Origin of the sequence: Micromonospora sp. Llam0, from assembly GCF_003751085.1 — a bacterium.
Classification (GTDB): domain Bacteria; phylum Actinomycetota; class Actinomycetes; order Mycobacteriales; family Micromonosporaceae; genus Micromonospora_E.
Window position 1 is genome coordinate 1 of sequence record NZ_RJJY01000001.1, and the last position, 56,462, is coordinate 56,462.

Genomic DNA, 56,462 nt, shown 5'->3' on the forward strand with positions numbered 1-56,462 from the left:
ACGCGGGCTGTGGTCGCCCCGGCTTGTCGAGGTCGGCGAGCTTGCGGACCTGGGTGGGTTTCCACCGGGCCGCGTCGCTCGCACCACTCGCACTGTCCCGCCGTGAGCCGGATGACCAGCTCTTTACGACGGGTGGTGATCGGGGCTGGTAGGCGGTCGTTGATGGCCGCCTTCTTCTGCCGTTTCAGGGGGATACCACCGAACCTGGCGACCAGTGGTTTCCTGCCCGGCCGTGCCACGATGGCCTGGAAGCAGGTGCGCGGCCCGTGCGGTGTGACGATTTTGGCCTTGTACTTGCGGGCCATCTTCATCACCGTCGAGCGATGCTTCGCAGCCAGGGTCTTGAGCATCGACGTTTCGGCGACCCACCGAAGCCGTTTCAGCTTCGACACGTCGCCGGCGAGCAGGTAGTACTGAACCACGCCCCGGTACTCGGCGTCGTAGGTGCTGATGATGGCGTGGTCGTCCCAGCTCATCAACTCCTTGCGGCGCTCGGGTTGACCGCGTTCGAGGTAGGGGGCGATCTTGGCGGTGATCACCGTCCGGGGAACCCGCAGCCAGATGCTGCCGTTGACGCTGGGGCGGCACTGACTGTGTTGGACGGTGACCTCGTAGCCGAGGTATTGCGCAGCCTGGGTGCGGGCATGCGTGATCAAGGTCTTGTCCTGGCTCAGGTCCAGTTTGAGGTCGTCATGCAGGAACTGGGCCAGGCGTTGTTTGATCTGCTCGGCTTCGGCCTTGGGTCCGATGAACCCGAGGAGGTGGTCGTCTGCGTAACGGGAATATCGTAGCCGCCGGTATTCGGGATCATGAGTGTCCCATCCGGACATGCCACGTCGTTCCACACGCAGCCGGCGTGCCGCTATCCGATCGCCGCGCCGGTAAGCGCGTTTGATAGCGGCCGATATCCTGTGGTAGGCAGGGTTGGGTGTTCTGCCAGCCCTTCGGGTGTACTGCGGGATGAGCACTGTCTCGACGAATCTGTCCAACCGATCCAAATAGATGTTGGAAAGGATCGGTGATGCCACACCACCCTGCGGGGCGCCGCTGAGTGTTGCGTGATACTCCCAGTCCTCCAAGTACCCGGCTTGTAGCATCTGTTTGATGAGCCGGAGGAGCCGGTTATCGTGGATGTTTTCCGCCAGGATCGACAGCATGACCTCATGGTCAAGACTTCCGAAACAGTCGGCGATATCTCCCTCGATGAACCAGGTCGTCCCAGTCCAGGTGGTTGCCACTTCGTTTAGTGCGGTGTGGCAGCCACGGTTGGGACGGAAACCGTGTGAGCGATCGGAGAATCGCGGCTCGTAATACGCCTCCAACAGAAGGCGGACGACTTCGCCGACGAGTTTATCCGACCATGACGGTAGACCCAGGGGTCTCCGTTTTCCATTCTTTTTGGGAATGTAGACGCGTCGTGCTGGCTGGAATCGGTAGCGTTCGTGGCGCATCGCATCAATGATGCGGTCGATCTTGGCCAAAGACATCGCGTCGGCGGTTTCTCCGCAGGCCCCAGGCGTCATCGCTCCGTCGTTGGAGTAGATTCGGCCGTAGGCCAGTAGGTACAGGCTCGGGTTGAACAGTTGTCGGTACAGTTCGTTGCACGGCAGGCCACGCCTTCCGCGTTCACGTAGGACATTCAGCACCATTTCGGCGTTCTGCATTACGCATACCTCACGGTCGTTGAGTATCCAGCCACCTGGCCCCCTTCGCCCTGTGGACGGCCTTCCCGTCCTCCCTGGTCGGGCGTGACTCCGACGACTAATACGGGGCCTCTGTCACCATAGGGTTCGCACCCGACAGGTGATCCCACGTTCGTCCCTGTCATACGTAATAGCGCGTTTTAGGTTCCCCACTCATTCCCTTGATCTCCCTCGCTGGGAGCCGTTCCACGCTCCGAAGGTTGCGCCGACCACCACATCATGTCGACGCAGAGCGTGACGCCGGTTGCAGACGCCTTTCCGGCGGGAGTCAGCCGCTTCACCTACCGGGAATTGGGGTTCAGGCAATCCAGCTTTAACCATGACGCGCGGGTCCCTCGTCGCCTCGTTTCATGCGTCTGAACACGAGCGGTGATTTCCTGGCATGCTACGGTTCCCTTCACTTTTCAGATCCAGGTGAGCCATTGGACCCAAGAATTTCCCTTCGAATTCTTCCCAACTGTGCTGGGGATATGACAGAGCGCCTCGTGGCGCAGTGTGGTCGCTGACCGTGTTCGATCCGGCGTTGCCGGGGCGCAGCAGCATGGCCAGACTTTCCGCGGTGTTGGCGCACCACGCCCCGAGGGGGTGGTGTCCGTAGCCCTTCTTGAAGGTGGCGGCCGCGCCCTGCTTGTCACTGTGCGCGGTGATCAACGTGGCGTCCATGTCGATGACCACCCACCCGGTCAACGGTTTCCCGGCCACGGTCAGCCACGGAAATCCCTGCGGCCGGCGGGCGAGGAGGTCCCATACCCGGGCGCGGACCTTCGCCCGCGCGGTGGCGATCCGGCGTAACGCTGTCTCGTCCAGCCCGGCCAGAGCGCGGCGGACGGTCGATTCCGACGGCGGATCCGCGAACACCAGGGCCTGATGCGCCAACAGCCCGATATCGGACATGCTCGTCGCGCCGAGCACGATCGCGGTCGCCAGACAGACCAGCACCGTGCCCCGGTCCCACCACCCCGGCCCGCTCCCGCGCGGCAGGACCTTGTTCAACGCCGAGGTCAGACCGGTCCGGTCCGCGCACTGCCGCAGCAACACCGCGCCCGCGTGCCCGACCAGACCCTTGCCGCCCACGGCCACCCGCAACCGTGTGGCCCATCCCGTACTCTTACTCACCGGAAAGGTGCACCCGTTTCTGCTATGGATATGACTTCGACACTCACATCCTTGCAGGCCAGGTGCATCTTTCCCTTACCGGCCTCGATGACCTAATTCTCCCACTGACTGGGGGAGGCTGGGCACGGGGCGCTGGAGCACCGCAGTAGGTCTGTCTCGGCCACCGCCACCAGCCCTTGCCGCAACCGGCGCGTACCGCCACCAAGCCGCAATGCCACGTAGGGGTGTGTACAACTAACGGCGGATCTGCTGATCAAGGGAGATGCGCCAGATGACGACCGAGACCACCATCGAGCAGGAGGTCGAGGTTCGCGCGGCCGACCGGCACCACCGGCTTGACTCAGCCGCTGTCCTTCGCTTTCGGGCGGGCGCGCAGGTGGGCGCGTTCGCCCTGCTGGCCGAAGAGGCTGAGGAACTCGACCGGCTCGTCATCGACCGCGCCGAACCAGTGCGGCACCCGGGTGTCGAACTCCGCCGCCTCGCCGGGGGAGAGGATCAGATCGTGCTCACCGAGCAGGACGCGCAGCCGCCCGTCGAGGACGTACAGCCATTCGTAGCCTTCGTGGGTCTTCAGCTCCGGCTCCCGGCGCGGGCTGCGTGCCGGGATGATCAGCTTGTACGCCTGGATACCACCGGCCCGTCGGCTCAGCGGCAGCAGGGTCATCCCGAAGCGGGTGACCGGCCGCAGGTGGATGCGCGGGTCGCCGGTCGGTGGCGCGTCAACCAGCTCGTCCAGGCTGACCCCATGGGCGCGGGCGAGGGGCAGCAACAGCTCCAGGGTGGGTCGGCGGGTGCCGGATTCCAGCCGGGACAGGGTGCTCACCGAGATGCCGGTGGCAGCCGACAGCTCCGCGAGGGTCGTCTCGCGCTGTTTGCGCAGCGCCCGCAGTCGGGGGCCGACCGAGTCGAGGGCATGGTCGAGGCCGTCGTCCATACCACCAGCTTGTCAGACCGGCAAAGGCGTTTGCCGGTACGGTGGCCCGGCCGACGGTGCCGTGCCGGACATGCCCGGCACCGACCTTGTCGACCCGGTGCCCGGCGCAGGCATACTCGGTTGGTGACCACTACCAAACAGCCACGGTTGGAGATCGAGTACTGCACGCAGTGCCGTTGGATGCTGCGCGCCGCGTGGACAGCTCAGGAGCTGCTCACCACATTCGCGCTGCGGCTCGGTGAGGTGGCGCTGGTGCCGGGCACCGGCGGGGTGTTCGAGGTCCGGCTGGACGGCGAGACGATCTGGTCGCGCGGGGAGAGCGGCTTCCCGGGAATCCCCGAGCTGAAAAGACTGGTACGGGACCGTATCGCGCCCGATCTCAGCCTCGGCCACACCGACCGGGCCCTGCCGCACGGGCTCTGATCCGCCGCTCGGCTGTGCACCGTACGGCCACCGGTAGTCAACTCCTTGGATATCGACGTCGACCACAATACGCTGGTCGCCTCGGTCACCCAGGGAGTCTGTCTTGCGCCATTCCACCAGCCCGAACCGGACGGCGATCCGCAGCCGGAACTGGATCGCCGCCGCAGCGCTGTCCACTGTGCTGGTCGTCGCTCCCGCCACGGCCGCGCGGGCCGCGAACCTGCCCAACCTGCCCCAGTCCGCCGGCGGCTACGAGCTGACGTTCGCGCCGGCCTACGACTACGACGGCGACGGGTGCTACCCGGTCGCGGCGATCGCCCCCGACGGCACCCTCAACGGCGGACTGAACACCACCGGGGCGGTCAACGGCAACTGCCGCGACCAGTCCGATCTCGACCGGACCCAGACGTACGCCAGGTCGAAGTGCAACAACGGCTGGTGCGCCATCGTGTATGCGAGTTACTTCGAGAAGGACCAGATTCTGCCGGGCTGCTGTGGTCACCGGCACGACTGGGAGCACGTCGTCTCCTGGGTGAACCAGGCGTCGGACCGGGTCGACTACGTGTCCCGCACGGTGCACGGTGAGGTGCAGACCTATCCGCGGTCCTCGGTGCGGTTCGACGGCACGCATCCAAAGGTCGTCTACCACAAGGAAGGCGCCTTCGGCTCGCACAACTTCCGGCTGGCGAACAGCAACGACGACCCACCGGAGAACCACTACGGCACCTGGCGGTTTCCGCCGGTCGTCGACTGGAACGGCTGGCCCAGCGCCGCGCTGCGGGACCGGTTGATGACCGCCGACTTCGGCTCTGCCAGCATCAAGATCACCGATCAGGACGACCGGTTTCGTAATCTGCTGAACCGGTCAAAACCGGCAGGTATCCCCTTCGACCCCTGGGCTTGACCCATGATGTGTGCACTGGCTTGATGCCACAGGTGCATCTTGATGCACCTGTGGCATCAGTCTCGCCCAGATCAACCACTCCTCAGCCGGCTGCCCGACGGCTCTGGTGCGGCCCGGTCTCCCGCTCCGTCGCCAGTGGGCTCATCGAGGTGACGCTGACGCACGTTAAAACGCGGAAATAGCGTGCGTCAGCGTCACCTCGATGAGCGTCAGGCTGCCCTTGGGCGCCAAGGGTGACGCTGTGCGCCGAACGTGCGCGGTTCCTGAGGCTCAGCCCGGCTGAGGCTCAGGCCGGCGCGGAATGATCCGGTGGGCGGGGTCGTTGTGCATGGTCGCGCCACGCAATCCGGCCCGCGGCCGCCGGGCGGCAGTCAGGCTCCGGCCCGGGCAGGCAGCCTGGTCGGTGGACTTGGTCGGCCCGGTCAGTGGGTGGGCCCGGTCGGGAATCGTCGGCGGGCCGGCGTGGTTGTACATGGTCACGGCGCGCAGCAGCGCCCCCGCGCCCCAGCCTGTGGGGCGTGCCGGAGCCGCGTCGAGCCGACATCGCACGTCTGACCCCCGTACCACCCGGATGACCGTTTACCGCACACCCGCCCGTGACGGGTGTGCCCCCTCGGCAAACGGAAGGTGGACCCCCCATGACCACGATCATCACCCGTACCCTGCGTACCAGCCTGCGTAACACCGCCCTGGGCATCGCCGGGCTGACCCTGGCCGGCGGCGCGATCGCCGCGCCCGCCCTGGCCGCCGAGCACGCCCCCACCGCCCTGGCCGCACCCGTGTCCGCCGCCGCCAGCAGTGGCGTGGACGCCGGCACGCTGACCCCGCACGGTGTGCAGGGTGAGCAGTCCCGGATCGACCTGTCCGGCGAGCAGACCGACAACGTCAAGGGCATCATCGCCGCGACGAAGAAGGCCGGCATGGACGAGCGGGCCGCCGTGGTCGCCATCGCGACCGCCCTGCAGGAGTCGAAGCTGGAGAACCTGGGTCACCTGGGTGACCGTAACGACCACGACTCGCAGGGCCTGTTCCAGCAGCGTCCGTCGTCGGGTTGGGGCACGGTGGAGGAGATCACCGACGTGGAGTACTCCACCACCGCGTTCCTCGACGCCCTCAAGGCCGTCGACGGCTGGCAGGACATGCCGCTGACCGAGGCCGCCCAGGCGGTGCAGGTGTCGGCGTACCCGGACCACTACGCGCAGTGGGAGACTCAGGCCGCCGAGCTGGTCGCCCAGCACTGGAACAGCTGACCCGAGACGCCCCAAGCTCAGCGCGAAGGGCCGGACCCGTACCCGGGGTCCGGCCCTCACGCTGCGTCGGGCCCCGAGGCGCTGAGAATCGACCAGGATCAGTCGGACAGTGACCGGCGGGCGGCGGCGACGACCTCCGGATCGGCGCAACCGGCCGCGTAGCCGGTGATGCGTCGGCGGATGTCGCGGCCCAGCAGCCACAACCCGATCCGGTCGGCGACCGGGCGCAACGGTGCCGGCCGGCAGCGGAAGCTGTACCGCCAGGTCGCCACCGTGTGACCGGGCTCGGACGCCGGGGCGAACCGCCAACCGCCGGCGAACATCTCGAAGAACCAGGGACCACGCACCATCTTCATGCCGACGTTGGTCGGCGGAGCGTACGAGACGTACTCGCTGATCATCGTCAGGCCGTGCCGGGACCGGGTGAAGGTACGGACGCCCTTGCCGGGACGGGTGGCCCCGTCGACGAAGTGCTGTGCCCGGATGAACGGGTCCCAACGGTGCCGGACCGGCGTGGTGGTCTGGGACACCGCGAAGGCGAGATCCGGCGGTACGGGGACGGTGACCACTGCTTCGACCACAGGCATCGGCCCATCATCCGCCACCGACGGTCAGGTGCGGCGCGGGCGCTCGATCCGAATGGGGTCGCCCCTCACCAGCGCGTCGTGCATCCGCCAGCGGTCGGACTCCATCGCTTGCGAGGCCAGCAGGTCACCGTGTTCGAGCCGTTCACGCAGCAGTCGCAGGGCGATGCGACGGTTCAGTTGCGATCGCCGTTCCGTGTCGACCACGACCACCAGCCCGGACGGGCGGTGGGTGGCCCGCACCGCCGTGCTGGCCTTGTTGCGGTGCTGGCCACCAGGCCCGCCGGTGCGGCAGGCGACGATGTCGACGTCCGCTTCCCGGAACACGGTCGGGATCGGGCCGACCTGGCACGGCTGGGCGGTGACGTACCAGTTCTTCCGGCCATGCCCGGCCCGGTACGGGCTCGGTGCCTGCCAGCACAGGGTGCCAGTCCAAGAGGCGGCGAACTCCTCGGCTCCGCTGCCGTCGACGCGGACCAGCGCCGACCGGTAGGTGCCTGGCCGGTCGCCGACGACGGTCCGGGTCCGGCGGGTGGTCAGCCGCTGAGCGGCAGCGTCGGCTTCCAACCGACGCAGCAGTTGGGCCACGGCCCAGGCGCATTCCTGCGGACCACGCCCGGCGGACAGCAGCAGGGACGCGGTCGTCACCGCTGGCCTCGGCCACGGTGACGCGGCCGCCGGTCCGGCCGGGTGCCGGTGCCGTTGTCGGCGGTCTTGTAGGTGACCAGCGGGACCGTGCTGGCCACCGGGGTGGCCAGGCGGTGGGCCACCAGGTCGGCGATGACCCGCTCGATGCGTTTGTACGCCGTCGGCGCCTCCTCGAACAGCAGTTGACGATCGCCGCACACCACCACCGAGCCGACCGGGGTACGGCGCAGCTCCGCCACGGTGTGCTTGACCCGGCCTCGGCGCAGGGCATCGGCGCGGGACATCTTGCGGCCGGCGCCGTGCGCCACCGAGTAGTTGGCGTCCGGTCCGGCGTGCGCGGCGACCAGGTAGGAGGCGGTGCCACGGGTGCCGGCGACCAGGACGTCCCGGCCGTCGCCGGGGGCCGCCCCTTTACGGTGCAGGTACCTGCCGTCCCGGATCTCGACCAGGTTGTGGCACTGGTCGACGATCGGTTCGGTGGGTGCGGCCCCGAGCGCGTGGGCGACCCGGGCGGCGAGTAGCCGCCGGTTCAGCGACCCCCAGCGTACGGCCTGGTCGTGCCGGGCCAGGTACTCGCCGGGATCGGCGGCCGGGCCGGCACCGTGCACGTCGGTGTGGGCGCGCAGGATCCGTTCGCCGAGACCACGGGAACCGCTGTGCACGACCAGCACGAGATCGCCGGTGGTTACGCCGAGCCGGCCGGCGTGCACGACATCGGCGACGGCGTCGACCCGGGCCAGCTCGACGAAGTGGTTGCCCCGGCCGACGGTGCCGAGGCCGTCGAGATGCCCGGCGGGTACGTCGCCGTCGGCAACCTCCCAGGCCGGATCGCCGTCGCCGATCCGTAGCGGGCGGTCCAGGTCGGGGAAGCGCGTGGCCAGCTTGGCAGCGACGGCCCGCTTCAGCGTGATCGGAAAGACCGCGATGCCGCACCCGATGTCGGATCCCACCAGGTACGGGTACAGCACGGTTGATGTCATCGCGGCACCGATCGGGGCGCCTTTGCCGGGATGCAGGTCCGGCATTCCGGCGACGTGAATCATGCCGGTGAGGGCGGCGACCTGGTGGCACTGGTCGAGGGCAGCTGACTCGATCCAGCTGTCCTGGGTGGCGAATATCTGCACAGTAGACAAAAGGACGCTCTCTGCTCGGAGAAGGCATGGTCGGGCTGCGATGCGCGGCAGATGCTTCTCAGAACGTCATGATCGTGATGGTCGCGCAGCCGACCCGTGCGGGGCAACGCATTTTGCTCGAAGCCTGCTGCGGGGGACCGGCGGCACGCTGCGGGTCAGAACGACGCAGGTGAGGGCGACGCAGGTCAGAACAGGGTCAGCGGCTGTGCCGGGATCGGCTCGGGCAGCGGGTCGAGCTGCGGTAGCGCGGCCCGTACCTCGTCGTGGAAGCGGCGGGCCAGGGCCGGCGCGTCGGCGTTGTCCGGGGTGTGGATGAACACCGTCGGCGAGCGGCCCTGCCGCAGCCAGGCCACCGATGCCTCGACCCAGTGCCGCCAGCCGGCGACGGTCTGCTCGACGTCGTCGCGGCCGAGGTAGCGCACGATCGGCCGGTCGGTCAGTGTCCGGGTGCGCAGCGGGGCGCGGGGCTTCTTGACCCAGGCGTCGCGTTCGGCGTCGCTGGTCGGCTCGGCGGCGAAGAACGTCGTGGTGTCGAACGGCACCCACTCGGCGTCGACGTCGGTCAGTACCCCTTCGAGCAGCCGGGTCGCGGCCGGGTCGGTGAAGAACGCCGGGTGGCGGACCTCGACGGCGTACCGGTGGTCGCGGGGGAGTCGGCGCAGCAAGCGGGCCAGGGCGGGCACGTCGTCAGGGCCGAACGACGCCGGCAGTTGGGCCCAGACCGCATGGGTACGCGGCCCGAGCGGCGCGATCGCGTCGAGGAAGGCGTGCAACGGCTCGTCGGCGTCGGTGAGCCGGAGGTCGTGGGTGACGGTCCTCGGCAGTTTGAGTACGAAGCGGAAGTCGGGGTCGGTCTGCGCCGCCCAGGTGGCGACGGTCTCCCGGGTCGGGGTGGCGTAGAAGGTGGTGTTGCCTTCGACGGCGGTGCACCAGGCGGCATAGTGGCGCAGCCGTTCGGCCGGCGGTAGCGGGTGCGCGATCAGCCGCCCCTGCCAGGACTTGTGTGCCCACATCGCACAGCCAACGTGCAGCCGGGGTCTGCTTGGCGACGGGGAGGCGGTGTCGCTGCTCGGCACGGCGACAACGATAGAGCCACCCGGTTGGAGCGCTGGACTTAACGCCGTATTCATCGACCTGTTTTGATCAAGGTAATTGAGAGGCTTAGATTCCTGGTGTCGACCTGCCCGCCGTAACCCCAGGCCGGAGCACCCGACCCGGCCGCAGTGGGCAGCGACGCCAGGAGTCCCCATGGCCCGCCGTGCCGTCAGTGCCCGACCCACAGTCAGAGCCCGACCCGCCATCGGTGTCCGCCGCGCCGTCAGCGCCGCCGTGGCCGCGACGGTCGTCGTCGTCGCCCTCACTCTGACCGCCGTCCCCGCCCAGGCCACCCCGCCCAACATCCCGTCCTACAGCACCGCGCTCAGCCGGCTGAACTCGCTGACCGTGGCCGCCGAGTCGCACCAGTCCAGCTACAGCCGGTCGCTGTTCCCGCACTGGATCACCATCACCGGCAGCTGCAACACCCGGGAGCAGGTGCTCAAGCGCGACGGCAGCAACGTCGTGGTCAACAGCAGCTGCTACCCGACCTCCGGATCCTGGTACAGCCCGTTCGACGGGGCCACCTGGACGCAGGCGTCGGACGTCGACATCGACCACATGGTGCCGCTCGCCGAGGCGTGGCGTTCCGGCGCCTGGGCCTGGTCCACGGCCCGGCGCCAGACGTACGCCAACGACCTCGGCGGGCCGGAGCTGTGGGCGGTCACCGACAACGTCAACCAGGCCAAGGGCGACAAGGACCCGGCCGACTGGCAGCCGCCACTCGCCTCGTTCCGCTGCACCTACGCCCGGGCCTGGATTCAGGTGAAGTGGTACTACGACATGACAGTGGACAGCGCGGAGAAGTCCGCCCTGTCCGGCATGCTGGCCACCTGCTGACCCTGCGGGCGTGCTGGCCACCTGCTGACCTCACCGGCCGTCGGGCAGCCCGGCTACCCTGCCCCGCATGAGTCTTGCGGTAACCGTCGGGATCACCACGGCACTGTCCGGCATCGACGACGAGGGGGCGGCGCGCAGCCGCGCCGCCCTCGACCAGTTGAGCGCCGCGCTGGCCGCCGAGGGCGTCAGCTGGCAGGAGCAGTACGCCGCAGCGGTGCCGTCGACCCGGCCGCACCTGCGCAGCCTGCCGACCAGCTGGCTGCACCAGCTGCGCCGGGTGCTGGCCCTGGTGGATCTGGACCGGCCGGTCACCCCGATCATCGACGTGAGTGGACTCACCGCCGACCGGGAGCTGATCGACGACCAGGCGTCCATGCTGGAGTCACACCTGCTGTGCCACTCCGACACCGCCGGTTACTACGTGCCGGCCGATTTCGGCGACCCGGTGTTCCTGCCGGCCGAGGCCGGGGTGGCCGGCGGCGGCATCGTCGGGTCGGGTCAGGCTCTGCTCGCCGAGCTGCGGCGCTGTGCTCCGGCGCTCGGAGTCCGGCTGGACCCGGCCGGGGAGCTGCCGGACACCGAGGCGGCCCGGCTGTTCGCGGTGCCCGACGGCACCGACTTCTCCGCCGAGACGCAGGCGTGGCTCACCCTGCACGAGGCGTGCCGGGCGAGCATCGCCTGCGGCCGGGCCATCGTGTTTCACTGACCCGGGCCGGGCCTGCTGACCCGGACAGTGCCTGCCTGGACGACCGGCCCCCGGCCGGGCGGCGCATCGCCCCCCGGACGGCCGGTGTGCTCAGCGCAGCACGTGGGAAAGCTGTTCGATGGCGAAGTCCACGTCGGCGTCGTCGACGACCAGCGGCGGGGCGAGCCGGATCGTCGCACCGTGGGTGTCCTTGGCCAGTACGCCCCGCTCGGCGAGCCGTTCGCAGGCCTGCCGACCGGTCGTCCGCCGCGGGTCCAGGTCCAGCCCGGCCCACAGCCCGCGGCCACGGACGGCGCGCAGCCGTCCCTCGGCGCGCAGCGCGTCGAGCCCCGCGTGCAGCCGGGTGCCCAGCTCCGCCGAGCGGCGCTGGTACTCGCCGGTGGCCAGCAGCCGGACCACCTCGGTGGCGACCGCGCAGGCGAGGGCGTTGCCGCCGAACGTCGAGCCGTGCTCGCCGGGGCGCAGCACCCCGAGCACCGGCCGGTCGGCGACCACCGCCGACACCGGCACGATGCCGCCGCCGAGTGCCTTGCCCAGGATGTACATGTCCGGCACCACGCCCTCGTGGTCGCAGGCGAACGTCGCCCCGGTACGGCCCAGCCCGGACTGGATCTCGTCGGCGAGCAACAGGACGTCGTTGCGGGTGCACAGGTCGCGTACCCCGGTCAGGTAGCCGTCCGGCGGCACCACCACGCCCTGCTCGCCCTGGATCGGCTCCAGCAGCACCGCGACGCAGGTCTCGTCGATCGCGTCGGCCAGCGCGGCGAGGTCGCCGTACGGCACGATCCGGAACCCCGGGGTGTACGGCCCGAAGTCGGCGCGGGCCTCGGCGTCGGTGGAGAAGCTGACGATCGTCGTGGTCCGGCCGTGGAAGTTGCCGTCGGCCACGACGATGGTGGCCTGCCCGTCCGGTACGCCCTTGACCTGGTAGCCCCACTTGCGGGCGACCTTGATCGCGGTCTCCACCGCCTCGGCGCCGGTGTTCATCGGCAGCACCATGTCCTTGCCGCACAGTTCGGCCAGCTCCCGGCAGAAGTCGGCGAACCGGTCGTGGGTGAACGCCCGACTGGTCAGGGTGAGCCGGTCCAGTTGGGCGTGCGCGGCGGCGGTCAGGGTCGGATGCCGGTGGCCGAAGTTGAGCGCCGAGTAGCCGGCCAGGCAGTCCAGGTAGCGCCGCCCGTCGACGTCGGTGACCCAGGCGCCGGCGGCCTCGCTGATCACCACCGGCAAGGGGTGGTAGTTGTGCGCGGTCCAGCGTTCGGCGTCCCGTACCGCCCTCGGTGTCCGCAGCATCCCGTCGACGATCATCGGCTCGACCCCCTCAGCTCCAGGGTGCAGCACTTCGGGCCGCCGCCGGCCTTGCGCAGCTCGGACAGGTCGACCCCGATCGGGTGGTAGCCGCGTTCGCGCAGCGCCGCCGCCAGCCCGTCGGCCTGCACCGGCAGCACCACGTGCCGGCCGTCGCTGACCGCGTTGAGGCCGAACGCGGCGGCGTCGGCCAGGCTGGCCGTGACGGCGTCCGGGAACAGCCGGCGCAGCACCGCCTGACTGCCCGGGGAGAACGCCTCCGGCAGGTACGCGATGGTCTGCTCGTCGAGCACCGCGAGCGCGGTGTCCAGGTGGTAGAAGCACGGGTCGACCAGTTGCAGGGTGACCACGGGGCGGCCGAACACCTCCTGGGCGTGGGCGTGCGCGGCGTGCGAGGTGCGGAACCCGGTGCCGGCCAGCAGGTAGTCGCCGACCACCAGGAAGTCGCCTTCGCCTTCGTTGACGTGTTTGGCCTCGTGTACCGGGAAGCCGGCCTGTTCCAGCCAGTCGCGGTAGGCGGGCGCCTCGTCGGCCCGCTGCGGCTCGCGGAACTGCACGGCCAGGGCCCGGCCGTCGATGACGGTGGCGCCGTTGGCGGCGAAGACCATGTCGGGCAGGCCGGGTAGTGGCTCGATCTCGTCGACCGTGTGGCCCAGTTCCAGGTACGTCCGGCGCAGCTGGTTCCATTGCGCGATCGCCAGCTCCCGGTCGACGTGGCGGGCCGGGTCCATCCACGGGTTGATCGCGTATTCCACGGCGAAGTACGTCGGCCGGCACATCAGGTACTGCCGGCGGGTGGCGTGCATCGTCATGCGGTTGGCTCCTGTGGGTCGAAGGCGCGCCCCGGCGGTGGCCGTGGGCTGGCGCTTGTTCTCCACGCTAAGGGCTGGTACCCGCAGAAACCATTGCCAGGAGTTGCTTCTAGCGGCGAATCGTTGCGTCATTGCCGAGTGTGATATGCGCTTTGTTGCGTACGCATGCTTTCGGGGGGCGACCACGCTGTCGCCCCCCGAAGATGCGGTGCCCGGTGAACCACCGGTTCGGTCGGCCCTCGTGCGGTGAACCACCGCCGCCGGGCCCTGCGGGACGGTGAACCACCGTCCCGGGTCACGATTGCCCGTCAGAAGATTCCGACAAACTGTGAGTCAAGCCACTGCCGTACCTGCTGCACCATGTCGGTCTCGGTGGTCAGCCAGCTCAGCGCGCCGGTCAGTGCCAGGCTGCCGACGATCATCGTCCCGAGGGCGAGGACGCTGCCCATCAGCGCCTCGGTCCGGCCGGCGATGTGCCGGCGGGCCGTCGCCGAGATCCCGCCGAGGCCGGTGGCGAGGGCGAACACCCCGATCGCGACGCCGTACGGTGCCAGTGGCCCGGAGAGCACGAACAGCGCGCCGGTGACCCCGGTGATCAGGCTGACCGTGGCCAGCAGGCTGGCCCGGGGCCGAGGGCCGGCCGGTGCCGGCGGGGGAGCCGGCCGGGGGTCACCGCCCTCCCGGGTGGGCGGCTCGGGGCGCGGTCCCGGCGGTGTCGGCCGGGTGGCCGGGTCGGTGACCCCGGCCCGCGTGTCGGCCGTTGCCGTGTCGGCTCGCGTGGTGTCGACCCGCCTGGTGTCGGCTCGCGTCGTGTCAGCCTCTGCGGTGTCGGCCGTGCCGGTCGCGGTCGCGGTGGTACCGCCGGTCGGTGGCGGGTCGTCCGCCGGCCTCGTCGGTTCCGTGCGCCGGGACAGCGAGGGAATCCTGACCATGACAGACCTCCTTATCGGTACGCCGGACCGCACCGCGGCTGGGCAGGGCCTCCGGCGGTTGTCGGCTTGCAGTACCCGGATGTCCGGTCCGCCACACCAGTCACGGTCAAGCGGGTGGCGATACCCTCGGACGGTCAGGTTCCGATCATGGGCGGGTGTAACGGTGACGGTGAGGCCAGCAGGACCGGAAGCGGATCACAGGACGCGCGGTCCCGACGATCCGCCGGAGCTCACGGACTACTTCCGTCAGCTGCTGTGGCAACGGCACATCGTCGGTCTCTGCCGCGCCGGGGCCGCGGCGACCCGCATCGGTGAGGCCGCCGCCGCGCGTACCGGCCGTAACCTGACCCAGTTCCTGGTGCTGGGCATGCTCGACGCCACCGGTCCCCGTTCCCAGCAGGAGCTCAGCGACGGGCTACGGACCGACCGGACCACGATGGTCGGCACGGTCGACGCGCTGGAACGCGCCGGCCTGGTCACCCGGCAGCGCAATCCGACCAACCGGCGGGCGTACATCGTCACCATCAGCCCGGCCGGCCGGGCGGCCCTTGCGACGATCTCGGCCGACGCGGCGACCCTTGAGGCCCGGTTCTTCGAGCGGCTCACCGCCGACGAGCGGGACCAACTGGTCGGCCTGATCGGCAAGCTACTGATCGGTGCCGACTAGGCTCTGCTGCCATGCCCGAAGGCCACACCATCCACCGGCTGGCCGCCCACCACCACGCCGTACTCGGCGGAGCGCAGGTCGTCGCGACCAGCCCGCAGGGTCGGTTCGCCGCTGGCGCCGCCCGGCTCACCGGCGCCACCCTCGCCGCCACCGAGGCGTACGGCAAGCACCTGCTGCACCACTACCGGGGCGGCCCGGGAGGCGGCATCCTGCACGTGCACCTGGGCCTCTACGGCACCGTCGCCGACGGGCCGGGACAGCCGCCGGCACCGGTCGGGCAGATCCGGCTGCGGCTGGTCGGCGGGCCGGCAGTGACAGCCGACGGACCGCCAGCCGACGGGCCGACCGCGACAGCCGGCGCAACGGACCGACGGCACTGGCTGGACCTGCGCGGGCCGGCCGCCTGCGAACTGCTCACCGATGCGGAAGCCGACGCCCTGCGCGACCGGCTCGGCGCCGACCCGCTGCGCGACGACGCCGACCCGGACACCGCCGGCGGCCGGATCCGGCGCAGCGCCCGGCCGCTCGGTGCGTTGCTGCTCGACCAGACGATCGTCGCCGGGGTCGGCCTGGTCTACGCCACCGAGGTGCTGTTCCGGGCCGGGATCGCGCCGACCACACCCGGCCGACGGCTGACCGCCGACCAGTGGCAGCGGATCTGGGCCGACCTGGTCACCCTGATGCGGATCGGGGTGCGCCGGGGCCGGATCGACACCGTACGCGACGAGCACCTGCCGGAGGCGATGGGCCGGGCACCGCGCAACGACCGGCACGGTGGTGAGGTGTACGTCTACCGACGCGCCGGCCAACCCTGCCTGTGCTGCGGCGATGCCGTCGCCGCCGGAGTGCTGGCCGCCCGGAACAGCTACTGGTGCCCGACCTGCCAGCCGGGCTGACCCGCCGCCGTCACCACCATTTGCGCTTCGGCGGCCGCACCACGACCGATCCGAAGATCACGTTGCAGACCACCTGGATGATCGGGGCGCCGGGCCGGGGCGGTGCGGTCAGCTTCGACTTCTTGTCGCCGAACACCGCCGTGCCGGTCATCCGGACGTCGACTCCTTCCGGCACGTACACGGTGACCGAGCCGAAGATGGCGGTCGCCTCGATAGTGGTCACCTGATGCTGGATCTGGGCGTCCTGCAGCTCGATCTTGCAGTCGCCGAAGACCGCCCGCGCCTCCACCCGGTCCGGTACCAGCCAGTGCCCCTTGCGTACCTCGTCACCGAAGATCGCCACCATCCGCTCCACCGGGGCGGGCAGTGTCGCACCGCCGCCCGGCACCGCCGGGTACGCCGTACCGCGCGCGGCCAGCGCACCCGGCCCGGCGGCGGCCGGCAGCCCGCCCGACGGGTCCGTCGGCAGGTCGGCGGTGAGCCGGGCCAGCTCACCCCGGGTCTTTGCCTGATGTGCCTCGGTGGCCCGGTCGGCGTACTCGTCGAGGGTCAGCCGGCCTTCCGCGGTCGCCTGGCCGAGCAGCTCCACCACCTGCTCCCGCTCGGCGTCCGAGACGCGCAGGTGATCGCCGCTGGGATGGGTCGCCGGGTCCACCCGCCAAGCCTAACGGCCACGCCCAACGGCAACCGCCGCCCGCCCGGTCCGGGTGGGCGCCTGCTCACGGGTTCTCGAGCGCCTTCCCCGGGGTTCTCGAGCGCTCGCTCACGGGGTCTCGGCGACGGCGTCGTTGGCCCGCCGGGCGGCGACCAGCACCGGATCCCAGACCGGCGAGTACGGCGGAGCGTAGCCCAGGTCGAGTGCGGTCATCTCGGCCACCGACATCCGGTTCCACACCGCGACGGACAGCACGTCGATCCGCTTCGCCGCCTCCGACGTGCCGACGATCTGCCCACCCAGCAGTTGCCCGGTGTGCTGCTCGGCGATCAGCTTGATGGTCATCGGGGCGGCCCCGGGGAAGTAGCCGGCCCGGTTGTTGGACTCCACGGTGGCGGTGACGTAGGCGTACCCGGCCTTCGCCGCCTCGCGTTCGAGCAGCCCGGTGCGGGCCACCTCCAGGTCACAGACCTTGGTGATCGCGGTGCCGATCACCCCGGGGAAGGTGGCGTAGCTGCCGCCGATGTTGATCCCGGCCACCCGGCCCTGCTTGTTGGCGTGGGTGCCCAGCGGGATGTGCACCGGCTGGCCGCTGACCCGGTGGAAGGTCTCGACGCAGTCGCCGGCCGCCCACACGTCGGGCACCCCGACCACCCGCATCTGCAGATCGGTACGGACGCCGCCGGTGACGCCGATCGGTAGGCCGGCCTGCTCGGCGAGCCCGGTGTTCGGCCGTACGCCCAGGCCCAGCACCACGACGTCGGCCGGCACCGCGCCGTCGTCGGTGAGCACCTCGCAGACCCGCCCGTCGCGTTCGTGCAGGCCGGTGACTGACACGCCGGTACGCACGTCGATGCCGAGCCCGTCCAGCGCCGAGCGGACCAGCGCCCCCATGTCCGGGTCGACGGTAGACATCGGCTGTGGGCTGCGCTCCACCAGAGTGACCGCCAGCCCGCGCCGGATCAACGCCTCGGCCATCTCCACCCCGATGTACCCGCCACCCACCACCACCGCCCGGCGCGGCATCGGTTCCTGATCGAGCCAGTCCCGCAGCGCCGCACCGTCGTCGAGGGTCTGCACCCCGAACACGCCGGAAGCGGCGTTGCCCGCCCACGTCGGCTGCGCCGGCGCCGCTCCGGTGGCGTACACCAGGGTGTCGAACGGCTCGCGGACCTCCCGCCCGCCGTCGTCGAACGACGTGGCCACCACCTCCCGCGCGGCCAGGTCGATCCGGGTGACCTCGTGCCGGACGCGGACGTCGATGTGGTGGTCGCGGCGGAACGTCTCCGGGTCGCGGACGATCAGATCCTGCGGGTCGTCGACCAGGCCGGAGATCCAGTACGGGATCCCGCAGGCCGAGTACGAGGTGAACCGGCCCCGCTCGAACGCGACGATGCTCAGCTCGTCGGGGCCGCGCAGCTGCCGGGCCTGGGACGCGGCCGACATGCCGGCCGCGTCACCACCGATCACCACCATCCGTTGCGCCATCTCACATCTTCTCCAGTCGGGTCCGGTCGGACCGGGTCAGCGGTCCGGCGGGCGGGCCGCCGGGCGGTCCGGCGGGGGGAGCTGCGGGGGAACGGTCACGTGCGGCGGCGCCGGGATGATCGACCGGCTGCGGGTCTGCGCGGCCAGGTAGTCGACCACGGCACTTAGGTCGCCGGTGCCGGCGTGCACGGCGCGCTGCCGGGCAGCCCCGGTGCCCCGTGCCCGCAGCCGGCCCAGCAGCGAGTTCACCAGCGCGACGTCGCCGTGCCGGTCGAGCTCGGGGCGGACGGTGTCGACCAGCCGGCGTAGCAGGTGCCAGCCGGGACGCAACGCGGGTGCCCCGGTGGTCAGGTCCACGGCCTGTCCCTCCAGCCCGTCGTGCGCGGCCCGCCAGTGGGCGGCGATCAGCACATGATGCTCCACGTCGACCGGTGGCTGGTCCTGTTCCACCGCAGTGAGCGCGGTGCCGACCAGACCGCGGACCAGCGCGGCGAGCAGGATCGTGTCGTCCAGGCTCGGGCAGACGTCGCCGATGCGGACCTCGACGGTGGGGTAGTGCGCCGACAGCCGGGCGTACCAGTGGAGCATCCCTTCGTCCAGGATGAGGCCGGCGGTGGTCAGGTCGTCGACCAGTGACCGATAGTGCTCGTACGAGCGTAACCGTGGGGCCGGGCCGACCGCCGGCCAACGCTGCCACATCACCGACCGCCAACTGGCGTACCCGGTGTCGACGCCGTGGAACAACGGCGAGTTGGCGGTCGCCGCCTGCAGCACCGGCAGCCACGGGCGGAGGTGGTTGATCACCTGTACGCCGACCTGCTGGTCCGGTACCGCGACGTGCACGTGCAGCCCGCTGCTGCCCGGGCCGGGCAGCAGCATCCCGTACCGTTCGACGATCCGGTGGAAACGTGGGTCGTCGACCACGTCGGGCTGTGGCCCGGCGACCGGTGCGGTGCCGACGGCGAGGAGCCGGACACCGGCCCGCTCGGCGGCGTCGGCGACCTCGGCGCGCAGCGTCCCGAGGGTACGCCGCAGCGCCCGTAGGTCCAGGCCGGGTGGACTGCCGATCTCGATCTGGCTGGTCTGGAACTCCCGCTGCACCTGCCCGCGCAGCTCCGGCGGGATCTCGGCGAGCACCGCCGCGACCGCCGGTGCGGCGGCACCGGACCGGCGGTCGACGAGCAGGAACTCCTCCTCCACGCCGACGGTCAGCGAGTCGGGCCGGTGCCGGGCCGGCTCGGCGGCGACAGTACTGCTGGTCATCGGGCCATCCTGCGCCTTTGGGTGACCCGGCGGTACGGCTTTGCGGTGCCGCCGGCCGCGCCGGTCGGCTCAGGGTTCGCGGGCGGGACGGTCGGCTCAGGGTTCGCGGCGGGGTGGCCGGGGCAGCGGCAGGTCGTGCCGACCGGCGATCAACTCCTGGACCCGGATCTTGGCCAGGATGATCGGTTGCCGGTAGCGGCGCTCGCGGTCGGCGGACCTGGCCCGCCGCCACTCGGCCCAGCGGCTCTCGCCCCGGTAGAACCAGCGTGCCCAGGGCGCGTGCGGCCGGGCCAGCCGCAGCGCGCCGACGATCAGCAGGACGGGGAGGAACAACCCCAGCAGTCCGGTCCAGATCTTGCCCTTGAGCAGGGTGATCGCCGCCAGCGCCAGGTTGATCACGATGAGCGCGGCGCCAGCGAACTGTGCCGGGTCGGTCTCGCCGGTGAGGAACTCGTTGGCTCCCAGTGGTCGCAGGCCGAGCAGCAGCAGCCCGGAGACGGCGATCGCGACGAAGACCGCGTCGATGGAGGTGCGGCCGCGCTCCGACCAGTAGACGTCGCTCAGGTGCAGCAGCAGCGCGAACTCGTCGAGCACCAGTGCCGCGCCGACGCCGAACAGCGCGGCCGCCACCGCTCGCCAGGCGGTCGTCTCCACCGGGATCGCCAGCCCGGCGACCCCGGCGACCAGCATGAAGACCACCCCGAAGACGACGTGATGGATGTGCAGGTCGCCCCGGGTGACGTTGCCGGGCCACCAGCGCACCTGGGCCCGGATCATTCGGACCGAGAAGCGGATGAACGCGAAGCCGAGGACGACGCCGACGAAGAAACAGAACAGCGGTAGCCGGCCGGTCGAGACGATGGTCTGCTCGAACCAGCCGTTCACCGGACTCCTCCATGCGGCATGCGCACCCTGTCCCCTTATCCACTGCTATGCAGGGGATTTACCTGACTTTACGAGCTTCCCGGCCCGGCCGGACGGGTGTCTCCAAGGGTGCCGGTGGTCCGGTCGCCGCCCCAGCCGGGGCGGCCGGATGGGTTCAGAGCCAGTCTCCACGCCGGTTGCGACATCGACATCGGTTGACAAGTTCGGCCTGGAGACGTACAACTCCTGAGAGCGCTCTCCCAGAGTGAGTTGAGCGATCCCCAACCGTCCCCATCAGTCCTGATGCTCCAAGACCGAAGATCGGCAGCCTCCCCGGAGAGAACGCTCTCAGCCGTCGACGGCATCTGCCCTGACCCGGATCCAGAATCGGCGACCGGCCACCCCACCAGCAGGCCGCGACCGGCCTATACCCCCAGCAGAGAGGCCAGTGATGAACTCACCCCCGCGACGCCCTCGTCGGCGCATCCGTACCCGGATCGTCGCTGCCGCAGCCGCGCTGACCGCGACCGCCGTCGTCGCCTCGGTCACCGCGCACGCCAACGCCGCGATCCCACCCACCCCCAGCGGCTGGGACCTGGTCTGGAGCGACGACTTCACCGGCGCCGCCAACACCCTGCCCTCGTCGGCCAACTGGATCATCGACACCGGCACCAGCTACCCCGGCGGCCCGCCGCAGTGGGGGACCGGCGAGATCCAGACCTACACCAACAGCACCGCCAACGTCCGGCACGACGGCAACGGCAACCTGCGGATCACCCCGATCCGCGACGGCGCCGGCAATTGGACCTCGGCCCGGATCGAGACGGTACGCAGCAACTTCAAGCCGCCATCTGGTGGCGTGATGGCGATCGAAGGCCGGATCCAGGTGCCGAACGTGACCGGGGCCGCCGCCGCCGGCTACTGGCCGGCGTTCTGGGCGCTCGGGTCGCCGTACCGGGGCAACTACCAGAACTGGCCGGCGATCGGCGAGTTCGACGTGATGGAGAACGTCAACGGACTCAACACCGTCTGGGGCGTACTGCACTGCGGCGTCGCCCCGGGCGGACCGTGCGACGAGTTCAACGGCATCGGCGGGTCCCGAGCCTGCCCCGGCGCCTCCTGCCAGTCGGCGTTCCACACCTACCGCTTCGAGTGGGACGCCAGCGCCAGCCCGCAGCAACTGCGCTGGTACGTCGACGGGCAGCACTACCACACGGTCACCCAGGGGCAGATCCCCGAGCCGCACTGGTCCAACATGACCACCCACGCCGGCTACTTCATCCTGCTCAACGTGGCGATGGGCGGTGCCTTCCCGAACGGCGTCGCCGGCTCCACCACGCCGACCGCGAACACCGTTTCCGGCGTACCGATGCTGGTCGACTACGTGGCGGTCTACACCCGCGGCGGGTCGAACCCGCCGCCCACCACCCCACCGCCGCCGACCACGCCGCCGCCCGGCGGTGGGGTGAACGCGTACGCCGCGATCCAGGCCGAGTCGTTCAACGCCCACAACGGGGTCGGGACCGAGGCGTGCAGTGAGGGCGGGCAGAACATCGGCTGGCTGGCCAACGGCGACTGGGCCCGCTACGACAACGTCGACTTCGGCTCGACGCCGCCGCGTGACTTCGTCGCCCGGGTCGCCTCCGGCGCCGGAGCCGGGGTCAGCGGCCTGGTCCAGGTCCGCATCGGCAGCCCGACCGCCGCGCCGATCGGCAGCTTCGCCGTCGGTGACACCGGCGGCTGGCAGACCTGGCGTACGGTGCCCGGCAACGTCTCCGGGGTGACCGGCCGGCAGACGGTCTACCTGACCTTCAGCAGCGGCCAGCCGAACGACTTCGTCAACGTCAACTGGTTCCACTTCCGCCGCTGACCCCGACGGGGAGCCCGGCCGGTCGACCCGCTTCGGCGGGGCGAGCCGGGCTCCCCTGGACCGCGATGCTCGCGAGCGGCGAAGGGTTCAGCCTGGCGAAGCCTTCCTGCCGCTGGTAGGGGAAGTACGGGTAGGGGGCGGTACGGCTGCTGGCATGGTCGAGTCGGGCCGTCTGTTCGGGGGTGAGGGACCAGCCGACGGCACCGATGTTCTGCCGGAGTTGTTCCTCGTCGCGGGCGCCGATGATGACGGTGGCCACGGTGGGTCGTCGCAGCAGCCAGTTGACCGCGATCTGCGGCACTGCCCGACCGGTCTCGCGGGACAGTTCCTCGAGGACGTCCACCACGCGGAACAGGTGCTCGTCGTCGACCGGCGGACCGTAGGTGGCGGTCGCGTGCAGCCGACTGGTGGGCGGTGGCGGCGTGTCGCGGCGGATCCGGCCGGTGAGTCGGCCCCAGCCGAGCGGGCTCCACACGACGGCTCCGACACCCTGGTCGAGGCCCAGGGGCAGGAGTTCCCACTCGTAGTCCCGACCGACGAGTGAGTAGTAGACCTGATGGGCCACGTACCGGCGGCGGTGGTCCCGGTCGGCTGCGGCGAGGGACTTCATCAGTTGCCAGCCAGCGAAGTTGGAGACGCCGAGATAGCGGATCTTCCCGTCGCGTACCAGGTCGTCGAGGGTTGCGACGACCTCTTCGACGGGTGTCGCGGCGTCGAAGGCGTGCAGCTGGAACAGATCGATGTGGTCGGTGCCGAGCCGGCGCAGCGCCGCGTCGACCGACCGGATGAGCCGGGCGTGTGAGGTTCCCGCGTCGTTCGGTCCGTCGCCGGTCGGCAGGCCACTCTTGGTCGAGATCAGCACGGCGTCGCGCCGGCCCTTGATCGCCTGCCCCAGCACCTGTTCGGACGCGCCGTCGGAGTACACGTCCGCGGTGTCGAACATGGTCACCCCGGCGTCGAGGCAGATGTCGACGAGGCGTCGTGCCTCGCGGGCGTCCGTGTTGCCCCAGGCACCGAAGAGCGGTCCGGAGCCGCCGAAGGTGCCGGCTCCGAAACTGAGGGCGGGCACGGTGATCCCGGATGCTCCGAGTTGTCGGTATTCCACGCTGGTGACCTCCATTAAAGGGACTGTAGTTCCGTTAGTGTGCGCTAGATTAGCAGTCAGCCGCCGTTAAGGAAACTGGAGACCCGTTATGGCCGTCGGTGCGATCCGACCCGGCGGGCGGACCGCCCGGGTCCGCGCCGCCGTGCTCCGAGCTGCCGGTGACGCGCTCGTCGAGCACGGCTTCGACCGCCTCGACCTCGCCGACGTGGCGCGCCGTGCCGAGGTGGGCAAGACCACGGTCTACCGCCGCTGGGGCACGGTCGCCGGCCTGGTCGCCGACCTGCTGACCGACATGGCGGAGCAGTCGCTGCCGCGGGCCGATACCGGGTCGCTGATCGAGGACCTGCGGGCCAACGCCCGGCTCGTGCAGCGCACCCTGGCCGATCCGCGTCAGGGTGCACTCTTCCGGGCGGTCATCGTCGCCGCGACCTGCGACCCCCGCACCGCCGAGGCGCTGCACCGCTTCTACGCCGTCCGCATCGCCGAGTGGGCACCCTGCGTGGAGCAGGCCGTACGGCGGGCGGAACTGCCCCAGGGTACGGACGCCGCCGAGGTCATCCGCGCCGTCTCGGCGCCGCTGTACTACCGCCTGCTCGTCAGCGGAGACCCGGTCGACGAGGCCACGGCGGACCGGGCCGCCGAAGCGGCGGCGGCAGCCGCCCGCGCCGGCGTCTACGCGCCTGCCAGTGGTCTCGACTAGAAACAGGTCGGCCCAACCGAAATCGGCGTGACGCGCCAACTGTGAACAGCCCGACGCCCGGGGTCGCAAGTGCGACATCGACGGAGTCGTCGAATTGACAGATATTCCCTCCTGGATGGGTGCCACCAATTCCGCATACTATCTGCTCAGGGTTCCCTCAGAAATTCATCATGGTTTCGCGGAGTGCCGACGCAAATAGGCATCCATGCTGGATCTAATTCCACGACGGAAGAGACCGTCAATCTTCGAGGGGAACAGAATCATGACCAAGACTGCCATCGGACGTTCGGCCGCAGGCGCCGTCCACCGCCGGAGCCGTGCCACCGCGCTGCTGGCCGCGTCGTTCGCCGGCTGCCTGCTCGGCGCCGGCCTCGGCGCCGGCGCCGCGCACGCCGCACCGCTGCCCGGCTGCGGCATGGCGGCGGTGTTCGACACCGAGATCCACTGGGGTAGCAGTTCCAATCCGTGGCACGGCGACGCCGATCTGCACCTGTTGCTGGACAACCGGAAAACCATCATCGACGGCGAGACCGTCCCTGCGGGTACGCGGCTGACCTGGGCCGGCCCGAATGGCAATGCGGACATCACCTTTGGTGAGGACGGCACGTTCACCGGCAGTGCCCGGTTCCCGGGTGAGGGTGGCGTCGGCTACCGGGGCACCCTCGCGGCGTCCACCCCGGTGGCCTGCGACGAGCCGGCGACCTACGCCGCTGAGATCCGCTGGGGCAGCAGTTCCGACCCGTGGTACGGCGACGCCGAGACGACGATCATGGTGAAGAACCGGCGGACCATCGTGGATGCCGAGTCGGCTTCCACAGGCACGCAGTTGACCTGGACCGGCCCGAATGGCAATGCGGACATCACCTTCGGTGAGAACGGAATGTTCACCGGCAGTGCCCGGTTCCCGGGTGAAGGCGGTGTGGGCTACCGAGGCAGCCGCAAGGCGGTCTGTGACGTGGCGGTGTTCGACACCGAGATCCACTGGGGTAGCAGTTCCAATCCGTGGCACGGCGACGCCGATCTGCACCTGTTGCTGGACAACCGGAAAACCATCATCGACGGCGAGACCGTCCCTGCGGGTACGCGGCTGACCTGGGCCGGCCCGAATGGCAATGCGGACATCACCTTTGGTGAGGACGGCACGTTCACCGGCAGTGCCCGGTTCCCGGGTGAGGGTGGCGTCGGCTACCGGGGCACCCTCGCGGCGTCCACCCCGGTGATCTGCGACGACGCAGCGGTCTTCGCGACCGAGTCCCGGCTGTCCCCACTGCCGTGGACCGCGGACACCGACCTGACCGCGATGATCAGCAACCGCCGGGTCATCGTCGACGACCGGACCATCCCGGCCGACACGACCCTGACCTGGACCGGCCCGCAGGGTGACGCCAACATCACCTTCCGGGCGGACCGCGACTTCGCCGGCACCGTCGAGTACCCGGGCACGCCCATCGAACTGCGCTACCGCGGCACCGCCCGCTGACCCAACCCCGCCGGCCCCGTGGCACCCGCTGCCACGGGGCCGGCCTCGCGCCCGTACTCCCGGTCGGCTGGGATGCTTCGGGCATGCCTTCCTACCCGCCGACGTTCGCCGACCAGGTCGTCACCCAACCGCTGCGCGCTCAGTTCGAGGCGTTCCTCGACGAGCACCGCAGCGCACTCAACCGCTGTCTGGACGGGCTGACCGAGGAGCAGGCCCGCCGATCGTTGGTCGCCTCCCGGACCACGTTGCTGGGTCTGGTGAAGCACGCGACCTTCGTCGAGAAGGTCTGGTTCGACGAGGCCATGACGTGCCGGCCGCGTACGGAGCTCGGGCTGCCCGCGACGGCGGACGAGTCGTTCGTCCTCGCTGCCGACGACACGATCGCCAGCGTCCAACGCGCCCACCGCGAAGCCTGCGAAGCGTCCCGCCGGGCGACGTCGTCCCTGGAGCTGGACGACATCCTGCCCGGCAACCGGCGAGGTCCGCTTCCGCTGCGCTGGGTGTACCTGCACGTGCTGCGCGAGCTCGCCCAGCACTGTGGGCACGCGGACATCCTCCGCGAGCAACTCGCCGACGAGTAGTACGCGCCCACCGCCTCCGCCCACCGCCTCCGACCTCGGCCGAGGTGTTTACAAAACTGTTAAGAGTCTTAATAATTGCCGCACTGGTGCTTCGAGGGAGGGATGTCGATGAAACCCGTACGGATAGTCGCCCCGGTGCTGGCTGCGGTCCTCGCCGCCGCAGGGGTGATCTGGGCGGCCGGCCCGGCCCTGGCCGCCGGCCCCACCGCGACCTTCGTGAAAACCTCCGACTGGGGCAGCGGTTGGGAAGCCAAGGTCACCGTCGCCAACGGTGGCGCCACCGCCATCACCGCCTGGACCGTCGCCTTCGACCTGCCGGCCGGCACCACGGTCGGCACCTACTGGGACGCCCTGCTCAGCGTCTCCGGGCAGCGGTTCACCTTCACCAACCGCAGCTGGAACGGTCACCTCGCGCCAGGCGCGTCGGTCTCGTTCGGGTTCCTCGGTAGCGGGCCGGGCAGCCCGACCAACTGCACCCTCAACGGTGCGCCCTGCGGCGGCCAGCAGCCGCCGCCGACGACGACGGCCCCACCCCCCACCACGCCCCCGACTACCGCTCCGCCCACCACCACGCCGCCGACGACGGCCCCACCCCCCACCACGCCGCCGCCGACCGACGATGGGCTGCCGGAGCACTTTCTCACCGGCTATTGGCACAACTTCGACAATCCGGCCGTCGAGCTGCGGCTTCGCGACGTGCCGGCCGAGTACGACCTGATCGCGGTCGCCTTCGCCGAGGCCACCAGCACCCCCGGCGCGGTCAGCTTCGGCATCGACCCGGGGCTGTCCGCCTCGCTCGGCGGCTACACCGACGCTCAGTTCAAGGCTGACGTCGCCACCCTGCACCAGCGTGGCAAGAAGGTGATCATCTCGATCGGCGGGGAGACCGGCCGGGTCGCGGTCAGCGACCCCGCGTCCGCCGCCGCGCTCACCGACAGCCTGTACCGGCTGATCCAGGACTACGGCTTCGACGGCGTCGACATCGACCTGGAGAACGGGCTCAACCCGACCTACATGGCGCAGGCGATGCGCGCGCTGCGCAGCCGGACCGGGCCAGGGCTGATCATCACGATGGCACCGCAGACCATCGACATGCAGTCACCGTCGGTGTCGTACTTCAAACTGGCGTTGGACATCCGAGACATCCTGACCGTGGTGCACACCCAGTTCTACAACTCCGGGTCGATGCTCGGCTGCGACCAGGCGTTCGCCTACAGCCAGGGCACGGTCAACTTTCTGACCGCGCTGGCCTGCCTGCAACTGGAATCGGGCCTGCGGCCCGACCAGGTGGCTCTCGGCCTGCCCGCCGGCCCGGGAGCGGCCGGCGGCGGCATCGTCGCCCCGACGATGGTCAACCAGGCCCTGGACTGCCTGGCCCGGGGCACCAGCTGCGGCAGTTTCCGGCCGCCTCGCACCTACCCCGGCATCCGGGGCGCGATGACCTGGTCGATCAACTGGGACGTGACCAACGGCAGCGGGTTCGCCCGTACCGTCAAGCCGCACCTGGCGACGCTGCCCTGACCGGCGGCCCCGGCCACCCGTGCGGGTGGCCGGGGCCGGACGACCGGCCCGGCCACCCGCCGCTACCGCTCGTCCGGGGCGAGCTGCACCCGGCGGAGCAACTGCGCGTTGAGGGCGACCACGATGGTGGACGCGGACATCAGGATCGCCCCGACCGCCGGGCTCAACGTCAGCCCGGCCCAGGCCAGCACGCCGGCGGCGAGCGGAATGGCGACGACGTTGTAGCCGGCGGCCCAGCCCAGGTTCTGCAGCATCTTGCGGTAGGAGGCCTTCGACAGCCGGATCACCCCGGTGACCCCGCGCGGGTCGGACGAGGCGAGAACGACTCCGGCGGACTCGATCGCGACGTCGGTGCCGGCCCCGATCGCGATGCCGACGTCGGCACGGGCCAGCGCCGGGGCGTCGTTGACGCCGTCGCCGACCATCGCCACGGTCAGCCCCCGGGCCTGCAGGTCCGCCACCGTCTTGTCCTTGTCGGCGGGCAGCACCTCGGCGAAGACCTCGTCCACGCCGGACCGGAAGCCGAGATCGGCGGCGACCGCCTCGGCGACCGGCCGGGCGTCTCCGGTGATCATCATGATCTTGTCGATGCCCTGTCTGCGCAGTTGGGCGATCGCCTGCCGGGCCTCGGGCCGGACCTCGTCGGCCAGCCCGATCGCGCCGAGCACCTCGGCGCGGCCGCCGTCGAGCCGCAGCAGATGCAGTACGGCGGCACCACGCTGCGACCAGCCCTCGGCCGTGGCGGTCAGCTCCGGCGGGACCCGGGCGTCGAGTTCGCCCAGCAGCGCCGGCCCGCCGACGGCATAGTGGGTGCCATCCACGTTCGCCTGCACACCCCGGCCGGTCAACGACCGGAAGTCCGTCGCGGCGCTCGTCGGACCGCGTCCGGTGGCGGCGGCCACGATGGCCCGGGCCAGTGGGTGCTCGCTGTCGGTTTCCACCGCCGCGGCCAGTCGCAGTACCTCGTCCTCGGTGTGCCCGGGGGCCGCCGCGACCCCGGTCACGGTGTGCGCGCCCCTGGTCAGGGTGCCGGTCTTGTCGAACAGCATCGCGTCGACGGTGCGCATCCGCTCCAGGGCCAGCCGGTTCTTGACCAGGATCCCGGCCTTGGCCGCCACGGCGGTGGACAACGCGATCACCAGGGGGATCGCCAGGCCCAGGGCGTGCGGGCAGGCGATCACCAGTACGGTGACCGTCCGTACTACGGAGTCGTCGAGGCTGCCGAACGCCCACCAGGCGGCGAAGGTCAGCACGGCGGCGGCCATCGCGACGTAGAACAGCAGGGCGGCGAACCGGTCGGCGAGCATCTGGGCCCGGCCGCTGGAGGCCTGGGCCTGTGCGACGAGGCGTTGGATGCCGGCCAGGGCGGTGTCCTCGCCGACGGCCTCGACCCGTACCCGGATCGCCGAGTCGGTCGCGACGGTGCCGGCCACCACCGGGTCACCGACGCGCCGGTGCACCGGCCGGGACTCTCCGGTGATCATCGACTCGTCCAACTCGGCTTCGCCGTCGGTGATCCGCCCGTCGGCGGGCATCCGGGCGCCGGAGCGCACCAGCACCAGATCGCCGGCCCGCAGGTCGGCCACCGTGACCCGCTGGACCTGCCCGTCGTCGGCCAACCGCTCCGCGTCGTCGGGCAGCAGCGCGGCCAGCGCGGAAAGCGCCCCCTGCGCCTGCCCGATCGCCTTCATCTCCTGCCAGTGACCGAGCAGCATGATGGTCACCAGCGCCGCCAGCTCCCACCAGAAGTCCAGGTCGAAGGCGCCGAAGCTGGTGGCCAGCGAGGCCAGGTAGGCGACGGTGATGGCCATCGAGATCAGCAGCATCATGCCGGGCGCGCGGTCGCGGACCTCGCGTACCCCGCCGACCAGGAACGGCCAGCCGCCGTAGAAGAACACCACCGAGCCGAGTACCGGGCCGACCAGGGACATACCGGGAAAGTCCAGCGAGTAGCCGAACCAGTCCATCACCATGTGACTGGTGACCACGACCGGCACGGTCAGCGCGAGACTCAGCCAGAACTTGCGGCGGAACATCTCCGGGTCGTGCCCCGCGTGCTTGTCGTGGCCATCGTGCCCGCTATGGCCACCGTGCCCACCGTGGCCGGTGTGCTCGTCGTGTCGGGTTCCGTCCGTTTCCACGCCGCCACAATACCCCCTAGGGGTATATCCGCAAGGGGTTCCGCGTGGCTCCGGGGAACCAAGGTGTCTCCGCGGGCTTGATGCCACAGGTGCATCAAGATGCACCTGTGGCATCAAACTCAACAAGCACCCCAACTGAACGGGGTGACGCCGAGTCAGTTGGCTGGCGCGTGACGTCACCGCCAACAGCTCGCCGGCCGAACCGCCCCTGGCGTTCAGGGCGACGGTCGGCGGCCTGCCGCAGCCCGACGGCGGCGGCGCCGAACCTGGCCGACCACCCAGTAGACGACCAGTCCACCGAGGAGTACGAAGATCGCCACGTCGAACCAGCGGCTGTACCGCTCGACCTGCTGCCACTGTGAGCCGAGCGCGAACCCGGCGCCGACGAACAGCGCGTTCCACACCCCGCTGCCCAGCGTGGTGTAGGCGCTGAACTGGGTCAACGGCATCCGGTCGGCACCGGCCGGCACTGAGACCAGGCTCCGCACGATCGGCACCATCCGGCCGAACAGCACCGCCCACCGCCCGTACCGGTCGAACCACCGGTCGGCCTTGTCCAGGTCCTCCAGATCGACCAGCGGCACCTTGTCCAGCCAGCGTCGCAGCCGTGCCTCGCCGATCGCCGCACCCAGCCAGTAGAGCAGCAACGCGCCGGCCAGTGAGCCGAGCGTCGCCCCGACCCAGACCCCGACCAGGTTCACCCGGTCCTGACTGGCCAGGTAGCCGGCCATCGCCAGCACCACCTCGCTGGGGATCGGCGGGACGACGCTCTCCAGTGCCACCAGCAGGCCGACCCCGAGCTCACCCAGCCGGGCTATGACGTCGGCGACCCAGCCGGTCAGCCCGCCGACCTGGTCCGGCGGGGTGTCGACGGTGACGGCCATGGCGCTCCCTGCGTCGCGGTAAGCCCATCCGGTACCCGGCGGCCAGCGGCGCTACACCTGCTCGACGACCGGCTACGCCTCACCCGGGTCAACGACCGCCGGTGGTCGGCGACGTACAGAACTCTCCCGGACCTGCAGCTTGGTGGGCAGGGTGACGGTGGTCGCGGCCCGGTCAGGGTCGGCGATCCGCTCGATGAGCAACTGGGCGGCGGTCTCGCCCAACTGGTATGTCGGCTGGGTGACGGTGGTCAACGCGGGCCGTACCAGATGCGCCCACGGCAGGTCGTCGAAGCCGACCACACCCATCTCCGCCGGCACCGTGATGCCCTGGTCGACCAGGCACTCCACCGCACCGACGGTCATCAGGTTGTTCGCCGCGAACAGCGCGTCCGGTCGCGGCCGCAGCCGCAGCAGCTCCATCATCGCGCGGTAGCCGCCGTCGGAGCGGAAATCGGCGTGGCGGACCAGATCCTCCTGGTACGGCTGCCCGGCATCGGTCAGTGCCCGCTGGTAGCCGCCCAGCCGTCGGCAGGCGGTCCAGACGCCACGTCGACCGGTGATGCAGGCGATCCGCCGGTAACCGGAGTCGAGCAGGTGCGCGGTGGCCAGCCGGGCGCCGTGCTCGTTGTCCACCAGCACGGTGTCGGTCCGGCCGCCGTGCAGTTGCCGGTCGACCACCACCACCGGCACCCGAGCGGCGGTGAGCTGCCCCAGGTCGGCGGTCGGCCCGGACGGGGCGATGATCACTCCGGCGACCTGTTCGGCGAGGACCGCGTTCAGGTAGCGGCTCTCCTTGGCCGGATCCTCGTCGGTGTTGCACAGCACGACCGAGTAGCCGGCCTGCTGGGCGAGGTCCTCGACGCCGCGGACCAGGGCGGTGAAGAACGGGTTGCCGATGTCGCTGATCACCACCGCCCACAACGTGGTCCGGCTGCGGCGCAGGTTACGGGCCACCGCGTTGGGCCGGTAGTCCAGCTCGCGCATCGCTTGGCGGACCCGGTCCGCCAGCGCGGGATCCACGTTGGTGTGGCCGTTGACGACCCGGGAGACGGTAGCTGGGGAGACCTTCGCTTTCCGCGCAACGTCGTAGATCGTCGCCATCGTTCATCGCCCTCTTCACTTGCTCCCGACCCGAGGGTGCCGGTCACGGAACCCGGGACGATAATTACAGACCGGGTACGGAGCGCGATGGTCCACCAGGTCGGACATCCAGGACGTAACGCATACAGCCCGGCGCTGAGCTGCGACGCGGTGACCGTCCACTGTCGGGATACCGACACCCGTGATGATTCCACACCGGACGCAGACCGGCCGGCGTCCGAACCAAGAGGTTGTGTCGGTGGCCGAACTACGCGGTCGGGTCGGTGGCCGGAGCGGCCGAGGCTCGGCTGCGGCGCAGCCACAGCAGCCCGATGACCGGCAGCACCAGCGGGATGTAGCCGTACCCGCTGCCGAAGCCCGACCAGACCGTCTCGTCCGGGAACGCCGCCGGCACCGCGAGACTCACCGCGCCGATGCCGAGTACGCCGACCAGCTCCACCGTGCAGCAGCCGTACGCGATCCGCCGGCCGACCGGGCCGTCGATGATCAGCCCGGCGGCCGCCACCAGGTACACCACTGCGGCGAAGGCGGAGAGCAGGTACGCCACCGGTGCCTCGCTGAACCGGGTGGCGATCTGCACACCGGCCCGGGACGAGGCGGCGATCGCGAACAGGATGTAGACGCCGATCAGCACCCGGCCCGGCCCGCTGCGGGTCCGCGCCGTCCGCCCGGTGCGCGCCGGTCGGCCATCCGTCGACGTCGGGTCAGCCACCGCCGACCGCCGTCCAGGTCTGCTGCAGCCGGACCACCAGCACCGGGATCACCAGGGCGAAGACGCCGACGGTCAACGAACCCCACCGGGTCGGCTCCATCCGGCCCAGCACCCCCGCCACCGGCGGCAGGCTGAGCGTGGTGATCAGATAGCCGGCGAAGACCGGTGGTTCACCGGGACGCTCCCCGCCGATCAGCGCCACCACGGCTGCCACGGTCAGTGCGAGCAGGGCGACCTCGACCACCGCCAGCCCACCGTACTGGATCAGACCCGGCGGGCGGTCCAACGCCGCACAGAGCAGCGCCCAGCCGGCGACGGCCAGCGCGCCGACGATGACCACGGCGGCGATCGGCCCGTTCACCGCCGCGCCGCCGTCTCAGCTGCCACAGTCACGCCGAACACCCTACTCACCGGCTACCGCGACCCGTCGAGGTGCGTCCCGGCCGGCTCGCAGGGCGTTACCGGGCGACCCGATCCGCAGTGTCCGGACGGTGGCTCTCGGTATCAGCCGGAGTCTATAGTCAGTCCGGGACGGTCCGATCCACCCTGGGGAGGGTGTGGTGGTTGGCGTCGGCATCTGGGGCCTCCTGATCGCCAGCTGTCTCGTCCTGCTCGCCCTGCTCGCGCTGGCCGCGTTGGCCGCCCGTACGGCGGAGCACCCGGCCGACCGGCGGGCGTTGCGGGCCGAAGCCGACGAACTCGCCGCCGAGGCGCAGGCCATCGCCGCCGCGGCCGACACCGCCCGGACCGCCGCCGACCAGCTGCGCGACCGGGCGGCCGCCGCCGAGCAGGCCCGCGACGACGCCTGGCAGCGGCAGGAAACCGCCGGCCGGGCCTACCAACAGGCGTTGCTCGCCGACCAGGAGGACCGGCCGGCAGCCGTCGTCACCGGTGCGCCGCTGCCCGCCGAGCACGGGCGCGACGTCAGCAGGGCCGCGCTGACCGCCTACCGCCGGGGCGACATCTCAGTGCAGCAACTACGCGCGGTGTGGCGGCGGGCCGGCGGCGGGCCGCCGGCCCCGACGGCGGGAGACCGGCCTGACCGGGCCGTCGACCGGCACCGCGTCCGCGACCAGGCGGCCCGCCGGGAGTACGACGTGGTCGCCGCCGCCGCGCGACGGGCCGCGGAAGCGGCGTACGTCGCCGAGCTGAGCGCCGCCGCGCTGGCCGAGGAGGCGTCGGCGGCCGCCGTCGACGCCGAGGAGGCCCGCTACGTCGCGGACCGGGCCGAGCGGTCACACTGAACTCCGGTCGACGAAGGGAAACGCAGCCATGGCATTGCGGTTCGGTCTGTTCGGCACCGGGCACTGGGCGGCCGAGACCCACGCGGCCGGGCTCGCCGCGCACCCCGGCGCGGAGCTGGTCGGGGTCTGGGGGCGGGACCGGGCGAAGGCCACGGCGCTGGCGCAGCGGTACGGCGTCGCACCGTACCCGGACGTGGACGCGTTGCTCGCCGACGTCGACGCGGTCGCCGTCGCCCTACCGCCCGATGTGCAGGCCCGGATCGCGGTCCGCGCCGCCGACGCCGGCCGGCACCTGCTGCTGGACAAGCCGCTGGCGCTGACCCTGCCGGACGCCGACCGGATCGTCGCGGCGGTCACCCGGCGGGACGTCGCCTCGGTGGTCTTCTTCACCAGCCGGTTCAACCCATCCATGATCGACTTTCTGGCCCGGTCGGCCGACGGTGCCTGGCACGGTGCCCGGGGCGCGCTGTTCGCGGCGATCTCCGAGCCCGGCAACCCGTACGGCGCCTCGCCCTGGCGGCACACCTACGGCGGGCTGTGGGACATCGGCCCGCACGTGCTGTCGGTGGTGCTGCCGGTGCTCGGTCCGGTCGCCCGGGTCGCCGCGATGCCCGGCCCGGCCGGTGGGGTGCACCTGCTGCTGCGGCACACCGGCGGGGCCACCAGCACGCTGTCGCTCAACCTGGACGGCCCGGTGGCGGCGAAGACCTTCGACGTCACGTTCTTCGGCGAGCCCGGGATCGTGCCGGTGCCGCACCGGGACGTGACCACCGGACAGGCGTTCCACTCGGCCGTCGACGCGCTGCTCGGGCAGGTCACCGCCGGGGCACCGGGACACCCCTGCGACGTACGGTTCGGCCGGCAGGTGGTGGCCGTGCTGGCCGCCGCCGACACCGCCCGGGCCGAGCAGCGCATCGTCGACGTACCGGCTGGAAAACCGGTCGCCTGAGTGCTGCCCGCCGGCTAGCCTGACCGGCGTGTCGACCACCTTCCAGGCGCTGACCCTGACCGGCGGTACGCCGGCCGGCCCCCGCCGCCGCTGGCGGCGACCGTACCCGTCGGGTCTACTCGCAGACCTTCCTGCGCGACCGGTCGGCCATCGACCGGGTGGTCCGAGCCGTACGGCCCACGCCCGGTGAACTGACCATCGAGGTCGGTGCCGGCACCGGGCAGTTGACCCGGGTGCTCGCTCAGGCGCTCACCCGGGTCGACGGCCGTCTGCTGGCGTACGAGGTCGATCCGGACCTCACCGCGTACCTGGCCCGCCGGTGCGCCGACCTGCCGAACGTGACGCCGGTGCCCGGCGGCTTCCTGGCCGCCGAGCCACCGGCCGAGCCGTTCGCGGTGGTCGGCAACATCCCGTACGCCGCCACCGCCCCGATCGTGCGATGGTGCCTGCACGCGCCCCGGCTGCGCACCGCCACCCTGGTGACCCAACTGGAGTACGCCCGCAAACGCACCGGCGACTACGGCCGATGGAGTCTGCTCACCGTCCGTACCTGGCCCGAGTTCGAGTGGCTGCTGGCCGGCCGGCTGCCGCGGACCGCGTTCCGGCCGGTACCCGGGGTGGACGCCGGTGCCGTCTCAGGCGGTGGCCAGCGCCAGCCACTGGTGGCTGGCCACCTCGGCGCTGGGCGGCACCAGCAGCCGGTCGAGTGTGCCCGGTGTCGCGGCCACCAGGTCCCACAGTGCGCCACCGGGCAGCCGGACCCGGGCCAGCGGGGTGCCCGCCGGATACGGCTGGCCCGGCACCACCAGCCAGCGATGCAGCCGCGCGGACCCGCCCGGGATGCTGAACGACAGCGGAACCATCCCGGTGGTCTCCGTCGACGCCCGGATGGTTCGCGGGCCGCTGCGCGGCAGCCACCGGGCCGCACCGTGCACGGTCGCCAGCTCCGGCTGCTCCACCTGACGCAGCGGGCGTTGGAAGGCGTCGTGCACCGCCTGCGCCACGGCCGGCATCCGGGCCCCGCCGCCGACCAGCAGCACCGATCCGATGCTGGCCGGTGGCACCCCGACAGCGGCCAGCATCTGCCGGCAGCAGGCGATCGTGCGGTCCAGCAGCGGAGCCACCAGCTGCGCCAGGTCGGCCCGGGTCAGCCGGTACGCCGGAGTGTCCGGCAGCAGGAAGTCCTCCACCGCCGGGGTGTCACTGAGCTGGTGCTTGATCCGGTTCGCGAAGTCGGTGACCGCCATGCCGAGCCGCAACGTGGCCGGGGCGGACCGGCTGGCCGCGGCACTGGCCAGCAGCGGCGCCAGCCACTGCTGCCCGTCGGCGTGGATCCGCCCGGCCAGCAGCGCGTCGATGTCCCGGCCGCCGCAGTCGTCGATCGCCGCGTGCCCGAGCACCTCGTGCCAGCGTTCGTCGATGCGCACCAGTGCGGTGTCGAAGGTGCCCCCGCCCAGGTCGTAGACCAGCACCAGCTCGCCGGCGACCGGCGGTGGGCCGGCGACCGGGGCGAACGCGGCCGCGACCGGCTCCGGCAGCAGCTCGACCGGGCCGAGACCGGCCGCTTCGGCCGCCGCGATCATCTGCGCGCGGCGCGGGTCGTCCGGGCCGTACGACGCCGGAACCGTCACCACCGTCCGGTGCACCGGGGCGCCGTACCGCCGCTCGGCCTCCGCCCGCAGCGCGGTCAGCACCGCCGCGACCTGCTCGATCGGCCGGAACCGGCGGTCGCCCAGCGCCACCGGCACGTCGGCGGCCATGCCGCGTTTGAACTCGGCGGCGAACGCGGTCGGCTCGGACCGTTTCCGCCGCTCCGCCAACGCGCCGACGATCATGCTCTGGCCGTCCCAGTGCACCGCTGACGGCCAGGTCGGCGCGCCGGTGACCGGGTCCGGAACCAGCTCGCCGGTTTCACCGGTGACCACCATCGCGGCGGAGGAGGAGGTGCCGAAGTCGACCACCAGGACGGGCTGGTCAGACATCCCAGACATCGATCAGGCTCCGCTCGTTGGACTCCCAGTTGGCCAGCAGGTGCCGGCTGTCGGCGCTGAACCCGACCCGGACCCGCTGCCCGGTGCCACCCAGCACCCGGAACAGCTCCTGCCCGGTCGAGGTGTCCTGCAGGACCACCGCGGCGATGCCGTCGAGCGCGTCGGCGACCGCCGCCCGCAGCTGCCCGTCGGCGCTGACCGCAGCCGTGCCGAACCCTTCCCGCCGGCTGTGCTCGGCGAACTCCGGCATCCGCTGCTGCCACCGGTCGTCGGTGATCCGGTCGATCTGGCTGCCGGTACGCAGGTCCCACAGGGTCGTCACGGTGCGCCGGTACCGGCCTACCGCCTTCGCCCGGCCCTCGGCCGCCGCCCGCCACCCGGTCTCGTCGATCAGCACCCGGTACGGCTCGCCCGGGTCGCGGAACCGGGCGCTGAGCTTGCCGGTCTCGATGTCCCACACCGAGATGAACCCGTCCGTGGCCCAGGCCACCACCGCCAACCGGCCGTCCGGGTCGACGAACACCCGGCCGGTCGGCTCCGCGCCGGCGGTGTGCTCCGGGCGGAACTCGGCGCGGACCGTGTCGTCGGCGATCGCCCGGAGCCGGACCAGCCGGGCCGCCGGGTCGCACTCCACCAGATGCTCGCGGTCCGGGGTGAGCAGCCAGCTCCCGGTGGACTCCAGGTGCCGCCGCCGGGGCGGCGGTTGGCGCTGCAGGGCCACCGCGTCCTTCGCGGTGGCCACCACCAGGACCGGGCCGACCAGGTCGCCCGGGTACGCCTGCTGGCCCAACTGCCGGCCGTGCTGGGCGGCGGTGAGCTCGAAGACCCGCTCGTCGGGGGTACGGATGTGGGCGAGCACCGCCCCGGCCGGATAGGGCTCGCCCGGCGGCACGCACCAGCGCAGCAGCCGGGCCCGACCGCCCGGAATCTCCCACGAGGTCGGCTCGGTGCGCCACCGCTGAGGCTCGGCGGTGACGGTGCGTCCGCTGGCGCCGGCCGCGAACCGGGCCGCGCCGCGCAGCACCGCCAGCTCCGGGTCCGGGCCGCAGCGCAGCGGCCCCGGCGACCCGGCGTCGATGATGCCGAGGCCGGACCGCAGCGTGGTGTGCACCGCCGGCAGGTAGGCGTTGCCGCCGGCGACGACCACCGCGGCCAGGTCGGCCGGTGCGGCGCCGACCGCGCCCAGCACACCCGCGGCGCCGTCCACCAGCCAGCGCAGCGCCGGTTCGGCGAACGCGTCCAGCCAGGCCCGGGTCAGCCGGTACGGCGGGGTGAGCGGGGTGAGGTGATCGACCACCTCGTCGGCGTCGACCAGCTGGTGCTTGAGCCGGCGGGCGAAATCGATCGCCTCGTGGTAGGCCCGCAGTCCGGCGTCGCCGGGTGCGGCGAGCATCGGCTCCAGCCAGGCCCGCCCCTCGGTCCGCAGGTCGTTGATGAGCAGCGCGTCGAGCTCTTGCCCGGCCGGGCTGGTCTGCTGAGCGAGCTGGACGGTGTGGCTGCCGTACACCTGCACCAGCGCGACGGTCCAGGTCGCGCCGAGGTCACAGACCAGTACCAGCCCGCCGGCCGGCAGGTTGTCGCCGGTCGTCGGGTCCAGCGCCGCCGCCACCGCGCTGTCGATCAGCTCCACGTCGCGGAACCCGGCGGCCGCACCGACGGCGAGCATCGCGTCCCGGCGGGGGTCGCCGGGCAGGTAGTCCGCCGGCACGGACAGGGTCAGCCGGTCGATCTGGCCGCCGTACAGCTGGCGCACCTCGTTGGCGACCACGGTGAGGTACGCGGTGAGCGCCTCGGCGCCGGTGACCTCACGGTGTTCCAGCCACATGGCGGCCTGGGCGTCGACGGCCCGGCGCGGCCCGTCGATGTACCGCCGCGGCATGGCCCGTTTACGTACCTCGGACGGGGTGCCGACCAGGAATCCCTCGTCCGCCAGGCACACCGAGGACGGCCAGCTGGTTGCTCCGCTGGCCGGTTCCTTGACCAGGGTCGTCTGGTCTGCGACGACCAGCGCCACCCGGGTGCCCGAGGCGCCGACATCGACCACCAGGATCGGCTCGGTCATGTTCCCGCCCTCACCACAGCAGTTCGGCGATTGATCGTCCTGAAAGTTCCGGGACAGTGTCCGTGAGTGCCGCCGTCACGTCCACCCTGGGCGATGTGCGCGGTACGCCACGGACAGGGGTGAACGTAACGGAAACTGGTCGCGTTGGTGGACCCGCCCCCGTGTGTTCGGTCACCAACCGCGATCGTCGCTGCTGGAGCCGCTAGACTCGGCGACTGCGAAGGGGAGTAGCTCCCAACATCGCGGTCGACACACTGGTGCTGCGCACCCGGCCGCGGCGACCCGGCGGTACGTCGGGTGGGCGAGACCTTCGACCCAGGCTGCAGCAGCCGGGTCGAGGTCCGCGTGCCACGATCCGGCCCCGACCGGATGAGAGGCACCATGGACGGCTTCCTTGCCGCGACCGTGATCAGCTTCGGCGTGATCTTCGTCGCCGAGCTGGGCGACAAGTCACAGCTGATGGCGTTGACCTTCGCCACCCGATTCAGGACCTGGCCGGTGCTGGTCGGCATCACCGCGGCCACCGCCGTCGTGCACCTGGTGTCGGTCGCCCTGGGGTACGGCCTCGGCGTGGCCCTGCCCACCGGCTGGATCGCGCTGGCCGCCGCGCTGGCGTTCATCGGGTTCGGCTTCTGGACGCTGCGCGGCGACACCCTGACTGATGAGGAGTCCCGCCGGGCGCAGCGGACCACCAGGACGGCGGTGATCGCCGTGTTCACCGCCTTCTTCCTGGCTGAGCTGGGGGACAAGACGATGCTGGCCACGATCACGTTGGCCACCCGGCACGGCTGGTTCGGCACCTGGCTCGGCTCCACGCTCGGCATGGTCGCGGCCGACGCGCTGGCCATCGTGGTGGGCCGGCTGCTCGGCAGGCGGCTTCCCGAGCGGGTGATCGCGTACGGGGCGGCCGCGCTGTTCTTCGTGTTCGGCTGCTGGCTGCTGGTCGAGGCGGTCGTCGAACTGGCCGGCTGACCCGGTGCCCCGGCTGACCCTGCGCCCCTGCGCCCCGGCTGACCCGGCGCCCGTCGGCGTCGGCCGGGAGCACGGCAACACGCGTACCGACGGGCGGTCCTGGGTACCTTGAGTGGTATGCAGCACTTCACGATCGCCACCGTCGCTGAGCAGAGCACCGATTTCCGTCGGGTGCTCTGGACGGGTGAGCACTCCCAGCTTGTAATCATGACCATTCCGCCGGGCGGCGAGATCGGCGAGGAGGTCCACGAGGACATCGACCAGATCCTCACCTTCGTCAGCGGTGTCGGCGAAGCGCTGGTGGCCGGCGAGCGGCGGGCCGTCGCCGCCGGTGACCTGGTCGCCGTGCCGGCCGGCACCAAGCACAACTTCGTCAACACCGGCCCCAACCCACTGGTGCTCTACACCGTCTACGGCCCGCCGGAGCACGCCGACGGTGCGGTACACCACACCAAGGAGGAGGCGGACGCGGCGGAGGAGTCCGGCCAGGACGAGCCACCCACGTCGTGACGGCGGCCTCCGCCGTACGCCTCGGCTACCCGGTGGCGGGCCGGTTCAGCCCTCTGTCGCCCCGTTGAGCAGTGACGGATCGCGTCGGATCAGCTCCGCCAGGCGGGCCGCCGGACCGTCCTGGGCGGGTCGCCCGCGTGGCGGCCACTCCGGTGGACGCCCGGCGGTCGGCACCCCGGGCGCCGCCGGGTCGCCGGACGGCGGGTTCGGCCCCGCCGCGGGCGTACCGCCGTCGACCGTCACCTGCACCCGGCCGTCCCGGTTGCCGACGGTGAGCTGCACGGCCTGACCGCCGTGGGTGAGGTGGACCGTCGCGGTCAACCCAGGGTGGCGCTCCACCACCTGCCGGACCGCCGCAGCGATCTCGTGCGCCGCCGACGCCGTCCGGTCGCTGCCCTGGCTGACCCGCTTCTGCAGCTGGTCGCGTCGGGCGAGCCGGGCGAGCGCGTCGTCCAGGTCACCACGCATCTGTCCTCCTCTGCTACCACCTCAGGATGGCTGACTCCGTACCGCTCGGTCCAGCGCCCGGTCCAGAACCACCAGCAGGGCGTCCCGGACCGACAGCCGGTCGCGGGCGTCGTACGCGACGACCGGAACGGCCGGGCCGGTCGCCAACGCCCACCTGACCTCGTCAATGCTATGACCAAGGCGGCCGTTGAAGGTATTTACTCCCACCACGAACGGCAGCCCGGCCCGCTCGAAGTAGTCGACGGCGGGGTAGCAGTCGTCCAGGCGTGAGCTGTCCACCACGACGAGTGCACCCAACGCCCCCCGGGCCAGGTCGTCCCACATGAACCCGAAGCGGGTCTGGCCCGGGGTGCCGAACAGGTACAGCTTCAGACTCCGGTCGATCGTGACACAGCCGAAGTCCATCGCGACTGTCGTGGTGGTCTTGCCGGACTCTGGGCCGGGGTCGTCGACCCCGACGGAGACGGCGGTCATCTCCGCCTCGGTGGTCAGCGGGACGATCTCGGAGATGGCCCCGACGGTGGTGGTCTTGCCGACCCCGAAGCCGCCCGCCACGACGATCTTGACCGGAATCGGCGCGGTCCGGGGTGCGGCGCGGTGCCGGGCTGTCGGGGGCGGTCCGGCGGTCGGACGGTCAGGAGATGGCACGTAGTCCACGGATCACTCGCAGGATGGTGTCGGCATCGGCAGGGGCGTCGACGTCGGGTACGTGGACGTCGAGATGGGCGGAGGCGCGGAGGTCGCCGACGAGTACCCGGGTCACCCCCAGGTGCAGCCCCAGCCGGGCGGACAGTTCCGCGACGGAGATCGGGTCGGCGGCGAGCGCGATGATCGCCCGTAGTTCCGGGGCCAGGCCGGATACCGGAGGGCCGGGGTCGAACGGGTCCGGTATCCGGGCGGTCACCTGCGTCTCCAGGTTGATGTTCGGGTCCGCCCCGGTGACCCGGCCGGCGGTCAGCACGAACGGCCGCAGTGTCGTCGGCGTGGCGTCGCCGCCCGACCGGTCCGGCCCGCCGCTGTCGGATCCGCCGGCGCCGGGCGGACCCCCGCCCGCCGCCGGGGTGTCACCCGACGGCGGGGTACGCAGGTAGGGGCGGATCCGCGGCCGCGGATCGACCGGCTCGTCCGCCCCGTACGGCGGTCGGGTCACGACTGGACGGAGTTCTTCAACTCGGCGATCAGCCGGGGAGTGAGCGGGCCACCGGCGCGCCCGGCGAACAGGGTCATCTCGTAGGCGACGGTGCCAAGGCTGGCCGAGCGGTCGGCGATCACCCCCAGCACCGACCCGGAGCTGATCGAACTGACCAGCAGGTAGCCATCGGCCATGTCCACCACCACCCGGTTCAGCGTGCCGAGTGAGTACCAGTTCGCCGCACCACCGGCCAGGCTGGTCATGCCGGACACCACCGCCGCCAGCCGCTCGGCGTTGGCCCGGTCCTGGATCGCGGACATGGCCATCAGCAGTCCGTCGGAGGATACCGCGATGGCTTCGCGGACACCGGCTGTGCTGGAGGTGAACGAGTCCAGCAGCCAGTTGAAGGTCTGCGCTTCGGCGCTCAGCGAGCCGTTGCCGTTGCCGGCCGGGGCCGTCGGGCGTTCTGCGGTGTCCGGCGTGTAGGGACTGTTCATCGGATTCCTTCCGTGGATACTGCGGCCTTCAGGTCGGGGAGGAAACGGAACTCCTGCGGAGCAGGGCAGGCAAAGCCGATCCGCCGCCGAGGCGGATCGGCGTCCACCCCACACGCCACCCCACGGCTCACGACCGAATCGCTAGACTGTGGACTGTGTCCAGGACCGTGAAGCGGGCGTTCAGGTACCGCTTCCACCCCACCCCGGAGCAGGCCGCCGAGCTCGCCCGGACGTTCGGCTGTGTCCGGCTGGTCTACAACATGGCCCTGGCCGCCCGCAGCGAGGCGTGGACCCAACGCCAGCAACGGGTCACCTACAACGCCACCTCGGCGATGCTCACCGCGTGGAAGAAGACCGACGACCTCGCGTTCCTCAACGACGTCTCCTGCGTCCCTCTGCAGCAGGCGCTGCGGCACCTGCAGACCGCGTTCACCAACTTCTGGGCGAAACGGGCCCGGTACCCGACGTTCAAGTCGAGGAAGCGGTCGCGTCGGTCGGCGGAGTACACCGCCAGCGCGTTCCGGTGGCGCGACGGCCGGCTGACCCTGGCGAAGATGTCCGAACCGTTGGACATCGTCTGGTCCCGACCGTTGCCGGAGGGCGCGGCGCCGTCGACGGTGACCGTGTCGCAGGACCCGGCGGGCCGCTGGTTCGTCTCCCTGCTCTGCGACGACCGGATCGAACCGGCCCCGGCCACCACCGCCGTGGTGGGGGTCGACGCCGGCCTCGACAGCCTGTTCACCCTGTCCACCGGGGAGAAGATCCCCAACCCGAAGCACGAACGCCGCGACCGCGATCGGCTGGCCCGTGCCCAGCGGAACCTCGCACGCAAGGCCAAAGGTTCGGCGAACCGGGCCAAGGCCCGCCTGACGGTGGCCCGGGTTCATGCCCGGATCGCCGACCGCCGCCGCGATCACCTGCACAAGTTGACCACTCGGCTCGTTCGTGAAACCCAAACGATCGTGATCGAGGACCTGACCGTCCGCACCATGATGGCCAACCACAGTCTGGCCCGCGCCGTCTCCGACGCGGGCTGGCGGCGGTTCCGCAGCATGCTGGGGTACAAGGCGGACTGGTACGGCCGGGACCTGGTGGTCGTGGACCGCTGGTTCCCGTCGACCCGACTGTGCTCCGCGTGTGGCGTACTGGCCGAGCGGATGCCGTTGACGGTCCGGTCGTGGACCTGCCGGTGCGGGCAGGCCCACGACCGGGATGTCAACGCGGCCCGCAACATTCTCGCGGAGGGGCTCTCCGTGATTGCCTGTGGAGGCGGTGTAAGACCTCACCGGGAGTCCTCCTCTCGGACGGGGCGGTCGTCGGTGAAACAGGAACCCCCTGGGGCGACCCAGGGAATACCCGTCCTTTAGGGCGGGGAGGATTGTCAACCGTGCGTTCCTTTGCTGCCGTGCTGGAAGGTGGTGGTGATCTCGTTGAGCGCGCGTTGAACGCCCGTCTCGAATTCGTCCAGGGACTCCTTGGCCTGCTGTGGGTCCGGTGGCCAGGGCTGGCGGTTGCCGGGGGATGCGCTGGCCGGCGGCGGGTCGGGCAGGCTCGCGCCGGGCACCCGCTGGGTGAGGCGGTCCGACCCGGCGACCGTCGAGTCCTGCGCCACCTCCCGCTGTGCCCGCCGTACCCCGGCCTCGAACTCCTCCAGCAGCGCTCGTGCGGCGACCGGGTCGGCCGGTGCGTCGCTGAGCGCCGCCGGTCCGCCGCCGACCGGGTGCTGGGCGCCGGGAACGCGTTGCCGCAGCGGCCCACGTCCGACCGGCTCGGCGGCCGGCGCCGCCGTTGGCTGGTCCGGCGCCCCGGCAGGTTCGACCGCCGTGCCGAACGCGTTCCACGGGGTGCCGGTGCCAAGTGACCGGGTGGCCCGCTGCACCGCCGACGAGTCGAAGCTGGCGCCGGAGCCGTCCGGTCCGCCGGTGCGGACGCTGGCCCGGGCGACGGTCCGGTCCGGACGGAGCCCGCTGGCGCCCGTCGGCGTCGCGGCCGCCGGCCGGTCCCCGGGCGGGGTGTCCCCGGGCGGTCCGCCCGGTGCGGTGCCGATCAGCACCGCGTCGGCCGGGACCGTGCCGGGCAGCGGCGCGATGGTGGGCGCGATCGCTGGTGACCGGCCGGTGGAACCGGCGGCCACGGCCCGTCCGGGGGCGCCGGCGGCCGGCACGATCAGGTCCGGTCCCAGGTCGACCGTCACCGTGACCCCGCCGCCCGGCGTGGCGGTCAGCTCGACCGCCATCGCATGCCGGCGGGCGAGTCGGCCGACCACGAACAGTCCGAGGACCTCGGTCGGTACCAGGTCGAGCCGTTCCCGTCTGGTCAGCCGGGCGTTCTCCTCGGCCAGTCGCTCCGGGGACAGCCCGAGCCCACGGTCGATGACATTGACCCGCAGACCGTCGTCGAGCGGTCCGGCGGTCACGGTCACCCGGGTGTGCGGCGGCGAGAAGACGGTGCCGTTCTCCATCAGCTCGGCCAGCAGCAGCACCAGATCGGCGATGACCGACGGTTGCAGGGCGTACCCGGCTGGTGCCTGCACGTCGACCCGGGTGTAGTCCTCGATCTCACCGAGAGCGAGCCGGATGACGTCGGAGACCGGCAGCGGGGCCATGTGCTCCTCGGCGCCGGTCGCGCCGGAGAGCACCACCAGGCTGCCGGCGTTGCGCCGCAGCCGGCTGGAGACGTGGTCGAGCCGGTAGAGATGCTGCAGCCGGTGCGGGTCGGTCTCCTCCCGCTCCAGCCGGTCGATGATCGCCAACTGGCGGCCCACCAGGTTCTGGGTCCGCCGTCCGACGTGGCCGAACATCTGCGCCACGTTGCGTCGGCTCGACACCTGCCGTTCGACGAGCCGGGCGGCGGTCTGCTGGACCCGCTCGAAGGCGCGGGCCAGGTCGCCGATCTCGTCGGTGGCGGTCACCTCGACCGGGTCGAGGCGCACCGGGTCGGGGCGTTCCGACTCGTCGTCGGCCACCCGTACCAGCTCCGCCTCGGCGAGCCGGGCGACACGGTCGGCCGAGAAGGTGAGCCTGGCCAGCGGCTGGGCGACCGACCGGGCCACGTACAGGCTCAACGCGACGACCACCAGCAGGACCAACAGCGCCCCGGCCACCACGCTGTACGCGGTGAGCAGGACCTGTTCCTGCCGTCGGGTCACGTCGACCGTGACGTCGATGACGATCTTGCGCTCGACGAACCGGCCGAGGGCGATCAGTGACTCCAACGACGGGAACAACGTGGCCACGGACAGACCGGCCAGCACCTGCGCCGGGTCGACCGGGGAGCCGTCCTGCGTGCCGGCCTGTGACGCGTCGCTGAATCCGCTGCCGAGCCGCTGGTCGAGCGCCTCCTCGACCAGGCTGTAGAGGGCCACCTGGTCGGCGGTGGCGAAACGGCTGAACCGGGCGGCGTTCTCCTGAGTGGTGACCAGGCTCAGCGCGTACCGGGTGGCGGCCTGTGGGTCGCCGGACCCGACCACCAGCAGCATGTGGGCCGCCCCGGCGCTGATCGCGGCGTCCAGCCGCAGCGCGGCGTCCAGTGCCACGATCTGGCGTCCCTCGGGGGTGGCGACGTCGGCCGAGTCGACCAACTTCAACCCGTCGAGCAGCCGCTCGATGAGATCGCCGTACGCGGTCATCACCTGATCGCTGTCGGCGGTGCGGTCGCGTACCGCGGCCCGGGTCTCGGCCAGGCCGTCCACCGCGTCGACCGCCGCGGCCAGTTCGGCGTCGAGCTGGCCACCCAGCTCGGCCCGGATGTCGGCGATCCGGTCGGTGATGGCCGCCTCCTGCAACACCAGCCGGGACCGGTCCACACTGTCCAGCAGGTAGCCGATCGCCAGCAGACGTTCCTGCTGCAGGTCCTGGGCGAGCGAGCCGATCCGGCCACCGGTCTGCACGGCACGGACCGTGTCGGCGGCCCGGCCGGCCAGCGCGGCGCGGTCGATCACGATCGGCACCGCCAGGGCAGCGACCGCGATCAGCGGGATCATGACCAGCAGGGCCAGTTTTCCCCGGATCCGGAGCCTATCGAGCAGCAACGGTCGGCCCCCATCGTCCGGTGCCCGGGGCGGCGGTGCCGGCGGGCGCGCCGCCGTGCGCCGTCGGGTCGAGTTCCGGCCAGCGGTTCGGCTGGTCCGCCGGGTCCGGACGGGACTCGGCCGGTCCCGGCGGGTGGTCGGTCCCGGCATGGCCGGTCGGCCCGGCACCGGTGCGGCCGGCGGTCGACGTGGGCTGACCGAGGTAGGCGATGATCATCGGGGCTACGGCCAGGGCGAAGGCCACCACGAGGGCACCGACCGAGGCCCACTGGCCGCGTTGCAGGGCGCTGATCCGGTCGGCGATCAGACCGTCCAGTTCGGCGAGCATCGTGCCGGCGAGTTCGGCCGCCGCCACCTGGGCGTCGCCGCGGAGCCCGATGAGCGGACCCAGGTCGGGCAGCGTGCCCCCGCCGCCCGGTGCGGCGGATCCGCTGCCGGACACGACGTCCGCGGTGTTCACTGCGGCGGCGGCCGCGGCCAGGGTGTCCATGCTGCGCCGGAACCGGTCGACCTGGGTGAGCAGGTTGCTGCTCATCGTCCGGCTGTCGGTGCTCTCCACTGCGGCCTGGACGTTGTCGGCCAGGTCGCTGGCGGGGGATAGCACGTCGCCGGCCGCGCTGATCAGCTCGACCAGCGCCAAGGGCCGGTCCTGTGCCGGCCGGGTCGGCAGCAGCACGGCGAGGTCCGCGAAGCGTCCGGTGGCGACGATCGCCTCCGGCAACTCCTCGGCCGCACCGTCCTGCAGGTGGTAGGCGTCGCCTTCCGGATCTCGGATCAGGTTCGAGCTCTCCCGGACCCGGTCGTACTGGGCCAACAGCAGGTCGGTGGCCTGGCGGTACGCGTCGAAGGCTTCGGCCGGCCGGCTGAACTGCCGGTCTGACAGGGCTTCCACGGTGGAGCGGAGCGTCGCCCACCGTTGCTGGGCCCGTAGTGACGCGCCGATCCGCTGGTCGACCTCGGTGACCGCGTCGAGGGCCCGAAGCAGCGCCTCGTCGTTGATCGGCTGACCAGCGACGGCCGCTGACTGCGCGTCGACCAGGGCCACGGTCAACTCGTTGAGCGCGCCGAGATATGCCACGCCCTCGCGCTCGCGTTCGGCGAAGGTGATGTCCGCCGAGGTGCCGCGCCACAACTGCGTGAACAGCACGCAGACCGGTACGAGCATCAATACGGTGATGGCCGATCGGAGCAGCGCCCCGTCGAGCCATCGCTTCCGGCGCACGGCGTCCTGTGCGGGTCGCCGTGCGGCATTGTGTGCAGGTTGCATCGCCCACCCCCCTGGCGGTAGCAGCGAATTACGGCGGACAGCGTCGAGTGCGCAGGATCGCGTCGTTCGTACGGCCCGCCGGCAGGGAAAGATAGTTTCCCTGCCGGCGGGCCGGAACCATCCGTGAGGCCGCCAGTCGCGCACCGTACGGTCGACTCGACCCCTTCGTGCGAAGGTGACTACGGGCAGTGAGAATCCGTCGTTCAGCAACCGTTTTCTGTCTGATATGTTGCTTATGTCGGAATCAACGGCATCTGCGGGTGGCCAACCGAATGGGTATTGGTATCGGGCAGACTGTCGGATCGGCGCTGGTCGACACGGCTTACCCTACTATCGGGTAACGGCTAATCGACCGGACCGCTGACCGGCGGAGCCTCCCCTTCGCCCAGCAGATCGAGCACCAGCGCCGCGGTCCAGCTGAATGCCGCCGAGCCGACCCCGTCGCCGGTCTCCGGGTGGAAATACTCGTAGTAACCGGACCGGCGAACCAGCTCCAGCATTGCGTCACGCAGCGTTTCGGCCTGATCCAGATGGCCATGCTCACGAAGTCCCCGACGGAGCAGCCAGTTGATGTTGATCCACACCGGTCCGCGCCAGTAGCGCACCGGGTCGAAGTCGGCGGCGGACCGATCGTAGCTGGCCACCGGCATCGACGCCGACAGCCCGAACCGACTCGAACCGGCCGCCGCCACCAACGCCGCGACCCGGTCTGGCGGTAGGCCGGGCAGGATCAACGGGACCAGTCCGCTCACGCAGCGTGCCGGACTGAGCCGTCCGGTCCGGACATCCCGGGCGTGGTACATACCGGTCCGTGGGTTCCACAGTTGGTCGTCGAGCGCCCGGGTGATCCGCGCGGCCCGGTCCAGGTGGACCGCTGGATCGGCGCCGACCACGGCGGCGATCCGGGCGAGCGCGTGTTCGGCGGCGGCCAGCAACGCGTTGAAGGTCGGGCACTCGACCACGAAGTCGTGGCGGGCGGCGAGGTCGTCGTCCCGGTAGCCGCCGTCGCGGTACCCGAGCGCCAGCGCGACGAACCGGGCGTAGTCCTCATCGGTCGGCCGGTGGGCCGCCGCGGCCACCCGGTTGTCATGCCGCTGCCGCCCGACGAGCACGCCGAGGTCGGCCGGTACGGCGGCCAGCGCCGCATCCCAGGCCGGGCTGTTGTCCAGGCCGGACTCCCACGGGTGCACGATGCTGGCCAGTCCGTTCCCGCCGGCGTCGCGACAGCTCGACAGGTAGTCCTGGGCGGCGACCAGCCGGGGGTAGAACCAGCGCAGCTCAGCTTCCGCCTGCGGCCCCGGTGCCCGTTGGTAGATCTCCCAGACCGCGAGGGCGTGGGCGGGTGGCTGGACGATGCCGGTGCCGTCCGGGTGCCCGGGACGACGCAGCGGCACCTGCCAGAACCCCGGTCCGGGGAAGTAGTCGCGTTCGGCGACGTCGGGGTCGAAGACGATGTGCGGGACCCGTCCGTCCGGCCACTGCGCCAGGAACAGGCTGCGCAGGTCGTGCCAGGCCCGGTCGGGGTCGATCCGGGCCAGGCCGATCGCGATGAACGCCGCGTCCCAGCTCCACTGGTGCGGGTAGAGGGTGCGCGACGGCACGGTGTGGTTGCGCGACCAGTTGGCGTCGAGTACGGCTCTGGCCATGTGCCACAGGTCGGCGGGTGTGCGTTCGGTGAGTTGTCCGGCCGGCGGCCGGTCCACGACCGGGAGGCTCGCCATGGCCGTGTGGGCGGTGCTGATACTGCTCATTCTTCCGTCCTGGTCAATCTCCTGCCGGGCCGTCGGCCAGGCAGGAACCACCGCCAGCGGTGGGGTGGTAACGACGAATGTACGCGCGGTGAACAGCATGTGCCCTTGTCGCCGACGGCGGTAGGGTCCGTCGGCTACCGGACGATGAGTCGTCCGGTCAAGGAATACGGGCAGGTCGAAGGGGGTAGGCGGGGAGGATGGCGACGCATGGTGAGCAAGCTGTGGCGACTCTGCCGTCCGGGGCCGGGATGCCGCTGCTCGGGTTCGGCACCTGGCAGGCGTCGGGCGACGCCGGGTACCAGGCGGTCCGGGTGGCGTTGGACGCCGGCTACCGGCACGTCGATACCGCCACGATGTACGGCAACGAGGCCGAGGTCGGCCGGGCGATCAAGGACAGCGGAATCGCCCGGGACGAGATCTTCGTCACCACCAAGCTGCCACCCGAGCGGGTCGGGCGGGAGGCGGAGACGCTGGCCGCGAGCCTGGCCGCGCTGGGCACCGAGTACGTCGACCTGTGGCTGATCCACTGGCCACCGGGCGGTGGTGCCGGCGTGCCGACCTGGCGCGAGTTCGTCGCCCACCGGGACGCCGGTGCGGTCCGGACGATCGGTGTCTCCAACTACGGCCTCGACCAGATCGACGAACTGACCGAGCGGACCGGGGTGGTGCCGGCGGTCAACCAGGTGCCGTGGGCGCCGGCGATGCACGATCCGCGTACGGTGGCCGAGCACCGTGACCGCGGGGTGGTACTGGAGGGATACAGCCCGTTCAAGAACACCGACCTCGACGACCCGGTGCTGGCGCGGGTCGCCGCCGCCCACCAGGTGAGCCCAGCCCAGGTGGTGCTGCGCTGGCACGTCCAGCACGGCATCGTGGTGATTCCGAAGTCGGTCACGCCGGAGCGGATCCGTAGCAACGCCGACGTCTTCGGCTTCACCCTGTCCGCCGACGAGATGGCCGCGATCGACGCCCTGCGCGGCTGAGGCCCACCACCGGCGGCCGGGCGGTAGGTCGCGGCGCTGTCCGGGGTCCCGGGCCCGGCCCGCGGTGGAGGCGTCACTCGCACCGCAGCCGGGCCCGGATCCGTGGATCAGCCGGTGGTGCAGGTGGTGCCGTTGAGGGTGAAGCTGCTCGGTGAGGAGTAGCTACCGCTGTAGCTGGCCTGGTAACCGAACGAGGCGGTCGCCCCAGGGGCCAGCGTGCCGTTCCAGCCCACGTTCCGAGCGGTCACCGACGATCCGCTCTGGGTGACGGTGGCGTTCCACGAGTTGCCGACCGTCTGCCCGCCCGGCAGTTGATAGGCCAACGTCCAGCCGTTGAGGGTGCCGCCACCGGTGTTGGTGACGCGTACGTCTGCCGTGTAGCCGTTGTTCCAGGTGTTCGCCGTGTAGCTGACCCGGCACCCGCCGCCGCCCGGCGGCTGGCTGGTCGGCGGGGCGGTGGTCGGCGGGGCGCCGCCGGTGGAGACCGAGCCGGAGAAGGAGTTCACCCCGAGGCCGACGCCGCCGTTCCACGGCTCGAAGCCGGCCTGGACGCTGGTCAGATACCAGGAGTTGGTGATCTGTCCCCGGGCGCGGACGTCGGCGATGAAGTCGAGCACGTTGAAACTCCAACTGGTGATCGACGACGGGGCCAGGTAGGACACCACGTTGTTGGACCCGTTGCTGCCGGTCCAGACCTGCCAGTTGCGGCCGGCGACGGTGGCGTTGCCGACCGGGGAGCCGATCGGCTGGATGGAGCCCTGCCGGTGAAACCAGATCATGATCTCCATCTGGCTGACTCCGTTGGTACGCGGTGTCGGGTCGAGCCAGATGTCGTACGACGCGTTGTACGTCCCGTTGCTGACGTAGCGGTAGTTGATGCTGGTCGGTGCGTTGCTGATCCGGCTCACCTGGATCGGTAGGTTGGTGCCGGGGGAGCAGTTGGTGTAGTGGCAGCCGTAGAAGATCGACGGGTACGACACCGGCGCGCCGTTGGTCGGCGAGCTGCCCTGCTGCGAGGTGACCGAGAACCCGTTGTCGGTGACGTTGATGCACTGTTCGGCGGTGGTGCCCCAGCGGTTGTTCTGCACCACGTAGCGGCCCTGGATGGTGGTGCTGCCGTACTGTTCGCAGATCACCGTGTCGGCCTGGGCGGGCGTGGCGGCGACCACGGTGACGATGCCGCCGGTGAGCAGCAGGAGGGCTGCTGCGGCGGCGCGGATTGGACGTCTCATCGTGCTCCTTGTGTCCGTGAAGACGGCGGGTACGAACCAACGTCGCGGGAGCGCTCCCATCACGCTAGAGCACATTGACATATGTGAAAAGAGTCAGTGGGCGATCAGCCCGCGGGCGGCGGCCACCTGGTCGGCGGCGGCCCGCAGCGCCTCGACCATCCGGGCCTCGCCGGTGGCGTCGATCCGGGTCGCCGGAACGGACAGGCTGATCGCGTCGGCGGCCGGTCGGCGCAGTGGCATCGCCATCGCCAGGCAGACGATCCCCTCGGTGTTCTCTTCCCGGTCCACGGCCCAGCCCTGGGCGCGGACCTCGGCCAGCGCGGCGTGCAGGGCGGCCGGGTCGGTGATGGTACGCCGGGTCATCCGGCGCAACGGCCAGCTCAGCAGCTGGTCGACGGTGTCGTCCGGATGTTCGGCGAGCAGCGCCTTGCCCAGCGCGGTGGCGTGCGCCGGCAGGTGCCGGCCGATCGCGCTGTACAGCCGCAGCGGGTGCACCGACTCGCGCTTGGCCAGGTAGACCACGTGCGGGCCGTCCAGCCGGCCGAGATGGACGGTCTCACCGAACTGCCCGGCCAGCGCGTCGAGCACGCCGTCCAGCAGGCTGACCGCGTTGTCGGCGGCCAGGTACGCCGCGCCCACCTGCAGCGCCCGTACGCCCAGGCCGAACCGGGTGCCGGTGGGATCGGTCTCCACCCAGCCGCGATGCGCCATCGTGCGCAGGATCCCGTGCAGGCTGCTCTTCGGGATCTGCAGGACCCGCGCCAGTTCGCCGAGGGACCGGCGGTCAGGGGTGGCTGCCAGCGCCTCCAGCACCTCCAACGTCCGGCCGGCGGACTTCACCGGCTGGAAACCCTCGTGCGCCGCCATGGCGGTCACTCTAGCCAGCGCCGCACCCGGTTGACAGCGATCTGCCACCGAGTATGGTCACGTACGTGACCGATGTTCATGATGCTGAACGCGATCCGGCCGGCCGCGAGGCCGACCAGGGCGCGCGCGACGGCGGCGACGTCGTCGCGGTGATCGGTGCCGGGCGGATCCTTCCGGTGGTCGTCCTGGCCGATCCGGCAGGTGCCGCGCCACTGGCCGAGGCGCTGCTCGCCGGCGGGCTGCGTACCGCCGAAGTGACCTTCCGCACCCCGGCGGCGGCGGACGCCATCGCGGCGATGGCCGGGCACCCCGGCATGCTGGTCGGCGCCGGCACCGTGCTCACCGTCGAGCAGGTCGACCGGGCGGTCGACGCCGGTGCCCGGTTCGTGGTCAGCCCTGGCTTCGGACCCGCCGTCGTCCGCCGCTGCCAGGAGCTCGACCTGCCGGTCTTCCCCGGGGTGTCCAGCGCCACCGAGATCCAGATGGCCCTCGACGCCGGGCTGGACACGGTCAAGTTCTTCCCGGCCGAACAGCTCGGCGGGGTGGGCATGGTGTCCGCGCTCGCCGCGCCGTTCCGGTCGGTGCGGTTCATCCCGACCGGCGGGGTGGGCCCCGGCAACGTCGCGGACTACCTGGCCCACCCGGCGGTCCTCGCCGTCGGCGGCACCTGGATGGTCGCCCCCCGCCTGCTCGACGTCGGCGACTGGGCCGAGGTGACCCGGCTGACCGCCGCCGCGGTCGCCGCCGCCCGTGCCGCCGGCTGACCGGTCCGACCCGGCATGGATCCGACCTCGACGAGGACCGGGTCCGACCGTTGACTGAGGAGTCGTGAGATGGTCGAACAGCACCCCGCCGACCGCGCCCCGCTGCGCCCCCGACCGGCTGCCGACTGCCGCTACGACCTGGTCTCGCTCGGCGAGGTCATGCTGCGGCTGGACCCGGGGGAGGGGCGGGTGCGCACCGCCCGCAGCTTCCGGGCCTGGGAGGGCGGCGGCGAGTACAACGTCGCGCGGGGCCTGCGCCGCTGCTTCGGCCTGCGTACCGCGGTCGTCACCGCGTTCGCCGACAACGAGGTCGGCCGCCTGCTGGAGGATCTGGTGCTGCAGGGCGGCGTCGACACCGCGTACGTGCGCTGGCTGCCGTACGACGGGATCGGCCGGACCGTCCGCAACGGGCTCAACTTCACCGAGCGCGGCTTCGGGGTGCGCGGCGCGGTCGGCACCTCCGACCGGGGCAACAGCGCGGCCAGCCAGTTGCGCCCCGACGACGTCGACTGGGACCACCTGTTCGGCACCCTCGGCGTGCGTTGGCTGCATACCGGCGGCATCTACGCGGCCCTGTCGCAGACCACGCCGGACACGATCGAGGCGGCGATGACGGCCGCCCGCCGGCACGGCACGATCATCTCCTACGACCTGAACTACCGGCCCAGCCTGTGGCAGGCGGTCGGTGGACAGTCCCGGGCGCAGGAGGTCAACCGGCGGCTGGCCGGCTACGTCGACGTCATGATCGGCAACGAGGAGGACTTCACCGCGAGCCTCGGGTTCGCCGTGCCGGACACCGACGAGAGCCTCACCGAACTGGAGGTCGCCAACTTCCAGCGGATGATCACCGAGGTGACCGGGGCGTACCCGAACTTCAAGGTGGTGGCGACGACGCTGCGTACGGTGCGTTCCGCGACAGTGAACGACTGGGGCGCGGTCGCCTGGTCGGCACCGACCGGTTTCGTGTCCGCCACCCACCGGCCGGGCCTGGTGATCCTGGACCGGGTCGGCGGCGGTGACAGCTTCGCGTCCGGCCTGGTCTACGGCCTGTTGGAGCTGGGTGACCTGGCGGTCGCGGTGGAGTACGGTGCCGCGCACGGAGCGCTGGCGATGACCACCCCCGGGGACACCTCGACGGCCAGCCTCAAGGAGGTGGCGGCGCTCGCCGGTGGCGGCGGGGCGAGGGTGCGGCGCTGAGGGCCCCGCCGGCACCGGTGAGCCGTTAAGATTTCCACCGGTGGATGTTGCCCGGCGCCGTGACGGGGCGGCTTTCGCACGGAGCGAACAGGGCGGGATGGGCCTATCGCGGGCAGTGTTGCCGGCAGTAGTCTCTTGGCTTCAATGAGTGTCTATTCCCCCGGAGGCGGCGCGGACCATGGCTCAACCACCCGTGCGCGTGCTCATCGTCGGTGCCAGCGTCGCCGGGCTGGCCGTCGCCCGGGCGCTGCGGCTGGCCGGCATCCGGCCCGAGCTGGTGGAGAAGCTGGCCCCGACCGTCGTCGCCGGCGCCGGGATCTTCCTGCCCGGCAATGCCATTCGCGCGCTGCGTGAGCTTGGGCTGGACAATCCGTTGCGCCCGCTCGGCGCGGTGATCCGGCGGCAGCGATTCCTCGACGCCACCGGCGCCGAGCTGTGCTCGGTCGATCTGGAACAGCTGTGGCAGGGGGTCGGGCAGTGTCGGGCGCTGCCCCGCGCGGACCTGCACCAGGTGCTGCTCACCGGCGCCGGCGGGGAGGTGCGGTACCACACCGAGGTGTGCGACGTGGAGGTTGGCGACGAGACCACCAAGGTCGCCTTCGGTGACGGCTCCTATGCCGAGTACGACCTGGTCGTCGGCGCGGACGGGCGCCGGTCGGCGGTCCGTCGACTGACCGAGATCGGCGGCGCGCCGCACCCGGTCGGCCAGATCGCCTACCGCAGCGTGGTCAGCGGCGGTCCGGAGATCACCGAGTGGACGGCACTGCTCGGGCAACGGTCCGGCATCGCGCTCGCCCCGATGGGCTACGGCCGGGTCTACCTCTACGCCGACGAGCCGCTGCCGGCCGGCTCCGCCCCGCCCGCCGACCCGTTGGTCCGGCTCCGCCAACTCCTCGGCGACTACGGCGGGCCGGTGCCAGCGGTCCTCGACGCGGTGGAGAAGGTACAGGTGGCCGTCACCGACGAGGTGGAGCTGAGCGGCTGGTTCCGGGGCAACGTGGTGCTGGTCGGGGACGCCGCCCACGCCACCGCACCGACCCTGTCCCAGGGGGCGGCGATGGCGTTCGAGGACGCGCTGGTCCTGGCCGACGAGTTGCGTGCCGCGCCGTCGGTCGTCGAGGCGCTGGCCAGGTACGAGAGCCGGCGTCGGCCGCGTACCCAGTGGGTCCTGGACCGGACCCGGGACCGGGACCGGACCCGCGACGTCGCCCCGGTCCTGCGCGACCCGGTGCTGCGCGCCAAAGGCGGCACGATCTTCCAGGAGCACTACCGGTTGCTCGTCGACCCGGTGTGACTCGGCCACCCGGTGTGAGCCGTCCGGCAGCCCGCAGCGGGGCAGGCACCCGGCGTGCGGACCGGCGGTGAACGGGGACTATCCTGCCTGCGAGGCACGGCCAGCGGATCATCAACCCGGGCGCCGTGGGATTGACGAGAACCGGAGGCCATTCGTGACCACCGTCGCACCGAAGCCGATCGCCAGCCGGCCCTTCCCGGTCCGCAGGCCGGTCCGCGGCTCGGCCATGGCGCGGCTGCTGCGCACGACCGACGCGAAGCAGATCGGGATCATGTACATGATCACCGCCTTCGCGTTCTTCATGATCGGTGGTCTGATGGCCCTGATCATGCGTGCGGAGCTGGCCCAGCCGGGGATGCAGTTCGTCTCCCCGGAGCAGTACAACCAGCTGTTCACCATGCACGGCACGATCATGCTGTTGTTCTTCGCGACGCCGATCGTGTTCGCCTTCGCCAACTACGTTACGCCGATCCAGATCGGCGCACCGGATGTTTCCTTTCCTCGGCTGAACAGTTTCGCCTACTGGCTGTACCTGTTCGGTGGCACCTTGGCGATGGGTGGCTTCCTCACCCCGGGCGGCGCCGCCGACTTCGGCTGGTTCGCGTACACCCCGCTGAGTAGCGTCGAGCACTCCCCGGGTGTCGGCGCCAACATGTGGATCGTCGGCCTGGCGATCTCCGGTCTGGGCACCATCCTCGGCGCGGTCAACATGATCACCACGATCCTGACCCTGCGCGCGCCGGGCATGACCATGTTCCGGATGCCGATCTTCACCTGGAACATCCTGGTCACCAGCCTCCTGGTGATCATGGTCTTCCCGCTGTTGGCCGCCGCGCTGTTCGCGCTCGCCGCCGACCGGATGCTCGGTGCCCACGTGTACGCGCCGGAGACCGGCGGGCCGTTGCTGTGGCAGCACCTGTTCTGGTTCTTCGGCCA

The 56,462-nt window shown here is 71.3% G+C and carries 53 protein-coding genes and 1 pseudogene (1 of these 54 running past the window's edge); 23 read left to right on the forward strand and 31 right to left on the reverse strand.

The window, feature by feature from the left end; translation table 11 throughout:
* The 3 genes from EDC02_RS00005 to EDC02_RS00015 all read right to left on the reverse strand — a co-directional run.
* The coding region (locus tag EDC02_RS00005; RefSeq protein ID WP_233605652.1) for a reverse transcriptase/maturase family protein at nt 1–1,664 on the reverse strand (1,664 nt) is incomplete at its 3' end.
* Nucleotides 1,665–2,051: 387 nt separating this feature from the next.
* Nucleotides 2,052–2,783, reverse strand: a complete 732-nt coding sequence (locus EDC02_RS00010) for a transposase (RefSeq protein WP_233606310.1) — start codon at nt 2,781–2,783, stop codon at nt 2,052–2,054.
* Between the two features lie 376 nt (nt 2,784–3,159).
* Nucleotides 3,160–3,753 (reverse strand): helix-turn-helix domain-containing protein, encoded by a 594-nt coding sequence (locus EDC02_RS00015; RefSeq protein WP_123600139.1) that lies wholly within the window; start codon nt 3,751–3,753, stop codon nt 3,160–3,162.
* A gap of 123 nt (nt 3,754–3,876) precedes the next feature.
* Here EDC02_RS00015 and EDC02_RS00020 point away from each other — a divergent pair, with 123 nt between their 5' ends.
* The 3 genes from EDC02_RS00020 to EDC02_RS00035 all read left to right on the forward strand — a co-directional run bounded on the left by EDC02_RS00020 (nt 3,877) and on the right by EDC02_RS00035 (nt 6,330).
* Nucleotides 3,877–4,176: a SelT/SelW/SelH family protein gene (locus EDC02_RS00020; protein ID WP_233605653.1), complete on the forward strand. Its 300-nt coding sequence runs from the start codon at nt 3,877–3,879 to the stop codon at nt 4,174–4,176.
* Between the two features lie 103 nt (nt 4,177–4,279).
* On the forward strand, nt 4,280–5,080 hold the full coding sequence (locus EDC02_RS00025; protein WP_233605654.1) for an NPP1 family protein: 801 nt from the start codon (nt 4,280–4,282) through the stop codon (nt 5,078–5,080).
* A 662-nt stretch (nt 5,081–5,742) separates the two neighbouring features.
* Nucleotides 5,743–6,330 carry a hypothetical protein gene (locus EDC02_RS00035; RefSeq protein WP_123604355.1) on the forward strand — a complete coding sequence of 196 codons (588 nt, stop codon included), beginning with the start codon at nt 5,743–5,745 and terminating at the stop codon, nt 6,328–6,330.
* 98 nt (nt 6,331–6,428) lie between these two features.
* Here the strand turns inward: EDC02_RS00035 and EDC02_RS00040 are convergent, their stop codons facing one another.
* The 4 genes from EDC02_RS00040 to EDC02_RS00055 all read right to left on the reverse strand — a co-directional run bounded on the left by EDC02_RS00040 (nt 6,429) and on the right by EDC02_RS00055 (nt 9,708).
* On the reverse strand, nt 6,429–6,917 hold the full coding sequence (locus EDC02_RS00040; protein WP_123600142.1) for an SRPBCC family protein: 489 nt from the start codon (nt 6,915–6,917) through the stop codon (nt 6,429–6,431).
* A 24-nt stretch (nt 6,918–6,941) separates the two neighbouring features.
* The gene (gene prfH, locus EDC02_RS00045) at nt 6,942–7,562 is read right to left on the reverse strand and encodes a peptide chain release factor H (protein ID WP_123600143.1); all 621 of its coding nucleotides are present in this window, start codon (nt 7,560–7,562) and stop codon (nt 6,942–6,944) included.
* Entirely contained in the window at nt 7,559–8,695 is a 1,137-nt protein-coding gene (locus tag EDC02_RS00050; protein WP_370461399.1) for an RNA ligase RtcB family protein, read from the reverse strand. The genes prfH and EDC02_RS00050 overlap by 4 nt, the downstream gene beginning before the upstream one ends.
* Nucleotides 8,696–8,880: 185 nt before the next feature.
* Nucleotides 8,881–9,708, reverse strand: coding sequence for a DUF72 domain-containing protein (locus tag EDC02_RS00055; RefSeq protein ID WP_123600145.1), 828 nt, complete (start codon nt 9,706–9,708; stop codon nt 8,881–8,883).
* Between the two features lie 235 nt (nt 9,709–9,943).
* Here EDC02_RS00055 and EDC02_RS00060 point away from each other — a divergent pair, with 235 nt between their 5' ends.
* Both EDC02_RS00060 and EDC02_RS00065 read left to right on the forward strand, forming a co-directional pair.
* Nucleotides 9,944–10,630, forward strand: a complete 687-nt coding sequence (locus EDC02_RS00060; RefSeq protein WP_123600146.1) for an HNH endonuclease family protein — start codon at nt 9,944–9,946, stop codon at nt 10,628–10,630.
* A 67-nt stretch (nt 10,631–10,697) separates the two neighbouring features.
* On the forward strand, nt 10,698–11,336 hold the full coding sequence (locus tag EDC02_RS00065) for a hypothetical protein (protein WP_123600147.1): 639 nt from the start codon (nt 10,698–10,700) through the stop codon (nt 11,334–11,336).
* A 90-nt stretch (nt 11,337–11,426) separates the two neighbouring features.
* Here EDC02_RS00065 and rocD read toward each other — a convergent pair whose 3' ends face one another.
* From rocD to EDC02_RS00080, 3 genes are all read right to left on the reverse strand, one after another.
* On the reverse strand, nt 11,427–12,644 hold the full coding sequence (rocD, locus tag EDC02_RS00070; RefSeq protein ID WP_123600148.1) for an ornithine--oxo-acid transaminase: 1,218 nt from the start codon (nt 12,642–12,644) through the stop codon (nt 11,427–11,429).
* Nucleotides 12,641–13,450 (reverse strand): dimethylargininase, encoded by an 810-nt coding sequence (gene ddaH / locus EDC02_RS00075; protein ID WP_199757781.1) that lies wholly within the window; start codon nt 13,448–13,450, stop codon nt 12,641–12,643. Before ddaH ends, rocD begins: the two co-directional genes overlap by 4 nt.
* A 314-nt stretch (nt 13,451–13,764) precedes the next feature.
* On the reverse strand, nt 13,765–14,388 hold the full coding sequence (locus EDC02_RS00080) for a hypothetical protein (protein ID WP_123600150.1): 624 nt from the start codon (nt 14,386–14,388) through the stop codon (nt 13,765–13,767).
* A 169-nt stretch (nt 14,389–14,557) separates the two neighbouring features.
* Between EDC02_RS00080 and EDC02_RS00085 the strand changes: the two genes are divergently transcribed.
* Together EDC02_RS00085 and EDC02_RS00090 are read left to right on the forward strand one after the other, a co-directional pair.
* Nucleotides 14,558–15,055 (forward strand): MarR family winged helix-turn-helix transcriptional regulator, encoded by a 498-nt coding sequence (locus EDC02_RS00085; RefSeq protein ID WP_233605655.1) that lies wholly within the window; start codon nt 14,558–14,560, stop codon nt 15,053–15,055.
* 11 nt (nt 15,056–15,066) lie between these two features.
* Nucleotides 15,067–15,951 (forward strand): Fpg/Nei family DNA glycosylase, encoded by an 885-nt coding sequence (locus EDC02_RS00090; protein WP_123600152.1) that lies wholly within the window; start codon nt 15,067–15,069, stop codon nt 15,949–15,951.
* A gap of 10 nt (nt 15,952–15,961) precedes the next feature.
* On the opposite strand, the gene EDC02_RS00095 is transcribed toward EDC02_RS00090, so the two are convergent.
* The 4 genes from EDC02_RS00095 to EDC02_RS00110 form a co-directional block, all read right to left on the reverse strand.
* The gene (locus EDC02_RS00095) at nt 15,962–16,606 is read right to left on the reverse strand and encodes a DUF1707 domain-containing protein (protein WP_123600153.1); all 645 of its coding nucleotides are present in this window, start codon (nt 16,604–16,606) and stop codon (nt 15,962–15,964) included.
* 108 nt (nt 16,607–16,714) lie between these two features.
* The gene (locus EDC02_RS00100) at nt 16,715–18,094 is read right to left on the reverse strand and encodes an FAD-dependent oxidoreductase (protein ID WP_123600154.1); all 1,380 of its coding nucleotides are present in this window, start codon (nt 18,092–18,094) and stop codon (nt 16,715–16,717) included.
* 36 nt (nt 18,095–18,130) lie between these two features.
* The gene (locus EDC02_RS00105; RefSeq protein ID WP_123600155.1) at nt 18,131–19,357 is read right to left on the reverse strand and encodes a glutamate--cysteine ligase; all 1,227 of its coding nucleotides are present in this window, start codon (nt 19,355–19,357) and stop codon (nt 18,131–18,133) included.
* A gap of 96 nt (nt 19,358–19,453) precedes the next feature.
* Nucleotides 19,454–20,242 carry a hypothetical protein gene (locus EDC02_RS00110; RefSeq protein WP_123600156.1) on the reverse strand — a complete coding sequence of 263 codons (789 nt, stop codon included), beginning with the start codon at nt 20,240–20,242 and terminating at the stop codon, nt 19,454–19,456.
* A gap of 430 nt (nt 20,243–20,672) precedes the next feature.
* Between EDC02_RS00110 and EDC02_RS00115 the strand changes: the two genes are divergently transcribed.
* On the forward strand, nt 20,673–22,091 hold the full coding sequence (locus tag EDC02_RS00115; RefSeq protein ID WP_123600157.1) for a carbohydrate-binding protein: 1,419 nt from the start codon (nt 20,673–20,675) through the stop codon (nt 22,089–22,091).
* On the opposite strand, the gene EDC02_RS00120 is transcribed toward EDC02_RS00115, so the two are convergent.
* Nucleotides 22,066–23,211, reverse strand: a complete 1,146-nt coding sequence (locus EDC02_RS00120; RefSeq protein WP_233605656.1) for an aldo/keto reductase — start codon at nt 23,209–23,211, stop codon at nt 22,066–22,068. The genes EDC02_RS00115 and EDC02_RS00120 overlap by 26 nt on opposite strands.
* 73 nt (nt 23,212–23,284) lie before the next feature.
* Between EDC02_RS00120 and EDC02_RS00125 the strand changes: the two genes are divergently transcribed.
* From EDC02_RS00125 to EDC02_RS00140, 4 genes are all read left to right on the forward strand, one after another.
* On the forward strand, nt 23,285–23,896 hold the full coding sequence (locus EDC02_RS00125; protein WP_199757456.1) for a TetR/AcrR family transcriptional regulator: 612 nt from the start codon (nt 23,285–23,287) through the stop codon (nt 23,894–23,896).
* 262 nt (nt 23,897–24,158) lie between these two features.
* Nucleotides 24,159–25,376 carry a hypothetical protein gene (locus EDC02_RS39990; protein ID WP_199757457.1) on the forward strand — a complete coding sequence of 406 codons (1,218 nt, stop codon included), beginning with the start codon at nt 24,159–24,161 and terminating at the stop codon, nt 25,374–25,376.
* An 83-nt stretch (nt 25,377–25,459) separates the two neighbouring features.
* Nucleotides 25,460–25,957, forward strand: a complete 498-nt coding sequence (locus tag EDC02_RS00135; RefSeq protein ID WP_123600158.1) for a DinB family protein — start codon at nt 25,460–25,462, stop codon at nt 25,955–25,957.
* Nucleotides 25,958–26,065: 108 nt separating this feature from the next.
* Entirely contained in the window at nt 26,066–27,478 is a 1,413-nt protein-coding gene (locus tag EDC02_RS00140) for a chitinase (protein WP_123604357.1), read from the forward strand.
* A 62-nt stretch (nt 27,479–27,540) separates the two neighbouring features.
* Here EDC02_RS00140 and EDC02_RS00145 read toward each other — a convergent pair whose 3' ends face one another.
* The 5 genes from EDC02_RS00145 to EDC02_RS00165 all read right to left on the reverse strand — a co-directional run bounded on the left by EDC02_RS00145 (nt 27,541) and on the right by EDC02_RS00165 (nt 32,677).
* On the reverse strand, nt 27,541–29,514 hold the full coding sequence (locus EDC02_RS00145; RefSeq protein WP_370461501.1) for a heavy metal translocating P-type ATPase: 1,974 nt from the start codon (nt 29,512–29,514) through the stop codon (nt 27,541–27,543).
* Between the two features lie 320 nt (nt 29,515–29,834).
* On the reverse strand, nt 29,835–30,503 hold the full coding sequence (locus EDC02_RS00150) for a DedA family protein (RefSeq protein WP_123600160.1): 669 nt from the start codon (nt 30,501–30,503) through the stop codon (nt 29,835–29,837).
* A gap of 72 nt (nt 30,504–30,575) precedes the next feature.
* A complete protein-coding gene (locus EDC02_RS00155) occupies nt 30,576–31,604 on the reverse strand; it encodes a LacI family DNA-binding transcriptional regulator (RefSeq protein ID WP_123600161.1) in 1,029 nt (342 codons plus the stop codon).
* A 247-nt stretch (nt 31,605–31,851) separates the two neighbouring features.
* A complete protein-coding gene (locus EDC02_RS00160) occupies nt 31,852–32,316 on the reverse strand; it encodes a hypothetical protein (RefSeq protein WP_123600162.1) in 465 nt (154 codons plus the stop codon).
* On the reverse strand, nt 32,309–32,677 hold the full coding sequence (locus tag EDC02_RS00165) for a hypothetical protein (RefSeq protein WP_123600163.1): 369 nt from the start codon (nt 32,675–32,677) through the stop codon (nt 32,309–32,311). The genes EDC02_RS00160 and EDC02_RS00165 overlap by 8 nt, the downstream gene beginning before the upstream one ends.
* Nucleotides 32,678–32,876: 199 nt before the next feature.
* On the opposite strand from EDC02_RS00165, the gene EDC02_RS00170 reads away from it, so the two are divergent.
* From EDC02_RS00170 to EDC02_RS00180, 3 genes and pseudogenes are all read left to right on the forward strand, one after another.
* Nucleotides 32,877–33,560, forward strand: coding sequence for a hypothetical protein (locus tag EDC02_RS00170; RefSeq protein ID WP_148083281.1), 684 nt, complete (start codon nt 32,877–32,879; stop codon nt 33,558–33,560).
* Between the two features lie 28 nt (nt 33,561–33,588).
* Nucleotides 33,589–34,509, forward strand: a complete 921-nt coding sequence (locus EDC02_RS00175; protein ID WP_123600165.1) for a Gfo/Idh/MocA family protein — start codon at nt 33,589–33,591, stop codon at nt 34,507–34,509.
* 98 nt (nt 34,510–34,607) lie between these two features.
* Nucleotides 34,608–35,174, forward strand: a pseudogene (locus EDC02_RS00180) (rRNA adenine N(6)-methyltransferase family protein); the annotation flags it as partial.
* Here EDC02_RS00180 and EDC02_RS00185 read toward each other — a convergent pair.
* A complete protein-coding gene (locus tag EDC02_RS00185; RefSeq protein WP_123600166.1) occupies nt 35,145–36,500 on the reverse strand; it encodes an Hsp70 family protein in 1,356 nt (451 codons plus the stop codon). The pseudogene EDC02_RS00180 and the gene EDC02_RS00185 sit on opposite strands and share 30 nt — an antisense overlap.
* Complete coding sequence (locus EDC02_RS42490; protein WP_123600167.1) at nt 36,484–38,562, reverse strand: Hsp70 family protein; 2,079 nt, start codon at nt 38,560–38,562, stop codon at nt 36,484–36,486. Before EDC02_RS42490 ends, EDC02_RS00185 begins: the two co-directional genes overlap by 17 nt.
* Before the next feature lie 381 nt (nt 38,563–38,943).
* Between EDC02_RS42490 and EDC02_RS00195 the strand changes: the two genes are divergently transcribed.
* Together EDC02_RS00195 and EDC02_RS00200 are read left to right on the forward strand one after the other, a co-directional pair.
* Nucleotides 38,944–39,534: a TMEM165/GDT1 family protein gene (locus tag EDC02_RS00195; protein ID WP_123604358.1), complete on the forward strand. Its 591-nt coding sequence runs from the start codon at nt 38,944–38,946 to the stop codon at nt 39,532–39,534.
* A gap of 117 nt (nt 39,535–39,651) precedes the next feature.
* A complete protein-coding gene (locus EDC02_RS00200; RefSeq protein WP_123600168.1) occupies nt 39,652–40,044 on the forward strand; it encodes a cupin domain-containing protein in 393 nt (130 codons plus the stop codon).
* A 45-nt stretch (nt 40,045–40,089) separates the two neighbouring features.
* On the opposite strand, the gene EDC02_RS00205 is transcribed toward EDC02_RS00200, so the two are convergent.
* The 4 genes from EDC02_RS00205 to EDC02_RS00220 are packed head-to-tail and all read right to left on the reverse strand — an operon-like array spanning nt 40,090 to nt 42,141.
* On the reverse strand, nt 40,090–40,512 hold the full coding sequence (locus tag EDC02_RS00205; protein WP_123600169.1) for a hypothetical protein: 423 nt from the start codon (nt 40,510–40,512) through the stop codon (nt 40,090–40,092).
* A 21-nt stretch (nt 40,513–40,533) separates the two neighbouring features.
* A complete protein-coding gene (locus tag EDC02_RS00210; RefSeq protein WP_370461400.1) occupies nt 40,534–41,169 on the reverse strand; it encodes an ATP/GTP-binding protein in 636 nt (211 codons plus the stop codon).
* Nucleotides 41,147–41,662, reverse strand: coding sequence for a DUF742 domain-containing protein (locus EDC02_RS00215; RefSeq protein ID WP_233605658.1), 516 nt, complete (start codon nt 41,660–41,662; stop codon nt 41,147–41,149). Before EDC02_RS00215 ends, EDC02_RS00210 begins: the two co-directional genes overlap by 23 nt.
* Complete coding sequence (locus EDC02_RS00220) at nt 41,659–42,141, reverse strand: roadblock/LC7 domain-containing protein (protein ID WP_123600170.1); 483 nt, start codon at nt 42,139–42,141, stop codon at nt 41,659–41,661. Before EDC02_RS00220 ends, EDC02_RS00215 begins: the two co-directional genes overlap by 4 nt.
* A gap of 155 nt (nt 42,142–42,296) precedes the next feature.
* On the opposite strand from EDC02_RS00220, the gene EDC02_RS00225 reads away from it, so the two are divergent.
* Complete coding sequence (locus tag EDC02_RS00225) at nt 42,297–43,508, forward strand: RNA-guided endonuclease TnpB family protein (protein WP_123600171.1); 1,212 nt, start codon at nt 42,297–42,299, stop codon at nt 43,506–43,508.
* Nucleotides 43,509–43,522: 14 nt separating this feature from the next.
* Here the strand turns inward: EDC02_RS00225 and EDC02_RS00230 are convergent, their stop codons facing one another.
* From EDC02_RS00230 to EDC02_RS00240, 3 genes are all read right to left on the reverse strand, one after another.
* Nucleotides 43,523–46,171 (reverse strand): nitrate- and nitrite sensing domain-containing protein, encoded by a 2,649-nt coding sequence (locus EDC02_RS00230; RefSeq protein ID WP_123604361.1) that lies wholly within the window; start codon nt 46,169–46,171, stop codon nt 43,523–43,525.
* Nucleotides 46,158–47,393 carry a hypothetical protein gene (locus tag EDC02_RS00235; RefSeq protein ID WP_123600172.1) on the reverse strand — a complete coding sequence of 412 codons (1,236 nt, stop codon included), beginning with the start codon at nt 47,391–47,393 and terminating at the stop codon, nt 46,158–46,160. Before EDC02_RS00235 ends, EDC02_RS00230 begins: the two co-directional genes overlap by 14 nt.
* Before the next feature lie 389 nt (nt 47,394–47,782).
* Nucleotides 47,783–49,189 carry a trehalase family glycosidase gene (locus EDC02_RS00240; RefSeq protein ID WP_370461401.1) on the reverse strand — a complete coding sequence of 469 codons (1,407 nt, stop codon included), beginning with the start codon at nt 49,187–49,189 and terminating at the stop codon, nt 47,783–47,785.
* Nucleotides 49,190–49,437: 248 nt separating this feature from the next.
* Here EDC02_RS00240 and EDC02_RS00245 point away from each other — a divergent pair, with 248 nt between their 5' ends.
* Nucleotides 49,438–50,172, forward strand: coding sequence for an aldo/keto reductase (locus EDC02_RS00245; RefSeq protein WP_123600173.1), 735 nt, complete (start codon nt 49,438–49,440; stop codon nt 50,170–50,172).
* Between the two features lie 107 nt (nt 50,173–50,279).
* Here EDC02_RS00245 and EDC02_RS00250 read toward each other — a convergent pair whose 3' ends face one another.
* Nucleotides 50,280–51,404 carry a cellulose binding domain-containing protein gene (locus tag EDC02_RS00250; RefSeq protein ID WP_123600174.1) on the reverse strand — a complete coding sequence of 375 codons (1,125 nt, stop codon included), beginning with the start codon at nt 51,402–51,404 and terminating at the stop codon, nt 50,280–50,282.
* Between the two features lie 93 nt (nt 51,405–51,497).
* Nucleotides 51,498–52,271 carry an IclR family transcriptional regulator gene (locus tag EDC02_RS00255; RefSeq protein ID WP_233605659.1) on the reverse strand — a complete coding sequence of 258 codons (774 nt, stop codon included), beginning with the start codon at nt 52,269–52,271 and terminating at the stop codon, nt 51,498–51,500.
* Between the two features lie 65 nt (nt 52,272–52,336).
* On the opposite strand from EDC02_RS00255, the gene eda reads away from it, so the two are divergent.
* The 4 genes from eda to ctaD form a co-directional block, all read left to right on the forward strand.
* Entirely contained in the window at nt 52,337–53,035 is a 699-nt protein-coding gene (gene eda, locus EDC02_RS00260) for a bifunctional 4-hydroxy-2-oxoglutarate aldolase/2-dehydro-3-deoxy-phosphogluconate aldolase (RefSeq protein WP_233605660.1), read from the forward strand.
* A 69-nt stretch (nt 53,036–53,104) separates the two neighbouring features.
* Complete coding sequence (locus EDC02_RS00265; protein WP_123600177.1) at nt 53,105–54,232, forward strand: sugar kinase; 1,128 nt, start codon at nt 53,105–53,107, stop codon at nt 54,230–54,232.
* Nucleotides 54,233–54,410: 178 nt separating this feature from the next.
* Nucleotides 54,411–55,526, forward strand: a complete 1,116-nt coding sequence (locus EDC02_RS00270) for an FAD-dependent monooxygenase (RefSeq protein WP_123600178.1) — start codon at nt 54,411–54,413, stop codon at nt 55,524–55,526.
* Between the two features lie 154 nt (nt 55,527–55,680).
* A protein-coding gene (gene ctaD, locus EDC02_RS00275) for a cytochrome c oxidase subunit I (protein WP_123600179.1) crosses the window boundary here: on the forward strand, nt 55,681–56,462 show its 5' end (the start). Its footprint extends 979 nt past the window's final position; the window shows 782 of its 1,761 coding nt (coding positions 1–782); its start codon is at nt 55,681–55,683; its stop codon lies off the right edge, out of view.

What these genes read in the sequence shown, in the direction of transcription:
- EDC02_RS00015 (WP_123600139.1), bottom strand. Translation starts at nt 3,753, where the DNA reads ATGGACGACGGCCTCGACCATGCCCTCGACTCGGTCGGCCCCCGACTG.
- EDC02_RS00040 (WP_123600142.1), bottom strand. Translation starts at nt 6,917, where the DNA reads ATGCCTGTGGTCGAAGCAGTGGTCACCGTCCCCGTACCGCCGGATCTC.
- EDC02_RS00055 (WP_123600145.1), bottom strand. Translation starts at nt 9,708, where the DNA reads ATGTGGGCACACAAGTCCTGGCAGGGGCGGCTGATCGCGCACCCGCTA.
- EDC02_RS00060 (WP_123600146.1), top strand. Translation starts at nt 9,944, where the DNA reads ATGGCCCGCCGTGCCGTCAGTGCCCGACCCACAGTCAGAGCCCGACCC.
- EDC02_RS00065 (WP_123600147.1), top strand. Translation starts at nt 10,698, where the DNA reads ATGAGTCTTGCGGTAACCGTCGGGATCACCACGGCACTGTCCGGCATC.
- rocD (WP_123600148.1), bottom strand. Translation starts at nt 12,644, where the DNA reads ATGATCGTCGACGGGATGCTGCGGACACCGAGGGCGGTACGGGACGCC.
- ddaH (WP_199757781.1), bottom strand. Translation starts at nt 13,450, where the DNA reads ATGCACGCCACCCGCCGGCAGTACCTGATGTGCCGGCCGACGTACTTC.
- EDC02_RS00080 (WP_123600150.1), bottom strand. Translation starts at nt 14,388, where the DNA reads ATGGTCAGGATTCCCTCGCTGTCCCGGCGCACGGAACCGACGAGGCCG.
- EDC02_RS00090 (WP_123600152.1), top strand. Translation starts at nt 15,067, where the DNA reads ATGCCCGAAGGCCACACCATCCACCGGCTGGCCGCCCACCACCACGCC.
- EDC02_RS00100 (WP_123600154.1), bottom strand. Translation starts at nt 18,094, where the DNA reads ATGGCGCAACGGATGGTGGTGATCGGTGGTGACGCGGCCGGCATGTCG.
- EDC02_RS00105 (WP_123600155.1), bottom strand. Translation starts at nt 19,357, where the DNA reads ATGACCAGCAGTACTGTCGCCGCCGAGCCGGCCCGGCACCGGCCCGAC.
- EDC02_RS00115 (WP_123600157.1), top strand. Translation starts at nt 20,673, where the DNA reads ATGAACTCACCCCCGCGACGCCCTCGTCGGCGCATCCGTACCCGGATC.
- EDC02_RS00120 (WP_233605656.1), bottom strand. Translation starts at nt 23,211, where the DNA reads ATGGAGGTCACCAGCGTGGAATACCGACAACTCGGAGCATCCGGGATC.
- EDC02_RS00125 (WP_199757456.1), top strand. Translation starts at nt 23,285, where the DNA reads ATGGCCGTCGGTGCGATCCGACCCGGCGGGCGGACCGCCCGGGTCCGC.
- EDC02_RS39990 (WP_199757457.1), top strand. Translation starts at nt 24,159, where the DNA reads ATGACCAAGACTGCCATCGGACGTTCGGCCGCAGGCGCCGTCCACCGC.
- EDC02_RS00135 (WP_123600158.1), top strand. Translation starts at nt 25,460, where the DNA reads ATGCCTTCCTACCCGCCGACGTTCGCCGACCAGGTCGTCACCCAACCG.
- EDC02_RS00140 (WP_123604357.1), top strand. Translation starts at nt 26,066, where the DNA reads ATGAAACCCGTACGGATAGTCGCCCCGGTGCTGGCTGCGGTCCTCGCC.
- EDC02_RS00145 (WP_370461501.1), bottom strand. Translation starts at nt 29,514, where the DNA reads ATGTTCCGCCGCAAGTTCTGGCTGAGTCTCGCGCTGACCGTGCCGGTC.
- EDC02_RS00150 (WP_123600160.1), bottom strand. Translation starts at nt 30,503, where the DNA reads ATGGCCGTCACCGTCGACACCCCGCCGGACCAGGTCGGCGGGCTGACC.
- EDC02_RS00155 (WP_123600161.1), bottom strand. Translation starts at nt 31,604, where the DNA reads ATGGCGACGATCTACGACGTTGCGCGGAAAGCGAAGGTCTCCCCAGCT.
- EDC02_RS00175 (WP_123600165.1), top strand. Translation starts at nt 33,589, where the DNA reads ATGGCATTGCGGTTCGGTCTGTTCGGCACCGGGCACTGGGCGGCCGAG.
- EDC02_RS00185 (WP_123600166.1), bottom strand. Translation starts at nt 36,500, where the DNA reads ATGTCTGGGATGTCTGACCAGCCCGTCCTGGTGGTCGACTTCGGCACC.
- EDC02_RS42490 (WP_123600167.1), bottom strand. Translation starts at nt 38,562, where the DNA reads ATGACCGAGCCGATCCTGGTGGTCGATGTCGGCGCCTCGGGCACCCGG.
- EDC02_RS00195 (WP_123604358.1), top strand. Translation starts at nt 38,944, where the DNA reads ATGGACGGCTTCCTTGCCGCGACCGTGATCAGCTTCGGCGTGATCTTC.
- EDC02_RS00200 (WP_123600168.1), top strand. Translation starts at nt 39,652, where the DNA reads ATGCAGCACTTCACGATCGCCACCGTCGCTGAGCAGAGCACCGATTTC.
- EDC02_RS00205 (WP_123600169.1), bottom strand. Translation starts at nt 40,512, where the DNA reads ATGCGTGGTGACCTGGACGACGCGCTCGCCCGGCTCGCCCGACGCGAC.
- EDC02_RS00220 (WP_123600170.1), bottom strand. Translation starts at nt 42,141, where the DNA reads ATGAACAGTCCCTACACGCCGGACACCGCAGAACGCCCGACGGCCCCG.
- EDC02_RS00240 (WP_370461401.1), bottom strand. Translation starts at nt 49,189, where the DNA reads ATGAGCAGTATCAGCACCGCCCACACGGCCATGGCGAGCCTCCCGGTC.
- EDC02_RS00245 (WP_123600173.1), top strand. Translation starts at nt 49,438, where the DNA reads ATGCCGCTGCTCGGGTTCGGCACCTGGCAGGCGTCGGGCGACGCCGGG.
- EDC02_RS00250 (WP_123600174.1), bottom strand. Translation starts at nt 51,404, where the DNA reads ATGAGACGTCCAATCCGCGCCGCCGCAGCAGCCCTCCTGCTGCTCACC.
- EDC02_RS00255 (WP_233605659.1), bottom strand. Translation starts at nt 52,271, where the DNA reads ATGGCGGCGCACGAGGGTTTCCAGCCGGTGAAGTCCGCCGGCCGGACG.
- EDC02_RS00265 (WP_123600177.1), top strand. Translation starts at nt 53,105, where the DNA reads ATGGTCGAACAGCACCCCGCCGACCGCGCCCCGCTGCGCCCCCGACCG.
- EDC02_RS00270 (WP_123600178.1), top strand. Translation starts at nt 54,411, where the DNA reads ATGGCTCAACCACCCGTGCGCGTGCTCATCGTCGGTGCCAGCGTCGCC.